This window comes from Streptomyces sp. NPDC097617 (assembly GCF_044761485.1).
Taxonomy (GTDB): domain Bacteria; phylum Actinomycetota; class Actinomycetes; order Streptomycetales; family Streptomycetaceae; genus Streptomyces.
The window spans coordinates 276316-333986 of sequence record NZ_JBIWCL010000003.1 but is presented as its reverse complement, the minus strand read 5'-3'; the positions used below and the strand labels follow the sequence as shown (position 1 = coordinate 333986).

47 protein-coding genes (2 of these 47 only partly in view) are annotated in these 57671 nt (G+C 72.2%); 18 read left to right on the top strand and 29 right to left on the bottom strand.

Features of this window, described 5'->3' with window-relative positions; all coding sequences use genetic code 11:
• A protein-coding gene (locus ACIQZO_RS07925) for an RNA polymerase sigma factor (protein WP_403621711.1) crosses the window boundary here: on the top strand, positions 1-307 show its end. 950 nt of this gene lie to the left of the window's left edge; 307 of the gene's 1257 nt are visible here — the last part of the coding sequence; its start codon lies beyond the left edge, outside the window; the stop codon is at positions 305-307.
• A gap of 188 nt (positions 308-495) precedes the next feature.
• Here ACIQZO_RS07925 and sucD read toward each other — a convergent pair whose 3' ends face one another.
• The 5 genes from sucD to ACIQZO_RS07900 form a co-directional block, all read right to left on the bottom strand.
• The gene (gene sucD, locus ACIQZO_RS07920; RefSeq protein WP_403621708.1) at positions 496-1383 is read right to left on the bottom strand and encodes a succinate--CoA ligase subunit alpha; all 888 of its coding nucleotides are present in this window, start codon (positions 1381-1383) and stop codon (positions 496-498) included.
• Between the two features lie 21 nt (positions 1384-1404).
• A complete protein-coding gene (sucC, locus tag ACIQZO_RS07915; protein WP_403621705.1) occupies positions 1405-2583 on the bottom strand; it encodes an ADP-forming succinate--CoA ligase subunit beta in 1179 nt (392 codons plus the stop codon).
• Between the two features lie 278 nt (positions 2584-2861).
• Positions 2862-4028, bottom strand: coding sequence for a VWA domain-containing protein (locus ACIQZO_RS07910; RefSeq protein ID WP_403621702.1), 1167 nt, complete (start codon positions 4026-4028; stop codon positions 2862-2864).
• Between the two features lie 97 nt (positions 4029-4125).
• Positions 4126-6390: a DUF5682 family protein gene (locus tag ACIQZO_RS07905; RefSeq protein WP_403621699.1), complete on the bottom strand. Its 2265-nt coding sequence runs from the start codon at positions 6388-6390 to the stop codon at positions 4126-4128.
• The gene (locus ACIQZO_RS07900; protein WP_403621695.1) at positions 6387-7493 is read right to left on the bottom strand and encodes an AAA family ATPase; all 1107 of its coding nucleotides are present in this window, start codon (positions 7491-7493) and stop codon (positions 6387-6389) included. The genes ACIQZO_RS07905 and ACIQZO_RS07900 overlap by 4 nt, the downstream gene beginning before the upstream one ends.
• A 134-nt stretch (positions 7494-7627) precedes the next feature.
• On the opposite strand from ACIQZO_RS07900, the gene ACIQZO_RS07895 reads away from it, so the two are divergent.
• Positions 7628-8971, top strand: coding sequence for an SWIM zinc finger family protein (locus tag ACIQZO_RS07895; protein WP_403621692.1), 1344 nt, complete (start codon positions 7628-7630; stop codon positions 8969-8971).
• A 251-nt stretch (positions 8972-9222) separates the two neighbouring features.
• Complete coding sequence (locus tag ACIQZO_RS07890; protein ID WP_403621689.1) at positions 9223-10806, top strand: DUF5691 domain-containing protein; 1584 nt, start codon at positions 9223-9225, stop codon at positions 10804-10806.
• 27 nt (positions 10807-10833) lie between these two features.
• On the opposite strand, the gene ACIQZO_RS07885 is transcribed toward ACIQZO_RS07890, so the two are convergent.
• Positions 10834-11235, bottom strand: coding sequence for a cobalamin B12-binding domain-containing protein (locus ACIQZO_RS07885; RefSeq protein WP_150258834.1), 402 nt, complete (start codon positions 11233-11235; stop codon positions 10834-10836).
• A 192-nt stretch (positions 11236-11427) separates the two neighbouring features.
• Here ACIQZO_RS07885 and ACIQZO_RS07880 point away from each other — a divergent pair, with 192 nt between their 5' ends.
• Together ACIQZO_RS07880 and ACIQZO_RS07875 are read left to right on the top strand one after the other, a co-directional pair.
• Positions 11428-12189, top strand: coding sequence for an esterase/lipase family protein (locus tag ACIQZO_RS07880; RefSeq protein WP_403621686.1), 762 nt, complete (start codon positions 11428-11430; stop codon positions 12187-12189).
• A 220-nt stretch (positions 12190-12409) separates the two neighbouring features.
• Positions 12410-13960, top strand: coding sequence for a peptidoglycan DD-metalloendopeptidase family protein (locus ACIQZO_RS07875; protein ID WP_403621683.1), 1551 nt, complete (start codon positions 12410-12412; stop codon positions 13958-13960).
• 49 nt (positions 13961-14009) lie between these two features.
• Here ACIQZO_RS07875 and pcrA read toward each other — a convergent pair whose 3' ends face one another.
• Entirely contained in the window at positions 14010-16550 is a 2541-nt protein-coding gene (pcrA, locus tag ACIQZO_RS07870) for a DNA helicase PcrA (RefSeq protein ID WP_403621680.1), read from the bottom strand.
• A gap of 12 nt (positions 16551-16562) precedes the next feature.
• Positions 16563-16922 carry an ArsR/SmtB family transcription factor gene (locus ACIQZO_RS07865; RefSeq protein WP_403621677.1) on the bottom strand — a complete coding sequence of 120 codons (360 nt, stop codon included), beginning with the start codon at positions 16920-16922 and terminating at the stop codon, positions 16563-16565.
• A 337-nt stretch (positions 16923-17259) separates the two neighbouring features.
• Here ACIQZO_RS07865 and ACIQZO_RS07860 point away from each other — a divergent pair, with 337 nt between their 5' ends.
• On the top strand, positions 17260-18318 hold the full coding sequence (locus tag ACIQZO_RS07860; protein ID WP_403621674.1) for an NlpC/P60 family protein: 1059 nt from the start codon (positions 17260-17262) through the stop codon (positions 18316-18318).
• Between the two features lie 36 nt (positions 18319-18354).
• On the opposite strand, the gene ACIQZO_RS07855 is transcribed toward ACIQZO_RS07860, so the two are convergent.
• The 3 genes from ACIQZO_RS07855 to ACIQZO_RS07845 form a co-directional block, all read right to left on the bottom strand.
• Complete coding sequence (locus ACIQZO_RS07855; protein WP_403621672.1) at positions 18355-19458, bottom strand: alpha/beta hydrolase; 1104 nt, start codon at positions 19456-19458, stop codon at positions 18355-18357.
• 106 nt (positions 19459-19564) lie between these two features.
• The gene (locus ACIQZO_RS07850) at positions 19565-20263 is read right to left on the bottom strand and encodes a LuxR C-terminal-related transcriptional regulator (RefSeq protein WP_403621669.1); all 699 of its coding nucleotides are present in this window, start codon (positions 20261-20263) and stop codon (positions 19565-19567) included.
• Entirely contained in the window at positions 20260-21555 is a 1296-nt protein-coding gene (locus ACIQZO_RS07845) for a PspC domain-containing protein (protein ID WP_403621666.1), read from the bottom strand. The genes ACIQZO_RS07850 and ACIQZO_RS07845 overlap by 4 nt, the downstream gene beginning before the upstream one ends.
• A gap of 131 nt (positions 21556-21686) precedes the next feature.
• Between ACIQZO_RS07845 and ACIQZO_RS07840 the strand changes: the two genes are divergently transcribed.
• The gene (locus tag ACIQZO_RS07840) at positions 21687-23009 is read left to right on the top strand and encodes a PspC domain-containing protein (protein ID WP_403621663.1); all 1323 of its coding nucleotides are present in this window, start codon (positions 21687-21689) and stop codon (positions 23007-23009) included.
• A complete protein-coding gene (locus ACIQZO_RS07835) occupies positions 22996-23220 on the top strand; it encodes a hypothetical protein (protein WP_403621660.1) in 225 nt (74 codons plus the stop codon). The genes ACIQZO_RS07840 and ACIQZO_RS07835 overlap by 14 nt, the downstream gene beginning before the upstream one ends.
• Here the strand turns inward: ACIQZO_RS07835 and ACIQZO_RS07830 are convergent.
• The 4 genes from ACIQZO_RS07830 to guaA form a co-directional block, all read right to left on the bottom strand.
• Complete coding sequence (locus tag ACIQZO_RS07830; RefSeq protein WP_403621657.1) at positions 23166-23681, bottom strand: TQO small subunit DoxD; 516 nt, start codon at positions 23679-23681, stop codon at positions 23166-23168. The genes ACIQZO_RS07835 and ACIQZO_RS07830 overlap by 55 nt on opposite strands.
• Before the next feature lie 18 nt (positions 23682-23699).
• On the bottom strand, positions 23700-24956 hold the full coding sequence (locus tag ACIQZO_RS07825; protein ID WP_403621654.1) for a hypothetical protein: 1257 nt from the start codon (positions 24954-24956) through the stop codon (positions 23700-23702).
• A 101-nt stretch (positions 24957-25057) separates the two neighbouring features.
• On the bottom strand, positions 25058-25819 hold the full coding sequence (locus tag ACIQZO_RS07820) for a class II aldolase/adducin family protein (RefSeq protein ID WP_403621651.1): 762 nt from the start codon (positions 25817-25819) through the stop codon (positions 25058-25060).
• Positions 25820-25943: 124 nt separating this feature from the next.
• Positions 25944-27488: a glutamine-hydrolyzing GMP synthase gene (gene guaA, locus ACIQZO_RS07815; RefSeq protein WP_403622125.1), complete on the bottom strand. Its 1545-nt coding sequence runs from the start codon at positions 27486-27488 to the stop codon at positions 25944-25946.
• Between the two features lie 338 nt (positions 27489-27826).
• Here guaA and ACIQZO_RS07810 point away from each other — a divergent pair, with 338 nt between their 5' ends.
• The gene (locus tag ACIQZO_RS07810; protein WP_393850110.1) at positions 27827-28087 is read left to right on the top strand and encodes a chorismate mutase; all 261 of its coding nucleotides are present in this window, start codon (positions 27827-27829) and stop codon (positions 28085-28087) included.
• Positions 28088-28363: 276 nt separating this feature from the next.
• Here ACIQZO_RS07810 and ACIQZO_RS07805 read toward each other — a convergent pair whose 3' ends face one another.
• The 7 genes from ACIQZO_RS07805 to ACIQZO_RS07775 form a co-directional block, all read right to left on the bottom strand.
• Positions 28364-30031 (bottom strand): LPXTG cell wall anchor domain-containing protein, encoded by a 1668-nt coding sequence (locus ACIQZO_RS07805; protein WP_403621647.1) that lies wholly within the window; start codon positions 30029-30031, stop codon positions 28364-28366.
• Between the two features lie 189 nt (positions 30032-30220).
• Positions 30221-32008, bottom strand: coding sequence for a GMC oxidoreductase (locus ACIQZO_RS07800; RefSeq protein ID WP_403621644.1), 1788 nt, complete (start codon positions 32006-32008; stop codon positions 30221-30223).
• A 27-nt stretch (positions 32009-32035) separates the two neighbouring features.
• Positions 32036-33667, bottom strand: a complete 1632-nt coding sequence (locus tag ACIQZO_RS07795) for a succinic semialdehyde dehydrogenase (RefSeq protein WP_403621641.1) — start codon at positions 33665-33667, stop codon at positions 32036-32038.
• A gap of 103 nt (positions 33668-33770) precedes the next feature.
• Positions 33771-35468 carry a serine/threonine-protein kinase gene (locus tag ACIQZO_RS07790; protein ID WP_403621638.1) on the bottom strand — a complete coding sequence of 566 codons (1698 nt, stop codon included), beginning with the start codon at positions 35466-35468 and terminating at the stop codon, positions 33771-33773.
• Positions 35469-35593: 125 nt separating this feature from the next.
• Positions 35594-38209: a protein kinase gene (locus tag ACIQZO_RS07785; RefSeq protein ID WP_403621635.1), complete on the bottom strand. Its 2616-nt coding sequence runs from the start codon at positions 38207-38209 to the stop codon at positions 35594-35596.
• 77 nt (positions 38210-38286) lie between these two features.
• The gene (locus ACIQZO_RS07780; protein ID WP_403621632.1) at positions 38287-40770 is read right to left on the bottom strand and encodes a serine/threonine-protein kinase; all 2484 of its coding nucleotides are present in this window, start codon (positions 40768-40770) and stop codon (positions 38287-38289) included.
• Between the two features lie 161 nt (positions 40771-40931).
• The gene (locus ACIQZO_RS07775; RefSeq protein WP_403621629.1) at positions 40932-42650 is read right to left on the bottom strand and encodes a glycerol-3-phosphate dehydrogenase/oxidase; all 1719 of its coding nucleotides are present in this window, start codon (positions 42648-42650) and stop codon (positions 40932-40934) included.
• 252 nt (positions 42651-42902) lie between these two features.
• Here ACIQZO_RS07775 and ACIQZO_RS07770 point away from each other — a divergent pair, with 252 nt between their 5' ends.
• Together ACIQZO_RS07770 and ACIQZO_RS07765 are read left to right on the top strand one after the other, a co-directional pair.
• Positions 42903-44132: a nucleotide sugar dehydrogenase gene (locus tag ACIQZO_RS07770; RefSeq protein ID WP_403621626.1), complete on the top strand. Its 1230-nt coding sequence runs from the start codon at positions 42903-42905 to the stop codon at positions 44130-44132.
• Between the two features lie 118 nt (positions 44133-44250).
• The gene (locus ACIQZO_RS07765; protein WP_403621623.1) at positions 44251-44724 is read left to right on the top strand and encodes a hypothetical protein; all 474 of its coding nucleotides are present in this window, start codon (positions 44251-44253) and stop codon (positions 44722-44724) included.
• Between the two features lie 79 nt (positions 44725-44803).
• On the opposite strand, the gene ACIQZO_RS07760 is transcribed toward ACIQZO_RS07765, so the two are convergent.
• The 4 genes from ACIQZO_RS07760 to ACIQZO_RS07745 all read right to left on the bottom strand — a co-directional run bounded on the left by ACIQZO_RS07760 (position 44804) and on the right by ACIQZO_RS07745 (position 49451).
• On the bottom strand, positions 44804-45928 hold the full coding sequence (locus ACIQZO_RS07760) for a GuaB3 family IMP dehydrogenase-related protein (protein WP_327264027.1): 1125 nt from the start codon (positions 45926-45928) through the stop codon (positions 44804-44806).
• Positions 45929-46129: 201 nt separating this feature from the next.
• Positions 46130-47638 carry an IMP dehydrogenase gene (guaB, locus tag ACIQZO_RS07755; RefSeq protein ID WP_403621620.1) on the bottom strand — a complete coding sequence of 503 codons (1509 nt, stop codon included), beginning with the start codon at positions 47636-47638 and terminating at the stop codon, positions 46130-46132.
• A gap of 213 nt (positions 47639-47851) precedes the next feature.
• Positions 47852-48481: a sigma-70 family RNA polymerase sigma factor gene (locus ACIQZO_RS07750; RefSeq protein WP_403621617.1), complete on the bottom strand. Its 630-nt coding sequence runs from the start codon at positions 48479-48481 to the stop codon at positions 47852-47854.
• 358 nt (positions 48482-48839) lie between these two features.
• The gene (locus ACIQZO_RS07745; RefSeq protein ID WP_003948568.1) at positions 48840-49451 is read right to left on the bottom strand and encodes a response regulator transcription factor; all 612 of its coding nucleotides are present in this window, start codon (positions 49449-49451) and stop codon (positions 48840-48842) included.
• A gap of 380 nt (positions 49452-49831) precedes the next feature.
• Here ACIQZO_RS07745 and ACIQZO_RS07740 point away from each other — a divergent pair, with 380 nt between their 5' ends.
• Positions 49832-50158: a WhiB family transcriptional regulator gene (locus tag ACIQZO_RS07740; RefSeq protein WP_030011164.1), complete on the top strand. Its 327-nt coding sequence runs from the start codon at positions 49832-49834 to the stop codon at positions 50156-50158.
• A 165-nt stretch (positions 50159-50323) separates the two neighbouring features.
• Here the strand turns inward: ACIQZO_RS07740 and ACIQZO_RS07735 are convergent, their stop codons facing one another.
• A complete protein-coding gene (locus ACIQZO_RS07735; RefSeq protein WP_403621614.1) occupies positions 50324-51223 on the bottom strand; it encodes a LysR family transcriptional regulator in 900 nt (299 codons plus the stop codon).
• Between the two features lie 88 nt (positions 51224-51311).
• On the opposite strand from ACIQZO_RS07735, the gene ACIQZO_RS07730 reads away from it, so the two are divergent.
• From ACIQZO_RS07730 to ACIQZO_RS07720, 3 genes are all read left to right on the top strand, one after another.
• Positions 51312-51998, top strand: a complete 687-nt coding sequence (locus ACIQZO_RS07730) for an MOSC domain-containing protein (protein ID WP_403622122.1) — start codon at positions 51312-51314, stop codon at positions 51996-51998.
• Positions 51999-52029: 31 nt separating this feature from the next.
• The gene (locus tag ACIQZO_RS07725) at positions 52030-52803 is read left to right on the top strand and encodes an SDR family NAD(P)-dependent oxidoreductase (protein ID WP_403621611.1); all 774 of its coding nucleotides are present in this window, start codon (positions 52030-52032) and stop codon (positions 52801-52803) included.
• A gap of 96 nt (positions 52804-52899) precedes the next feature.
• Positions 52900-53610: an ester cyclase gene (locus ACIQZO_RS07720; RefSeq protein ID WP_403621608.1), complete on the top strand. Its 711-nt coding sequence runs from the start codon at positions 52900-52902 to the stop codon at positions 53608-53610.
• A gap of 77 nt (positions 53611-53687) precedes the next feature.
• Here the strand turns inward: ACIQZO_RS07720 and groL are convergent, their stop codons facing one another.
• Both groL and groES read right to left on the bottom strand, forming a co-directional pair.
• Entirely contained in the window at positions 53688-55310 is a 1623-nt protein-coding gene (groL, locus tag ACIQZO_RS07715) for a chaperonin GroEL (protein WP_403621605.1), read from the bottom strand.
• 112 nt (positions 55311-55422) lie between these two features.
• A complete protein-coding gene (groES, locus tag ACIQZO_RS07710; protein WP_053682586.1) occupies positions 55423-55731 on the bottom strand; it encodes a co-chaperone GroES in 309 nt (102 codons plus the stop codon).
• Positions 55732-55989: 258 nt separating this feature from the next.
• On the opposite strand from groES, the gene ACIQZO_RS07705 reads away from it, so the two are divergent.
• The 3 genes from ACIQZO_RS07705 to ACIQZO_RS07695 all read left to right on the top strand — a co-directional run.
• Complete coding sequence (locus tag ACIQZO_RS07705) at positions 55990-56154, top strand: hypothetical protein (protein WP_403621602.1); 165 nt, start codon at positions 55990-55992, stop codon at positions 56152-56154.
• 75 nt (positions 56155-56229) lie between these two features.
• Complete coding sequence (locus ACIQZO_RS07700; RefSeq protein ID WP_403621599.1) at positions 56230-56916, top strand: response regulator transcription factor; 687 nt, start codon at positions 56230-56232, stop codon at positions 56914-56916.
• Positions 56909-57671 carry the 5' portion of a sensor histidine kinase gene (locus ACIQZO_RS07695; protein ID WP_403621596.1) on the top strand. Its footprint extends 281 nt past the window's final position, so 763 of the gene's 1044 nt are visible here — the first part of the coding sequence; the start codon lies at positions 56909-56911; its stop codon lies beyond the right edge, outside the window. The genes ACIQZO_RS07700 and ACIQZO_RS07695 overlap by 8 nt, the downstream gene beginning before the upstream one ends.

Below are 57671 nucleotides of genomic sequence, written 5' to 3'. Positions count from 1 at the left end.
CCTGCGGCCGGCCGTCGCCCTCGACCCGCGCCCGGCCGCGGCCGTCCGCGGCGGCGGCGAACGGCGCACCCGGATGTGGACCCGCGCGACCCTCAGCCTGACGGCGATGATCGCCGTCTCGACCTCCTACACGCTGATGACCGCGCCCACCCACTACGAGCCCCCGCCGGCACCCGGCGAGAGCGTCTCCGGCGTGCCCCCGCTCGCCGGCCCCCAGCAGCTCACCGAGCGCGGCAAACAGCTCCACGACAAGCTGCTCGCCGACCCGGAGGCCGGACCGGCGAGGATCGCCCCGAAGATCGAATGAGTACGGGCGTGGGGCCCCCCCCCCCCGGGGGGGGGGCCGCCCCCCCCCCCCCCCCCCGCTACGTGGGGGCCCCCGCGGGCCCCCCCCCGGGGGGGCCCGCGGGGGGGCCCGGCCCCCGGGCTGTGGGGGGGGGGGGGGGGGGCCCCCCCCCCCGGGGGGGGGGGCCCCACGCCCGTACAGAGTCTCGCTTACTTGGCGGCCAGGATCTCGCGCGCCAGCTTCGCGGTCTCGGTCGGGGTCTTGCCGACCTTCACACCGGCGGCCTCGAGGGCCTCCTTCTTGGCCTGCGCGGTGCCGGAGGAGCCGGAGACGATGGCGCCTGCGTGGCCCATGGTCTTGCCCTCGGGGGCGGTGAAGCCCGCGACGTAGCCGACGACCGGCTTGGTGACGTGCTTCGCGATGAAGTCCGCCGCACGCTCCTCGGCGTCGCCGCCGATCTCGCCGATCATGACGATCAGCTCGGTGTCCGGGTCGGCCTCGAAGGCCTCCAGGGCGTCGATGTGCGTGGTGCCGATGACCGGGTCGCCACCGATGCCGACGGCGGAGGAGAAGCCGATGTCGCGCAGCTCGTACATCATCTGGTAGGTCAGCGTGCCGGACTTGGACACGAGACCGATCTTGCCGGGCTTGGTGATGTCGCCCGGGATGATGCCGGCGTTGGACTGGCCGGGGGTGATCAGACCCGGGCAGTTCGGGCCGATGATCCGGGTCTTGTTGCCCTTGGCCTTCGCGTACGCCCAGAAGGCGGCGGAGTCGTGCACCGCGATGCCCTCGGTGATGATGACGGCCAGCGGGATCTCGGCGTCGATGGCCTCGACGACGGCGGCCTTGGCGAAGGCCGGCGGGACGAAGAGGACGGAGACGTTGGCGCCCGTCGCCTTCATCGCCTCTTCGACGGAGCCGAAGACCGGGACCTCGCGGCCGTCGAAGTCGACGGTGGTGCCGGCCTTGCGCGGGTTCACGCCGCCGACGATGTCGGTGCCGTCAGCCAGCATCAGCTTGGTGTGCTTCATGCCCGTGGCACCGGTCATGCCCTGGACGATGACCTTGCTGTCCTTGTTGAGGAAGATAGCCATGTGAGTCTGTGACCTCTGCCCTTACTTCGCAGCCGCGAGCTCGGCGGCCTTGTCGGCCGCGCCGTCCATGGTGTCCACGCGCTGGACCAGCGGGTGGTTGGCGTCCGAGAGGATCTTGCGACCCAGCTCGGCGTTGTTGCCGTCGAGACGGACGACGAGCGGCTTGGTGACCGCCTCGCCCTTGTCCGCGAGCAGCTGCAGCGCCTGGACGATGCCGTTGGCGACCTCGTCGCAGGCGGTGATGCCGCCGAAGACGTTGACGAAGACGGACTTGACGTCCGGGTCGCCGAGGATGATCTCGAGACCGTTGGCCATGACGGCGGCGGAGGCGCCACCGCCGATGTCCAGGAAGTTGGCGGGCTTGACGCCACCGTGGTTCTCGCCGGCGTAGGCGACGACGTCGAGGGTGCTCATGACGAGACCCGCGCCGTTGCCGATGATGCCGACCTCACCGTCGAGCTTGACGTAGTTGAGGTTCTTCGCCTTCGCGGCGGCCTCGAGCGGGTTCGCGGCCGCGTGGTCCACGAACTCCTCGTGACCCGGCTGGCGGAACTCGGCGTTCTCGTCGAGCGAGACCTTGCCGTCGAGCGCGATGACGTCGCCATTGGCGACCTTCGCGAGCGGGTTGACCTCGACGAGGAGCGCGTCCTCGGCGATGAAGGTCGCCCACAGGGTCACGAGGACCTCGGCGACCTGCTCGGCGACCTCGGCCGGGAACTGCGCCAGGGCGACGATCTCGCGGGCCTTCTCGATGGTCACGCCCTCGTTGGCGTTCACCGGGACCTTGGCGAGCTTCTCCGGGGTCTCCTCGGCGACCTGCTCGATGTCCATGCCGCCCGCGACGGACGCCATGGCGAGGAAGGTGCGGTTGGTCCGGTCGAGGAGGTACGAGACGTAGTACTCCTCGAGGATCTCGGGGGCCGTCTCGGCGATCATCACCTTGTGGACCGTGTGGCCCTTGATGTCCATGCCGAGGATGTCCGTCGCCCGGGCGACGGCCTCGTCCGGGGTGGCGGCGAGCTTCACGCCACCGGCCTTGCCGCGGCCGCCGACCTTCACCTGCGCCTTGACGACCGACTTGCCGCCCAGCCGCTCGGTGGCCTCGCGAGCCGCCTCAGGCGTGTCGATGACTTCACCGGCCAGCACCGGTACACCGTGCTTGGCGAAGAGGTCCCTCGCCTGGTACTCGAACAGGTCCACGCGCGTCCGTCCCTTGTCTTCAAAGATTCGCAGTGATTCGCGGTTTTCTGCTATCTGCGTGGGCGTGCCGCGGAGGGCAACGTGACGGCGCTGTCACAAGGAAGGCGTACACGGTGACCGTGGACGCGGCATGTCCGTCCCGCAGGTTATCCCCGAGGGACGTGGGACCCTAAATCGCAGATCACACCTGAGCGGTGATACCTGTCACAGATCGCCTCACGGTTGAACTGGAAGTTCGTGTGATTCACCGATTCACAGGAACGAACAGGACGCGGCCGTCAGGGAGTCGGCAGGGGGCGCTTCTCCAGCGCCGCGGCCATCACCTCCGGGAACAGGTCGGGCGTGCAGGCGAAGGCCGGCGCGCCGAGCGCCGCAAGGGCTGCGGCGTGCTCGTGGTCATAGGCCGGGGCGCCCTCGTCGGACAGGGCCAGCAGGGTCACGAACTCGACCCCCGACCCCTTCATCGCGGCGACCCGCTTCAGCATCTCGTTGCGGATACCGCCCTCGTAGAGATCACTGATCAGGACGACGACGGTGTCCGCGGGCCGGGTGATCTTCGACTGGCAGTAGGCGAGGGCGCGGTTGATGTCGGTGCCACCGCCCAGTTGGGTGCCGAAGAGGACGTCGACCGGGTCGTCGAGCTGGTCGGTCAGGTCGACGACCGCGGTGTCGAAGACGACCAGACGGGTGGCGATCGAGCGCATGGAGGCGAGGACCGCGCCGAAGACGGAGGCGTAGACGACCGAGGCCGCCATGGAACCCGACTGGTCGATGCAGAGGATCACCTCCTTCTTCACCGATTGGGCCGCACGGCCGTACCCGATCAGCCGCTCGGGCACGACGGTGCGGTATTCGGGCAGGTAGTTCTTGAGGTTGGCCCGGATGGTGCGGTTCCAGTCGATGTCGTGGTGGCGGGGACGGCTGATCCGGGCGGAGCGGTCGAGCGCGCCGGTGAGGGTGGCCCGGGTGCGGGTCGCGAGCCGTTTCTCCAGCTGCTCCACCACCTTGCGGACCACGGCCCGCGCCGTCTCCTTCGTCGTGTCCGGCATCGCCTTGTTCAGCGAGAGCAGGGTGCCGACCAGGTGCACGTCGGGTTCGACGGCCTCCAGCATCTCCGGCTCCAGCAGCAGCGCGGCCAGACCGAGCCGCTCGATCGCGTCGCGCTGCATGACCTGGACCACGGAGCTGGGGAAGTACGTACGGATGTCCCCGAGCCAGCGGGCCACATTCGGCGCGGAGCCGCCGAGCCCGGCCGACCGCGCCCCCGCCGTCCGGCGCGAGCCCGCCTCGCCGCCCCCGCCGTACAGCGCGCCGAGCGCGGCGTCCATCGCCGCGTCCCGCCCGGTCAGCGCGCAGCCGGTACCGTCGGCCTCACCCCCGCCGAGCACCATCCGCCACCGCCGCAACCGCTCGCCTCCGGCGGCGCTCGTGTCCGTACTGCTCATCCGTCCGTCCCCCTGCACTCGTCGTGTCCACTTTCAGCCCCGCCGGCGTTCGAGGCGCGGCGGTCCGGGGGCGGCGCCCCCTCAACGGCGCCGCACCTCACCCGGCGAGCAGCATCCGCACCAGCCCCACCACCGCGTCCGCCCGGATCGGGTCCAGCTCCGGGGCGAAGCCCTCGGGGGCCGCGGACCCCGAGGTCGCGGCAGCGGTGCCGCCCGGACCACGGCGGACCAGCTCACCCAGGGTCCGCTTCACCCCCGGCTCGTACGCCCCGAACGTCCGCCGCAGCAGCGGCAGTACATCGGTGAACGCGCGCTCCGGCACCCCCACCAGCCAGGTGTCGATCAGGCCCAGCAGCCGGTCGTCGTGGACCAGCAGCGTGCCGCCGCCCGAACTCCCGCCCGCGAAGCCCTCGATCCAGCCCGCCGCGTCGGCCGGGGAGGAAGCCGGGGACAGGGCGAGCCCCATCAGCCGGGCCGTCTCCTCGGCCGGCTGCCGTCCGTCGTCGAGGAGCAGCCGGGTCGCCCGGCCGCGGATCAGGCCGGGCACGGTGTCCCGGTCGGCCAGCACCGCGAGCACCGCGGACCAGCGCTCCCGCAGCCCCTCGTCCGTGTCCGCCAGCAGGCCGACGGCTCCGTGCACCCCGTCCACGTGGCCGCGCATCTCCGCCGCCGCGTCGGCGTCCAGTCCCGCGGTGCAGGCCGACGGCAGGGCCACGCAGATCCGCTCGGCGAGCCCGGCCGCCACGGCGCCGAGCGCCGTCGCGTCGGTGCCGCGCACGTCCCCGTACCGCAGCGAACGGGCCAGTGCCGGCAGCGCCTTGGCGAGCTTCGCCACGTCGGTGTCCAGCGCGGCCCGGTCCGCGAGGGCCCGCAGTACGCAGGGCAGCGCCTGCGCGAGGCCGGCCAGCAGGCACTGCTCGGCCAGCGCCGTGACCTCGCCGAGCTCCCCGGCCCCGGCGGCGTCGGCCTCGGCCTTGGCGGTGGCCGCCCCGAGGACGGTGGTCCCCCATATGCCGGCCTCGGCGATCCGCACCGACAGCTCCGGCTCCCAGCAGAGCCGCCAGGTCTCCCGGAAGGTTCCGGTGCCGGACCGGGAGGCGACCGGGGTCCCCCAGCCGATGCCGAGCAGCCGCAGGCGGTGCAGCAACAGGGACTTCGCCGTATCGGTGTCCTTGCGCAGGTCCAGTTCCAGCTCGCGGTCCTGGGCCTCGGCCTTGAGCCGCAGCGTGCGCTGCTGCCGTGTCAGGTCCCGCTGGAGGGGTACGACGGGCGCCCCGTCCGGGACCTCGCCGAGCACGTCGCCGACGACGAGGCGGTCCTCGATCAGTGCGAGCGGTATGTCGGAGCCGTCGCACATCACCGCCCGGACCGCTTCCAGGGTCTCCGTCAGGCCGGGCAGCGGCCTTCCGCGCATCGCGGCGAGGGTCTCGGCCAGCCGGACCGCCTCGATGACGTGCGCCGGGGAGACCTGCCGGTCCTCCTCGCGCAGCAGTACGGCGACCTTGGTCAGCCACCGCTCGACGGGCCGGTCGCGGGCGGTGAAGAGGTGGTCGTACCAGCCGGGCGAGGTGATGCCCGCGCCGTACCCGCCGGCCCGGGCGAGCCTGCGGTGCGTCCAGGGCACCCAGGTGGTCTCCACCTTGACCTTGGGCAGGCCGCTCAGCAGGGCCTTGTCGGCGGCCACGGTGGTCCTGGCCCGCAGCGCCGGGACGTGCCAGGCCCCGCACACCACGGCGTAGGCGTCGCCGAACTCCCGGCGGGCGGCCCGCATCCGCTGGCGCATGTAGGCCTCGCGCACCAGGTCGCGGTGGTGGCCGCCGTCGCCGTACGCCTCACGCAGGGCTCCCATGGCCTCCCCGAGCGCCTCGAAGGCACCGAGCACGTCCCCGCCCGCGCCCCGGGCGCCGCGGTGCTCGACCACGTCCTCCCACCACCGCTCGGGGTCGTCGTACCCGGCGGTCCCGGCCAGTACGGCGAGGGGGTCCAGCCGGACGGCGCCGGGCCCGTCCCCCTCCGGCCCGTTCCCTTCGGCAGCGAGCGAGTGCGCCGCGGGGAGGTCGATGAACCGGACCGGGACGTCGTGGTCCTGGGCCCAGCGGATGGCGGTCCATTCGGGCGAGAACCCGGCCAGCGGCCAGAACGCGGCGCGGCCCGGATCGTCCGCCGCGTGCGCGAGGAGTGCGACGGGCGGCCGCATCCCCGGGTCGGCGGCGAGCGGCAGCAGCGCGTCCCCCTCGGGCGGCCCCTCGATCAGCACCGCCGCGGGCCGGGCCGCGTCCAGGGCAGCCCGGACGGCGCGGGCCGAGCCGGGCCCGTGGTGCCGTACGCCCAGGAGCAGCGGGCCGTTCGGGCTCGGGCTCATACGGTCACCTCCCGGCAGGCCCGGTAGAAGTCCTTCCAGCCGTCGCGCTCACGGACCACGGCCTCCAGGTACTCCTGCCAGACCACCTTGTCGGCCGCCGGGTCGCGGACCACGGCGCCGAGGATGCCGGCGGCCACGTCGGAGGGGCGCAGCACGCCGTCCCCGAAGTGGGCGGCCAGCGCCAGGCCGCCGGTGACGACGGAGATGGCCTCGGCGGTGGACAGGGTGCCGCTGGGCGACTTCACCTTGGTCCGGCCGTCGTCGGTGACCCCGGCGCGCAGCTCCCGGAAGACGGTGACGACCCGGCGGAGCTCCTCCAGGCCCTCGGGCGCGGCCGGCAGGTCGAGGGCGCGGCCCATCTGGTCGACGCGGCGGGCGACGATGTCGACCTCCGCGTCGGCGGTGGCGGGCAGCGGCAGCACCACGGTGTTGAAGCGCCGGCGCAGCGCACTGGAGAGCTCATTGACCCCGCGGTCGCGGTCGTTGGCGGTGGCGATGAGGTTGAAGCCGCGCACGGCCTGCACCTCTTCGCCGAGTTCCGGTATGGGCAGGGTCTTCTCGGACAGGACGGTGATGAGGGTGTCCTGGACGTCGGCGGGGATGCGGGTGAGCTCTTCGACGCGGGCGGTCATGCCGTCGGCCATGGCCCGCATGACGGGGCTGGGGACGAGCGCCTCGCGGCTGGGGCCGTGGGCGAGGAGCCGGGCGTAGTTCCAGCCGTAGCGGATGGCCTCCTCGGGGGTGCCTGCGGTGCCCTGGACGAGGAGTGTGGAGTCTCCGCTGACGGCGGCGGCGAGGTGTTCGGACACCCAGGTCTTGGCGGTGCCGGGGACGCCCAACAGGAGCAGGGCGCGGTCGGTGGCCAGGGTGGTGACGGCGACTTCGACGATGCGGCGCGGTCCCACGTACTTGGGTGTGATCACCGTCCCGTCGTCGAGCGTGCCGCCGAGCAGGTAGGTGGCGACGGCCCACGGGGAGAGCTTCCAGCGGGTCGGGCGAGGCCGGTCGTCGGCGGCTGCCAGGGCTTTCAGTTCGTGCGCGAAGGCGTCTTCGGCGTGCGGCCGCAGTGCTTCTGCTCGCTGCTCGTTCTCGGGCATGGTCATGGTCCCCCTCCAATGCTCGGCAGCCGCTTCCGACTGCTGCATCCAAGGTGCACCACGCCACTGACAACGGGCCCTGCTGATGGCGTTGTTGCAGGTCAGAGCGATTGTCAGTGGGGGTCTCTACGGTGGTTCCCATGACTGATCCGGGGGACCGCTGGACAGCGGAACAGGTACTGAATCTGGCTCCTGACGATGCTTCACGCAAGGCGGGGAGCAGACTCGGCGGTGCAGGGCCGTGGTTGCAGATCGGAGGTTCCGCTTCCGGTTCTGCCTGGGGATTGTGCAAGGGCAGCGGGAGCCATCCGTACCGCACGGTCGTGGACCTGACGGGCCCGGCTTACAAGTGCTCCTGCCCGAGCCGGAAGTTCCCCTGCAAGCACGCGCTCGGACTACTGCTGCTCTGGTCGGCGGAGGGGGTCGGCGAGCCTGGCGAGGCGCCGGAGTGGGCCGCGCAGTGGCTCGCGGACCGGGCGGCCAAGGCCGCGCAGCCGGCCGGCCCGAGGACCGCGCCGGCCGACGAGGAGGGGGCCCGGCGCCGCGCCGAGCGGCGGGCGGCGCGCGTCGGCGCGGGCGTCACCGAGCTGGAGCAGCGGCTGGCCGACCTGCTGCGCGGCGGGCTCGCGGGCCAGGAGCAGGCGGGATACGCGGGATGGGAGGAGACGGCGGCCCGCATGGTCGACGCGCAGGCGCCCGGACTGGCGGGGCGGGTAAGGGAGTTGGGGACGATACCCAGTTGCGGCCCCGGCTGGCCCGCCCGGATGCTGGAGGAGGCGGCGCTGCTGCACCTGCTCGACCGGGCGTGGTGGGGAGTGGCCGGGCTGCCGGAAGAGCTCGCGGCGACCGTGCGCAGCCGCGTGGGACTGCCGGCCTCCGGGGAGGGGGAGGCCGTACGGGACCGCTGGCTGGTGCTCGCCCAGTACGACACGGTGTCGCCGGACGGCCGGCTCACCACCCGCCGGATATGGCTGCGCGGGCTGGCGGGCGGGCGGCCCGCGCTGGTGCTGGACTTCGGACCGCCCGGGCGGCCGCCGGGTCTGGCGCTGCCGGTGGGGCTGGTGCTGGAGGCGGAGATGCACTTCCGGCCCGGGTCTGCGGGGCTGCGGGCGGACCTCGGTGAGAGGTTCGCGGCGGCCGCGCCGTGCACGGAGGTTCCGGTGGCGGTGAGCACGGAGGCCGCGCTGGAGGCGTACGGGACGGCGCTGCGGGAGGACCCGTGGCTGGAGTCCTGGCCGGTGGTGCTCGGTCCGGTGATCCCGATACCGGGAGAGCTCGGCTGGCAGCTGGCGGACGCGGAGGGAGCCTCCGCCCTGCCGGTGCCCCTCCCGGGGGGCGGCAGCCGCTCACGCGGGGGTCTGTGGCAGCTGGCGGCGTTGTCGGGCGGGGGCCCGGTGACGGTGTTCGGCGAATGCGGCCACCGCGGCTTCACCCCGCTGACGGCCTGGCCGCCGGACTCGACCGAGCCCGTCGCCCTGGCCTGATCAGGCACAGGAACACACACCACACCGCAGGGGGCCTGGGGGGTCCTGTGCCGTCACTCGGGGACGGCGAGGAGATGGGCGGCGCCGGGGGGCGCCGCACACGGAACAACGAAGAGCCGGGGGGCTTGTATGAACGACAACCACGCCAGCTGAGCGCAGACGGACGGGGACATCGACCGCTCCGGTCCCGTGGAGGGGACGGGACCGGAGCACGGCACGCCAGGCACGACGAGCGATGAGGGAGGGGCCCGATGGACAAGGGTGACGAGGGGTACGGGGAGTGGGAGGAGCTGGTCGCCGCCGCGCTGCTGGGCACCGACCGGCGCCGGGGCGGGGGCCCGGCGGGCTCGCCGGAAGCGCTGCTGGACGCGGCGGCCGTACACGCCGTACGGCGCCGGGCCGGGCTGCGGCCCGCCGAGGCGAGCCCGCGCCCGGAGCCCGCACCCCGGGACCCCCGGCCGGCACCACCGCAGGCGGCGGGCCGCAGGCTCGCCCAACTGCTGGCCGGCCGCGGCGGCGCGGTCAACGGCGGCGGGCGGCGCGGGACCGCCCCGGATCTGACCGAGCTGCTCCCGCAGTGGCTGGCCGCGGCCGCACGGCACGGCTACCGCTCGCCGAACGCGCTCGTACCGGCACTGCTGGACGCGGCCCGGGCGCGTACGGACCTGCGCCCGCAGGCCCTGGCCCTGGCCGGGACGCGGGGGCTGTGGCTGGCGCGGATGAATCCGGACTGGCGCTTCGCCCTGCGCGGCGGAGCGGGCGGCGGCGCACAACTGCCGGACGTGACGGACCGGGCGGGGGTGGAACGACTGTGGCAGGAGGGACTGTTCGCGGAGCGGGTCGCCCTGCTCGGAGCGGTACGGGCCCACGAGGCGGCGGCCGCCCCGCGGCTGCTGTCGAGCACCTGGGCCGCCGAACGGGCCGAGGACCGGCTGATGTTCCTCGACTCCCTGAGGGTGGGGCTGTCGCAGGAGGACGAGCCCTTCCTGGAGGCCGCGCTGGGCGACCGCAGCCGCAATGTCCGTGCCACGGCCGCCGAGTTGCTGTCGGCACTGCCGGCTTCGGCGCTGGCGGGGCGGATGGCGGGGCGCGCGCTGGCCTGCGTCGGCCCGGAGGGAGTGACCCCGCCGGCCGAATGCGATGCGGGAATGCTCCGCGACGGGGTGGTCAAGCGGCCGCCCGCCGGGCGCGGGGAGCGGGCCTGGTGGCTCGGGCAATTGGTGGAGGCGGCGCCGCTGTCGTGCTGGCGGCAGCGGTTCGGGGGGCTCGGTCCGGCGGAGATCGTGGCGCTGCCGGTGGCCGCGGGCGACGGCTGGACGGAGGAGCTGCACGCGGCATGGTGCCGGGCGGCGGTGCGCCAGCGCGACGCCCCGTGGTCGCGGGCCCTGCTCGGCCCGGCTTCCGCACCGCCCGCGGCGGGTCCGGGCACGGCCTCGCTCGCGGAGCGGGCCAAGCTGCTGGAGACCCTGCCGGACGCGGAACGGGCGCAGTGGGTCGCGGAGTTCATACGGGCCCACGGGCTGTCGGAGGCCTTCCAACTGCTCGGGGTGTGCGTGGTGCCATGGGCGGGGGCGCTGGGCCGGGCGGTCGTGGACGCGCTGGACACGGCCCGGGACGCGGGCAGCTACCCGTGGAGCTTCAGCGGGGTGATGGGCCTGGCGGAGCGCTGTCTCGACCCCGCGGAGGCGGACCGGATGGAGGCTCTGACCGCGGCCGCGCAGGACCTGCCGGACGCGACTCCCGGGGCAGCCGCCTACTGGGCCGAGGCGTTCCAGCGGCTCGTCTCGACCCTTCGCCTGCGCGCGGCGATGCTCGCGGAACTGGCCCCGGCCTGAGCGGGCCGGGGTCCGGACAGGGTCCCGCTACTGACGGACGTGGGCGCGGACCCAGTCCACGATGGCGGTCGTCGTGGCGCCCGGGGTGAAGATCTCGGCCACGCCCTTCTCCTTCAGCGGCGCGATGTCGTCCTCCGGGATGATGCCGCCGCCGAAGACCTTGATGTCCTCCGCGTCACGCTCCTTGAGGAGTTCCAGCACGCGCGCGAAGAGCGTGTTGTGGGCGCCGGAGAGGATCGAGAGGCCGATCGCGTCGGCGTCCTCCTGGATCGCGGTGTCCACGATCTGCTCGGGGGTCTGGTGGAGGCCGGTGTAGATGACCTCCATGCCCGCGTCCCGCAGCGCCCGCGCGATCACCTTGGCCCCGCGGTCGTGGCCGTCGAGACCCGGCTTGGCCACCACCACACGGATCGGACCGGTCACACCCATCGCACTGCCTCCCGAGTGAACGAACGTTAAGTACAGCATCGCGCACGCCGCCGTTTCGCGGTCAACCACGAGGGGGAAATCACACGTGGGACGGCATTGCGCCACCGTGCCGACAGCCGCACGGCACGGTGGCGCGACGGCCGTGGTCCCGTAAAGGCTCAGGGGAGGCCGTCGATGGGGCTGTCCATACCCATGTCCATACCCTTGTCCGGCGCCGCGCTGCGGGCCGGCGCGCTCGAGGTGATGGTGCTCGGCGGGCACCTCCTGCTGTATCCCACCGGAGTGTGCCAGGAGAAGGTCACCGCCCGCCCGCCCGCGACACGGCCGCCCGTCCTCCTTCTCCACGGTTTCACCGACAACCGGTCCGTCTTCGTCCTGCTGCGCCGCGCCCTGGGGGCGGGAGGCCGGCATGTGGAGGCGTACAACTATTCGCCCTTCACCCTTGACCTGCGCGTGACCGCCCGCGGGCTCGCCCGGCGTGTCGAGGAGCTGTGCGAGCGCACCGGGCAGGATCGGGTGGACCTGGTCGGGCACAGCCTGGGCGGGCTGGTCGGCCGGTACTACGTGCAGCGGCTGGGCGGCGATGCCCGCGTCCGCACCCTCGTCACTCTCGGTACACCGCATTCCGGCACGCGGGTCGCCCCCTTCATGGACGCGCACCCGCTCGTGCGGCAGATGCGCCCGGATTCCGAGGTGCTGGCCGAGCTGGCCGCGCCCGCCCCCGGCTGCGCCACGCGATGCGTGGCGTTCTGGAGCGAGTTCGACACGCTGATGACTCCGGTCGGCACGGCGCGGATCGAACATCCGGATCTGTGTGTGGAGAACGTGCAGGTCACCGGTATCGGACATCTCGCACTGCCGGCCCATCCCGCCGTCATCGCGGCGGTCCGACGGGCTCTCGACGGGCCCGGCCCGGTCGCCGTCACGGGCCCGGAAGCCGCGTCCGTCGCCTAGCCACCACACGACCGGCAGTCGAACGGATTTCGAACTCAAGGCCAAGGGTGCGTCTTTCGGCGACCGAAAGACGGCCGAATGCCCGGTTCCGGAGATCTGGGGACCCGGCGAAGATTGTCGTTGCGAGTAACCGACGGGTACAGTCACGCCACTGCTCTCCTCCGGTGAACTTCGAGTTCCCGGCCACCCAGGCCCCACTGCCGAGGCGAAAGAGAAGTTGGTGAACGACCACCCTTCGTCGGGCCAGTACCCGGATAACGGGTATGACGGCCTTTCCACCACCGCTTTCGCTGGTGACTCGGCCTACGTTTCCTACGAAACGCAGGGCCAGGGGGTCAACTACGCTGCCTACGGCTCCTATGAGACCGGCGCGTACGACACCACGGCGTGGACCTCGCAGGACCCTTACCTGTCCACGATCCCGCCCCAGGCCGCCCCCGAGGACACCACCGGGACCTGGGACGCGAGCGCGTGGACCACGCCGAGCACGGACTACTCCGGCTATGCCGAGTACCAGCAGCCCTCCTTCGGCTACGACACCTCCGGCGAGCAGACCGGCCACTGGGCGATGCCGGGCTACGGCACCACCGCCGCCGAGACCGGCGCCTACGACGCCACCGCCTGGAACACCGTCGCCGACACCCAGGCCCAGCCCCAGACTCAGACCCACCACGAAAACGCCTACGCCTACGAGTACCAGCCCGCGCCCGCACCGGCGCAGCAGGAGTACGCGCAGGAGTACACGTACGAGGCGACCTCCGTCGGCTACGACTACGGGACCGCGGCCGGGACCGCCGCCTACAGCGAGACCGCCGTCTTCGAGGTGCTCTCCGACGAGTCGGCCCACGCCCACGAGCAGGCCGCACACCAGCCGGCCGCCCACGAGTCGCACGGGTTCGAGGAGTCGACCGAACTGCCCGAGGCGCACGCGCCGCACGAGGTCCACGACCTCCCCACCCAGGCCATGCCCGTGACCTCGGCTCCCCGCACCGCGCGCCGGACCGCCGCCAAGACGGGCGGCGGCGCGAGCAGCCGTCGCCGCAGCCCGGCGAAGCGTTCCGCCTTGCTGACCGTGGCCGTGCCCTCCGCCTGCGTGATGGGCGTCGCGGGCGTCGCGGCAGCCTCCGTCGGCGGCCTCACCGGTACGGACCGGCCCGCCGAGGACACCACCACGATGGCCGCGCCCGACCCGGCCTCGGTGAAGCCGGTCGCGGCGAACACCAAGCTCGACACCCAACTGGTCGCGCTCAGCGCCGACGCGGGCGACTTCGCGGACCGCGCGAGCCGCACGCAGGAGCGCATCGACCTGCGCGAGCGCCAGGAAGAGGAAAAGAAGAAGAAGGCGGAGGAGGTCGCGGCCAAGGAGGCCGCCCGCCCCAAGTTCGCCATCCCCGTCGGGCAGCACGGCCTCAGCGCCAACTTCGGCCAGGCCGGCGGCATGTGGATGTCGGTGCACACCGGCATCGACTTCCCGGTCTCCTACGGAACCCCGGTCATGGCGGCCACCGACGGCACCGTGCGCACCCAGTACAACAGCGCCTACGGGAACATGGCCATAGTGACCGCGCCCGACGGCACCGAGACCTGGTACTGCCACCTCAGCTCCACCAAGATCCGCGGCGGCAAGGTCAAGGCGGGCGAGGTGATCGCCTACTCGGGCAACTCGGGCAACTCCACCGGCCCGCACCTGCACTTCGAGGTCCGGCCCGGCGGCGGCTCCGCGATCGACCCCCTGGCGTGGCTCCGCAGCAAGGGCCTGGACCCGACGTAACCGCCGCGCGGCCCGCAGGCCGCGCGGCCGCCCGCCGTACTCCCCCGCCCTACAGCTTCTGCACCGGCGCGTAACGCAGCAGCAGGCGCTTGGGCTTGTCGTCCCCGAAGTCGATGGTGGCCTGCGCGTCCGCGCCCGCTCCCCTGACCTCCATGACGGTGCCCAGCCCGAACTGGTCGTGCGTGACACGGTCCCCGACCACCAGCGCGATGACCGGCTTGTCGGCGGCCCGCCGCGTCGCGAATCCGGACGGGCCCGACCTCGTACGCGACGAGGACAGGAACGCCTCCGGCGAGGTGCCGAACGTGGTCCTGGCCGAACCGGACGACGAGGACCCGCCGGACGACGAAGGCCCGTACCCCGAACTCCGCATCGGACCGGCCGGCTTCTGCGTGGCGCCCGTCCGCTTCCACTGGAGGTACTCCGCCGGAATCTCCTCCAGGAAGCGCGAGGGCGGGTTGTACGAGGGCGTGCCCCACGCGCTGCGCATGCTGGAGCGGGTCAGGTACAGTCGCTCGCGCGCCCGGGTGATGCCGACGTACGCGAGGCGGCGCTCCTCCTCCAGCTCCTTGGTCTGGCCCAACGCCCGCATGTGCGGGAACACCCCGTCCTCCATGCCGGTGACGAACACCACCGGGAATTCGAGGCCCTTGGCGGTGTGCAGGGTCATCAGCGTGATGACGCCCGTGCCCTCGGTGTCCTCGTCCGGGATCTGGTCGGAGTCGGCGACGAGCGCGACCTGCTCCAGGAACTCGGCCAGGGTGCCGGACCCGGGAGCCGGGGCTCCCGTCTCGGCGGCCTCTGCCGCCGCGGCCTCCCGCGCCTGCTCGAACTCCAGCGCCACCGCCGCGAGCTCCTGCAGGTTCTCGATCCGCGTCTCGTCCTGCGGGTCGGTCGACGCCTGGAGCTCGGCGAGGTAGCCCGTACGCTCCAGCACCGCCTCCAGAACCACCGCCGGGCCCGCGCCCGAGTCGGCGATCGTACGGAGCTCCTCCATCAGCACGTTGAAGCGCTTCACCGCGTTGGTGGAGCGCGCGGCCATGCCGAAGGCCTCGTCCACGCGCCGCAGCGCCTGCGGGAAGGTGATCTTCTCGCGCATCCCGAGGGCGTCGATCATCGCCTCGGCGCGCTCGCCGATGCCGCGCTTGGGCACGTTCAGGATGCGCCGCAGCGGGACGTTGTCCTCGGGGTTCGCCAGGACGCGCAGGTACGCGAGGACGTCGCGGACCTCCTTGCGCTCGTAGAAGCGCACGCCGCCGACGACCTTGTAGGGCAGTCCGACCCGGATGAAGATCTCCTCGAACACACGCGACTGCGCGTTGGTCCGGTAGAAGATCGCGACGTCGCCCGCCTTGGCGTCGCCCGCGTCCGTCAGCCGGTCGATCTCGTCGGCGACGAACTGCGCCTCGTCGTGCTCGGTGTCCGCGACATAGCCGGTGATGACGGCGCCGGTACCGGCCTGGGTCCACAGGTTCTTCGCGCGGCGGTTCTCGTTGCGCTCGATGACCGCGTTGGCCGCGGAGAGGATCGTCTGCGTGGAGCGGTAGTTCTGCTCCAGCAGGATCGTCGTCGCGTCCTTGTAGTCCTCCTCGAACTGGAGGATGTTGCGGATGGTCGCGCCGCGGAAGGCGTAGATCGACTGGTCGGCGTCACCCACCACGCACAGCTCGGCCGGGGGCAGGTCCGGGTAGCCGGTGCCCACCAGCTCGCGCACCAGCGTGTACTGGGCGTGGTTGGTGTCCTGGTACTCGTCGACGAGGACGTGCCGGAAGCGGCGCCGGTAGTGCTCGGCGACGTCCGGGAAGGCCTGGAGCAGGTGGACCGTGGTCATGATGATGTCGTCGAAGTCCAGCGCGTTGGCCTCGCGCAGCCGGCCCTGGTACATCGCGTACGCCTGGGCCAGGGTCTTCTCGAACCCGTCGGCGGCCTGATCGGCGAAGGCTTCCTCGTCTATCAGCTCGTTCTTCAGGTTCGAGATCTTGGCGTTGAAGGCCTTCGGCGGGAACTTCTTCGGGTCCAGGTCCAGGTCGCGGCAGACGAGCGCCATCAGGCGCTTCGAGTCGGACGCGTCGTAGATCGAGAACGAGGAGGTGAAGCCGAGCCGCTTGGACTCGCGGCGCAGGATGCGCACGCACGCGCTGTGGAAGGTGGAGACCCACATGGCGTTGGCGCGCGGACCGACCAGGCCCTCGACGCGCTCCTTCATCTCGCCGGCGGCCTTGTTGGTGAAGGTGATCGCCAGGATCTGGCCGGGGTGGACGCCCCGCGCGGCCAGCAGATGGCCGATGCGGTGGGTCAGCACCCGGGTCTTGCCGGAGCCGGCGCCGGCCACGATGAGCAGCGGGGATCCCGCGTGCACCACGGCCGCGGCCTGCTCGGTGTTCAGGCCGTCGAGGAGCGCCGCCGGGTCGATGACGGGCCTGGGGGCGCCGTCCCGGTAGTACGCGTCCCCGCTCATGGGTACGTCGAACCGCCCCCCGAAGAGGTCTTCCGCGCCCGCTTCCGGGGCGGTGTGGTCCTCGGGCGGCGGCGGGACCTCCTCGGAGGGGGTGAGGTCCGCCAGGAAACTGTCGTCAAAGAGGCTGCTCATCGCCATCCGAGTCTAGGGTGCGGGACCGACAGCCGGTTCCGCCGCGGGAAATTCCCCTGCCGGGGAGGGATCGCCCAGCACGATCGCCAGCAGGCCGGGGAAGCTGCGTTCCAGCTCCTCGCGGCGCAGTGCGAGGTAGAGCTTGCGGCCCTGCGGGCGCCGGCTGATCACGCCGCTCTCGCGCAGCGTCCTGAGGTGGTGCGTGACGCTCGACCTGGGCAGGTCCGGTACGACCTCGCCGCAGAAGGCCTGCCTGCCGGAGGCGAGTCTGCGGACGATCTCCAGGCGGACGGGATGTCCGAGCGCGGCAAGGACGTCGACCAGTTCGATGCGGTCGGCGGCGGGGTGGATCGGCTCGGCTGCGGCAGGCATGCCCTCACTGTACGCAGATCTCGTACGGAGCTCTCCGGGCGGTTCGCAGGCCTCCCCGATGCTCCCGCGACCGGTGGAATTCCGCGTGCCTCGTCCACGTCAAGCGCGACGACGAGCACGTGGACAAGGCACTGTTCGGCACGGTCGGCGGGCTGACCGTGATCAACATCTTCATCGCCGTTCTCTGACACCGACCCTCACCGGAGCGATCTGTTCCGGTCCCGGGTAGCCAGCTCCGGTCATATCGGGACACTTGCGATCATCCCGTCATCCGCCCGTTACCTCCGGGTCTAGCGTCCTCCTCCAAGCACCGACGGAGGAAGGACGTGAGGCCCTCGTGGCCAGTCATCGAAAGCCCAGGCAGCGCCCGCTCACCGGCGGCCCGGCACGGGCCGCCGCCACCCTCGCCCTCGCGGGCGCTGCCACCGCCACTGCCTTCGAAGGCACCTCCCAGGCCGACCCCCGGCCCACCCCCGCCCAGGTCAAGTCGGAGGTGGACCGGCTCTACGAGGAGGCCGAGGCGGCGACCGAGCAGTACAACGGGGCGAAGGAACAGGCCGACGAGGCCGAACGCGCGCTGACCGGACTGCGCGAGGAGACCGCCCGCAAGACCGACCAGCTCAACACCGCCCGCAGCGCGCTCGGAACGCTCGCCGCCTCCCAGTACCGCAGCGGGTCCCTGGGCACCACCGTGCGACTGGCGCTGGCGTCCGACCCGCAGGAGTACCTCTCCCAGGCCTCCTTCATCGCCCGCGCCGGCGACCGCAACGCCGCCGGGATCACCACCGTGCGGCGCCGGCTCGACGAGGTCGGCAAGCTGCGGGAGAAGGCCGCCGGACGGCTCGCCGACCTCCGCTCCCGGCAGGACGAGATCTCCGGGCACAAGGCCGTCATCGAGGAGAAGCTGACCGCCGCCAAGAACCTGCTGGCCCGGCTCACCGCCGAGGAGCGGGCCGCCTACGAGGCCCAGTCGTCCGGCGGACCGGCCTCCGCACCCGCCGCGCCCGCCGCACCCGGGGGCAGCACGCCCCCGCCCCCGTCCGACGGCTCGCGCGCGGCCCGCGCCGTCGCCTTCGCGTACACGGCGATCGGGAAGCCGTACGTCTGGGGCGCGACCGGCCCCGGGTCCTTCGACTGCTCCGGCCTGACCCAGGCGGCCTGGCGCTCGGCCGGGGTCTCGCTGCCCCGCACCACCTACACCCAGATCAACGCCGGCCGCCGCGTCTCCCGCGACCAGCTGGCCCCCGGCGACCTGGTCTTCTTCTACTCCGGGGTCACCCACGTCGGCCTGTACATCGGCAACGGCCAGATGGTCCACGCCCCGCGCCCCGGCTCTACGGTCCGGCTGGCACCGATCGACTCGATGCCCTGGGCCGGCGCCTCCCGCCCCGCGTGACCCGTACGGCCGCGTGCCCCACCGGCCGCGTGACCCCTACGGCTTCTTGACCACGTTGGTCAGCCAGCCGAAGGTCTGCGGCAGCTGCTTGGACCACGATTCGAGGTTGTGCCCGCCGACGACCTTCTCCGCGTGCACCACGGTCGGGGCCTTCGCGATCGCCTTGAGGTCGGTGCCGGACAGATAGCCGTCGTGCTCGGCCCCCGAGAACCACAGCGCCACCGGAGGCGGGGTCGGCGCGGTCTGCAGCATGTACTTCAGGTTGTGCGTGCGGCGCAGTTCGGGATCCTTGGCGACCAGCGAGGAGGGCTCCTGGCCGGGGTCGTTGTAGCCGGAGAGCGAGACGGCCGCGCTGTAGCGGTCGGGGTGGGCCATGGCCAGCTTGGCCGCACAGTAGGCGCCGGCCGAGTACCCGGCCACGCCCCAGGTGCGGGCCTCGTCCGAGGCGCGGAAGTTGTCGACGACCATCTTGCGGACGTCGACGCTGAACCAGCTGTCCGCGTTGACCTTGCCGGGGATGTTGGCGCAGCCGGTGTCGCCGTTGCCGACCAGCATGGCGCGCGGCGAGACCAGGATGAACGGGTGCACCTTGCCGCTCTTCATCAGCGGCTCGAGCACCTCGTGCGCCTTGAGCCCCTGGAACCAGGACTTCCCCGTCCCCGGTATGCCCGGGATCAGCTCCACCACCGGGAACTTCTTGTCCTTGTAGGCCGGGTCGTCGTACTGCGGCGGCAGCCACACCATGACATCGCCCCTGACCCCGGAGATCTTGCCGTCGAGCTCGGTCTTCTGGACCCGGCCCCCGAGCCCCTCCACCGGCTGGAACTGCTGGCGCACCTTCGGCGCCTCCGCGACCTTCTGGCCGCCGAGCCCGTCCGGGCCGAGGTCGGGCGCGGCCGTGACGTACTTGCCGGTGCCGAGCAGATCGCCCCAGGAGGCGTAGAAGTGCTCGGCCCGGTTGACCGCGGTGAACACCACGGCGACGGCTGTGACCTGGGCGAACACCACCATCAGCGCGCGCAGGGCGGTGCGTACGACGGCAGGGCCGCGCACCTTGCTCCACACGGCCAGCGGAAGGATGACGGCGATCGCGGTCAGGGCGATCACCGCCACGAAGAAGGGTGTCCCCGTCAAGCTCATCACGCCACCGTAGAGGGCGGCGTGAGCGCTCCCGGTTGCCCCCTCCACCTGCGGCGTCGGTCACACCACAGGTCGGAGGCGGTAGGTCACACCGGGCAGCGGAACCTCACACCAGTCGGCGGGCCGTCGCCCAGCGGGTCAGCTCGTGCCGGTTGGACAGCTGGAGCTTGCGCAGGACCGCCGAGACGTGCGACTCGACCGTCTTCACCGAGATGAACAGCTGTTTGGCGATCTCCTTGTACGCGTACCCGCGCGCGATCAGCCGCAGCACCTCGCGCTCGCGCTGGGTGAGCCGGTCCAGGTCCTCGTCCACCGGCGGCGCGTCCGTCGAGGCGAACGCGTCGAGCACGAAGCCCGCGAGGCGCGGCGAGAACACCGCGTCCCCGTCCTGCACGCGGAAGACCGAGTCCACCAGGTCGGTCCCGGTGATGGTCTTGGTGACGTACCCGCGCGCACCGCCCCGGATGACTCCGATGACGTCCTCGGCCGCGTCCGACACCGACAGCGCCAGGAACCGCACCGGGTTCACGGCCGCCGCCATCAGCGGGGCGCAGCGCCGCAGCACCTCGACGCCGCCGCCGCCCGGCAGGTGCACGTCGAGCAGGACCACCTCGGGCCGGGTCGCGGTGATGACGGTGACGGCCTGGTCGACGTCCGCGGCCTCGCCGACGACCTCGACGCCCGTGCGTTCGGTCTCGCCGATCTCGGCCTGTACTCCCGTACGGAACATCCTGTGGTCGTCGACGAGCACCACCCGGACGCTCCTGGTCTCCCCCACGCCTGCGTTCTCTGCGGACTCGGTCATCCTGCGTTCGCCGCCCTCTCCATCTCCAGCTCGACTTCCGTGCCGCCGTCGGGCGCGGACCGCAGCCGTGCGGTCCCGCCGTTGCGCTGCATCCGGCCGATGATCGATTCTCGTACGCCCATGCGGTCGCTCGGTACCGCGTCGATGTCGAATCCCGGCCCCCGGTCCCGGACGGACACGAACACCATCTGCCCCTCCACCTCCGCGTACACCTGCACCGGCCCGCCCTCGCCACCGTACTTGGCGGCGTTGACCATCGCCTCGCGCGCTGCCTGGATCTGCGCCGCCAGCCGCTCGTCGAGCGGGCAGTCGCCGACGACCACGACCTCGATCGGGACTCCGTGGTGGTCCTCGACGTCGGCCGCGGTCTTCTTCACGGCCTCCGCGAGGGTGGCCGGCTCCTCCGCCTCGTCCTTGCCGGTGCCCTCGGGCCGGTAGAGCCAGTTGCGCAGTTCGCGTTCCTGCGCCCGCGCGAGGCGGCGTACCTCGGAGACGTCCTCGGCGTTGCGCTGAATCAGGGTGAGGGTGTGCAGCACCGAGTCGTGCACGTGGGCCGCGACCTCGGCGCGCTCCTGGGCGCGGATGCGCATCAGGCGTTCCTCGGAGAGGTCCTGGGTCATCCGGATCAGCCAGGGTCCGGCGAGCAGGGCCACGCCGACGAGGACGGCGAGCGTCGCGGTGAGGACGTTGCCGAGCTGCGCCGCGGAGCCCCGTACGACGATGAAGACGGTCAGGCCCACCCCGACCAGGGCGACCCCCGCGAGTGCCCGGGCGGCCTGCAGGAGGCGCCCGTGCCGCCCGACGGCCGTGGACCAGTGCGCGCGGCGGGCGTTGTCGGCCTGCCGCCATACGAGCACCACCCCGGCCCCGACCAGCAGCGTGGGCCACACGTACCGGCCGGAGGCGCCGCCCAGCTGGACCTTGGAGATGAAGATGCCCGCGCCGATGAACAGGGCGATCAGCGCGGTGATCTGCCCGCGGTCGGGTTTGCGCAGCCGGCGGCTGCCGTCGGGGAGGGTCTCGAAGAAGGAGCGGTGCCCGGTCCGGCCGCCGACGCCGAGCGGTACGAAGACCCAGAACGCGGCGTACAGCAGCACGCCCAGCCCGTCCCCCCACATGAACAGCAGGAGGAACGCGAGGCGGACCCAGCCCACGGGCAGCCCGAGGTGCCCGGCCAGACCGCGTGCGACACCGCCGAGCATCCGGCCGTCGGCGCTGCGGTAGAGCTTGCGCTGCGGGACCTCGTCGGCGTCCGGTGCGTGCGGGGTACGGGGAGCGGCGGCTACGGGCATGTCACCAAGGGTCACACGCCCGGTGGGGGCCGGTCATCAGGGCATGCCCCCACTTGTACCGGGGGGATATCAGGGTTGCACCAGGGTAGGGCCCGATGCCCACCGCTTCCGCGGCCCGTCACCATGGACCCATGACCGAAGTACACGACGCCCCGCCGGCCGAGCCCGGGGCCCCTCGGGCGGATTCCAGGCCGCCGCTGCGCCGCAGCAAGCGCGACAAGCTCCTCGCGGGCGTGTGCGGCGGCCTCGGCCGGTACTTCGACCTGGACCCGGTGGTCTTCCGCATCGTCCTCGGTGTCCTCGCGGTCACCGGCGGCGTCGGTCTGATCTTCTACGGCTTCGCGTGGCTGCTGCTCCCCCAGGAGGGCGAGGAGGACAGCGAGGCGAAGAAGCTACTGACCGGCCGGGTCGAGGGCGCGACGCTGGCGGCCGTGTTCGCCGCGCTGGTGGGCTGCGCGCTGTTCCTGTCGATGCTGGACAACGGCGGGCTGGCGGCCTTCTCCGTCCTGGTCATCCTGGCACTGGGCGGAGCCTCGTACTGGTCTCAGCGGCAGCGGCACACCTACCAGCCCGAGGCGCAGACGCCCGATCCGGGCGGCAGCGCCCACCGCGCCGCGCACTCGCCCGCTCCGCCGGAGACGAAGGCGCCGCCCACCCCCGGCGGCCCGTCCTGGTGGCGGGATCCGCTGGTCAAGGACGGTACGACCGGCCCGGTCGGCGGGACGGGATACCTGTGGGGGCCCGACGACACCGCCGACCCGGTGGTGACCGGCCGCACCCCGGAGTCGGCAGCGAAGGCGCCCGTCGCCCCGGTCCGCCCGCGCGGCGGCATCGGGGGCCGGGTCTTCGTACTGGCTCTGCTGGCCGGGATCGCGGGGACCGCCGCCACCTGGGAGGGCAATCCGCTCGGCCAGGCACTGCAGATGGGGCTCGCCGCCGCGCTGGTCGTCTTCGGTCTGGGGCTCGCGGTCAGCTCCCTGCTGGGGCGCACCGGCTTCGGCACGATCGTGCTGGCCGTGTTCACCTCGGGCCTGCTGGCGGGCGCGGCCGTGCTGCCCCGCGAGGTCGGCACCGACTGGCGGCAGGTCGAGTGGCGGCCGGCCGCGGTGGCCGACGTACGGCCCGTGTACGAGGCGGGCACCGGGCTCGCCACGCTGGACCTGAGCGGGCTGGACGTGCCCAAGGGGACCACCGTGGCCGTCGAGGCCTCCATCGAAGCGGGCCGGCTCAAGGTGGTCCTGCCGCGGGAGGTCACCGCGCAGGCCGATGTCACCATCCGGCGTGCGGGTGACGTGCAGATGCCCGGGGACCGCGCGGACCGGATCGAGCAAGTCGGACGGCAGAACCGTACGGAGACCCTGGTGCCGGCCGTCGGCACGGAGGCCGGCGGAACGATCGACCTGCACCTCACTGCGGGTATCGGACAGGTGGAGGTGGCCCGTGCGGCGTCATGAGTTCCAGCCGGGACGGCTGATCGCGGGGCTGGTCCTGATGGTCGCGGGCGTGTTCTACCTGCTCGACAGCACCGGCCGGGCGGATCTGCCCTGGTTCGCGGTCATCCCGATGACCCTGGGCGGGCTCTCGCTGGCCGCGCTCGTGGGGCTGGTGACCTACGCCGTACGCCGCGACCGGCGCGACCGGATCACCGAGTCCAGCGACAGGTAGGGCGCCCCGGCCAGGATCAGCGGGGTCCACGCCAGCAGGTAGATCAGGTCGTTGCCGTAGTAGTAGGGGGTCACCGCCCACGACACCGTGAGCCACAGGCTGAGCGCGATGAGCGCTCCGCCGACGGCCGCGATACGGGTCAGCAGGCCGACGAGGGCCCCGAGGCCGACCAGGATCTCCCCGATCGCGAGGGCCACGGCGAAGCCGACCGGCGAGTTCAGCGACAGGTCCACGAGGCCCGGGATCGCGGAGGTGTCGCGGACCCCGCGCATCAGGTCGCCGATGGAGCCGTCGCCGGAGGCGGAGAGGAACGCGGAGTCGGTCAGTTTGTCGATCCCCGCGTACACGAAGGTCACGCCGAGGAAGAGCCGCAGGGGCAGCAGCGCGTGCCGGGAGGCCAGCTCGCGCAGGCCCACCGCGTCGCCAGGGGCGTAGGTTTCAAGAACATCGGTTCGGTTCACGGGACATGTGTACCCCGATCACTCGGCAACATCGATCGTGCAGCGGTTGGATTCCACCCCCGCGGCCGTGACCACCTGGATCTCTACGCGCCCCGGCTCCACCTCCGCCGGGACCGGCACCGTCAGCACGGCGTCGGAAGGATTGGTGAATCCGCCCGCCACCGGGACCAGCGGCACGTGCACATGGACCGCCCCGACCCGTACGACCAGACGGGCCAGCATCTCCGGCGTCTGCGCCCCCGGCGGTACGAAGCCCACGCCCCGGATCTCGATGTCGTCCCCGGGGCGGACGGCCGCGTCCAGATCCCCGGGCTCCCGTCTGCGCACCACCGACAGCACCAGCGGCCGACTGCCCTCCGCGTACTTCGCGGCCAGGTACACCACCGCCGACAGGGCCACCAGCAGGGCCAGCGCCCAGGGCAGCTGCGGCAGCCGGTCCGGGAAGCGCGCCAGCGAGGCCGCGGCGTAGCCGAGCACGACCGTCGAGACGAGCACGTACTGGGCGTCAGGGAAGCTCCCGCGGCCCGCGTCGTCCGTCAGCAGATCGACCCCGCGGGGCCGGTCGGCCGGCAGTTTCTGCAACCGCTGGCCCATGATCCGTACCGACACCACCCGGCGGACCAGCACCGCCACGCCGGAGGTCAGCGAGACCACCGCCAGCAGCGGCAGCGCCCGGTCCAGCGCCAGGCCCGCGTACAGCGCCTGCCGCTCGGGGCCGGGCGCCGACGTGGCCAGGCGCAGCGCCGGCAGCAGCGTGGCGAAGGCCGCCAGCACCACCCAGGCGCTGGGCACCGTCTTGGAGGTGGACAGCCGGTTGTCCTCGCCGACCAGCGGGGCCAGCAGCCCGCCGCGCACCGACTGGGCGCGGGCCGCGACGGTGAGCAGCCCGGCCAGGACCAGGGCCGCCAGCAGCCCGGCGGTGCGCGCCGTGGTCCAGCCGGTGCCGAGCGCGGCGGCGACCTGGACCAGCAGCAGGACCCCGGCGGCGATCCAGACGGCGAGGACGGCCCGCCGCGAGAACAGGTACAGCCAGGAGCTCCCGGCCTCCCGGCCGCGGTCGGCGACGGTCCGGGCGGACAGGGTCAGCTCGTCGGAGACCCACTGCCGGGAGGCGCCGAGCGAGTGGGCCACGGCGGCGGGCACGCCCTGGCCGGTGGCGAACTCGTCGCGCTTCTCCAGGAACGCGGCGACCGCACGCCGGTGGCCGGCGCGAGCGCACTCGTCGCAGGCGCAGGCGGTGGTGTGGGTACTTCGGGACATCTCTTGGACAGCCACGATGTGCCGCCTCTCTGAACTACGGTGCAATGCCAGCGAATTGTGCACCACTGCGGCAGTGCTCCGGATTGCGCACGATGTCAGAGCAGGTGATTAACGGTTCATGATGTTGACGCCACCTGTTCCCTGAGGGGCTGGTAGCTCACCCAGGCGGCCAGATCGGACCCGAACCGCTCGCGCGTCAGGGCCGCGGCGCGGTGGTCGACGGGCACCGGCTTCCCGGCGGCCCGGGCGATCAGCTGCACCTGCGCGGCCCGCTCCGCCTCGATGAACCACCAGACGGCGGCGTCCACCGAGTCCCCCACCGTCAGCAGTCCGCGGTTGCGCAGGATCAGTGCCTTGTACGGGCCCAGCGCGAGTGCGGTCCGCTCCGGCTCGTCGGCCCCGGAGTACTCGTCGAGCAGCGCGTGGTCCTCGTAGAAGGCACAGGCCTCCTCGGTGATCGGGGCCAGCAGCTCGCCCAGGGCCGCGAGGGCACGGCCGTACGGGCCCTGCGCGCGGACCACGGCGACCGTCTCGGGGCGCCGGCGGTGGACGGCCGCGTGCACGGCGAAGGCGAGCTGGTTGACCCGGCGCCCGCCCCGGACCACCCGCCCGTCCCCGTCGACCAGCAGCAGGTCGTCCGCGGTCAGCGCGGTGAAGGCCCGGCCGAAGGGGTTCACCCAGTAGCAGTCCTCGAACTCCGGGTCCCGTGCCGTGACCTGCCCCGCCACCCCGTCCCCGTAGCCGAGCCGCCCCAGCAGCCGCAGCGCCTCGGCGAGCCGCTCCTTGCGGTGGGTGCGGGCCGCTTCGACGGTGTCGTGCACGGGCGGCATCTCGAAGCCCAGCCGCTCCACGGGCACGGGTACGGGCTGATCCGGCATGGGCGCTCCCTCGGACGGCTCGGTTCGCCGCGCAAGGTACCCGGGCCCCTGCCAACTGGCCAGAGAAACGGCGAAGCCGCCGCCCGGAGGTAAGGGCGGCGGCTTCACGGAGATCCGGGTGGGACTACTCCCACTCGATGGTGCCCGGGGGCTTGCTCGTGCAGTCGAGGACCACGCGGTTCACGTCCGGCACCTCGTTGGTGATGCGGGTCGAGATCCGCGCGAGCACCTCGTACGGCATGCGCGTCCAGTCCGCGGTCATCGCGTCCTCCGAGGAGACGGGGCGCAGCACGATCGGGTGGCCGTAGGTGCGGCCGTCGCCCTGGACGCCGACGCTGCGGACGTCCGCGAGCAGGACGACCGGGCACTGCCAGATCTCGCGGTCCAGGCCGGCCGCGGTGAGCTCGTGGCGGGCGATGGCGTCGGCCTCGCGGAGCAGGTCCAGACGCTCCTTGGTGACCTCGCCGACGATGCGGATGCCCAGGCCGGGGCCCGGGAAGGGCTGGCGCTGGACGATCTCGTCGGGCAGGCCGAGCTCCTGGCCCACCATCCGGACCTCGTCCTTGAACAGCTGGCGCAGCGGCTCGACGAGCTCGAACTCGATGTCGTCGGGGAGCCCGCCCACGTTGTGGTGGGACTTGATGTTGGCGGTGCCGGTGCCGCCGCCGGACTCGACGACGTCCGGGTACAGGGTGCCCTGCACGAGGAAGGCGACCGCGGGTCCGTCCTCCTGGAGGATCTCCAGCTGGGCCTGCTCGAAGACGCGGATGAACTCGCGGCCGATGATCTTGCGCTTGGTCTCCGGGTCGGAGACGCCGGCCAGCGCGGTCAGGAAGCGCTCCTGCGCGTCGACGACCTTCAGCTGCACGCCGGTCGCGGCGACGAAGTCCTTCTCGACCTGCTCCGTCTCGCCCTTGCGCATCAGACCGTGGTCGACGTAGACGCAGGTCAGCTGCGAGCCGATGGCCTTCTGCACGAGGGCCGCGGCGACGGCGGAGTCCACGCCGCCGGAGAGGCCGCAGATGGCGCGCTTGTCGCCGACCTGCTCGCGGATGGCCGCGATCTGCTCCTCGACGATGTTGCCGGTGGTCCAGCTGGGGGCGAGGCCGGCGCCGCGGTAGAGGAAGTGCTCCAGGATCTGCTGGCCGTGCGTGGAGTGCATCACCTCGGGGTGGTACTGCACGCCGTACAGCTTCTTCTCGTCGTTCTCGAAGGCCGCGACCGGGACGACGTTGGTCGACGCGGTGACGCTGAAGCCCTCGGGGGCGGCGGAGCAGGCGTCGCCGTGGGACATCCACACCGACTGGTTCGCGGGGGTGCCCTCGAAGAGGGTGGAGCCGGTCTTGGAGACGGCGAGCGGGGTGCGGCCGTACTCGCGGGCGCCGGTGTTGTCGACCTGGCCACCGAGGGTGACCGCCATCAGCTGGAAGCCGTAGCACATGCCGAAGACGGGGATGCCGGCCTCGAAGAGGGCCCGGTCGATCCGCGGGGCGCCCTCTTCGTACACGGAGGACGGACCGCCGGAGAGGATGATCGCCTTGGGGTTCTTGGCCAGCATCTCGTCGACGGGCATCGAGCTCGGCACGATCTCGCTGTAGACCCGTGCCTCGCGGACGCGGCGGGCGATGAGCTGGGCGTACTGGGCGCCGAAGTCGACGACGAGAACCATGTCCGGGGCGCTGTCGTGGGCGGCGGAGGGTGCTTCTGGCACGGGGCGGCCTTCCGGCGGAAGAGGTGGCTGTTTTGTCGATTCTAACGGGGGCCGTAGGGCCCTCTTCGTCTCACCATCCGAATCCGGTTGGCTCCCAAGGCCCGCAGAGGGTAATAATCCGTCCCATGCGCAAGCAGCTGAGCTTCCTCTTTACCTATGGCACCGGTCGGTCCGGTCGCCATGGGTCCTCGTGATGCTCGCTTGAGCCACTGACTTCCCGAAGCGCCCCGGTCCGACAGGACCGGGGCGCTTTCGCGTTCCCGCTCCTGCCGGCACGAACCACAGGAGAGAACACCATGAGCGTCACCACCACCCCCGAGCAGCTGATCGCCGACTCCCGTACGCGGATCGACGCCCTCGACGACCGGATCATCGGCCTGATCCAGGAGCGGATGGCCGTCTCGACGGTCATCCAGGACGCCCGGATCACGTCCGGCGGGCGCCGGGTGCACCTGTCGCGCGAGATGGAGGTGCTCTCCCACTGGAGCGACGCCCTCGGAAAGCCCGGCACCGCCCTCGCGATGACCCTGCTGGAGCTGTGCCGGGGCCGCGTGTGACGGCTGTTCGTCACTCGTCCGGACCGTGACCGGCCCAGGGCCCCTTCGTTGGTGAGGATGTCCGCGTCAGCCAGCCGCGGAACCGCAACACCACGCGTGGCTCCGCCGGAGCGATGAGACGCACGCCCCGTGGAGCGTGCGTCGTGGGACCTCGCTCCTTCGCGTGACCGGACGGCAGGGGACAGCAGCCCGGTCACCCCGTAAAGGACGGCCGGCCCTGGGGACGCCCCGGGCCGGCCGTTCTGCGCTGTCGCGCCGTTGTGCGGGGTCGCGCCGTTAGGCGTGCCCGCCCGCCTTGCGGCGGAACGCCAGGAACAGCCCGCCGCCCGCGGCCACCGCGACCGCGCCGCCGAGCGCGATCGCCGCGGCGGAACTGCCGGTGGAGGCGAGGCCGCCGTTCGCCGTGGTGCCGGTACCGGTACCGGTGGCCGAGGCGCTCGCCGACGCGGTCGCCGTGGCCGTCGCGGAGGCGGTCGGGGTCGGGGTCGGGCCGGCCGAGGTGGTCGGGGTCGGCGCCGGGCCGCCGTCCTTCGCGTTGATCACGAAGGCCGCCTTGTTGTTGGCCGGCGTCGGGTCCCAGCGGTGGCCCGTGGTGCCTTCCGGCGTCCACTGGCCGACCGTGACGGAGCCCTTGGCGTCGGCCACGACCGTCTCGATCTTCAGCTCGAACGGGTAGGAGAACGTCTGCGTCTCCCCCACCACGTGACCGGTGGAGCAGAAGTAGCGCGGCGCCCCGAGGGCCTGCTCGCGGTGACTGCCGTCCGCGTTGACGCCCTGGCAGCCGGCCGGGACCCGGGTGACCTTCGCGCCCGCCGGGATCACGATGTCCGTCCGGGCGACGTCCTCACCGGAGCGCAGGTACGCGACCCACGCGGGGCCGTTGTTGCGGAAGCCGAAGTCGGCCCGGACCGTCTCGCCGGCCTTGCCCTTGAGGGACGCGCCCGTGGCGACCAGGTCGGCGGTGTTCTTCGTCGCGAGGTCGAACTCCCGGATGTTGTCCCAGGGGTCGAGGTCGCCGGTCCGCGGGGCGGACTGCGCCGAGGCCTTGCCGGCCTGCTTCCCTGCGGCGAGCTTCTTGCCGCCGGCGGGCGTGCGCTTGTTGGCCGACTTCGGCTGGTCGCCAGCGGCGTACACCGCGTAGGTCAGTCCGTCGATGAAGGCGTGCGGGGCGGCCTTGAGGGTGAGCGGGCCGTCGACGCCGTAGACGGCGCCCGGCTCGTACTCGCCCTCCAGCAGGCACTGCACCGTGCTCCAGCCCGTGTTCCAGGGCTGGCCCGCGCCGGTGTCCTCGGAGTACGAGCAGTTGTCGTACTGCTCGAGCAGGTTGATGCCGTGCGTGGTGCGCACTTCGAGGACGACGCCGTCGACGGGGTCGGTGCCCTCGTTGGCGAAGACGATCGGCAGGTTCTGCTTGTCGCCCGGCTTCAGCTCCGCCTTCAGAGCGGCCCGGTCCAGCACCAGGTCGGGGCCGCCGACGCGGACCTTGGTGGTGGCGGTCTGGAAGGTGGCGCCCTCCGCCCGGCCGGTCACAGTCAGATCCGCGCTCTGGCCGACCTTGCCGTCCTTGGCGGCGCTGACGTCCAGGTCCACGACGGTGGTCTCGCCGCTCCACAGGGCCCAGCGCCGGCACGTCACGGTCGCGGCCGCGAGCGTGCAGTTCGCGCCCTGCTGCTCCTTGGCGAGCGTCACGTCGGCGATGCCCTTGAGCGGAGCCAGGTCGATCGTGAAGGTGCTCTGGCGGTCGAACGTCTCGGCGGAGTCGTTGACGATCCGGAACGCCAGCGAGGTCTTCTGCGGCTCGCCGCTCTGCCCGGGGTGCGGGCGCAGGCCGATCCCGGCCGGTCCGGCCAGGGTGAAGACGGGGTCCGCGGCGTGTGCGGGGGTGGTGGCCAGACCGAGGGCCACCAGGCCACCGGCAGCCAGCAAAGAGATGCGCTTTCTCATGCAGCCGTTGACTGTCGAACATCAATCGCAGTTGCACACTTCACTGTGTGATCGACACCACAGCCGGCCTCGAGGGATTCCGGTACAACCATCAAGGCTGAACATCTGTCACATATGTACCGCGGTGGGTACCGCGCTCGGAGGGGGAGCGCGGTACCCACCGCTGTCACAGCGTCGGTTCCGGATCGTTCAGGACTGACGCGGCGGAATCTCCGGGACGGCGAGGAACGGCAGCCGCAGCGCGCCGAAGGCCTCCTTGGGGACCGCCGGACGGACCGGTTCCACCGCGTCCAGGCGGACGTACGCCGTCCCCTGCTCGGGCCGCGGGTCCCGCTCGCCCATGTTCGGCCAGTACGACATCGCCCGTTCCGCCTGAGCCGTGATCGTCAGCGACGGGTTCACTCCGAGGTTCGCGGACACGGCCGAACCGTCCACCACCGAGATGCCCGGGTGCCCGTAGAGCCGGTGGTACGGGTCCACGACGCCCTCCTCGGGCGAGGCTCCGATCGGGCAGCCGCCCAGGAAGTGCGCGGTCAGCGGGGTCCCCATCAGCTCGCCGATGTTGCTGCCCGGGAAGCCGTTGATCTCCTCGGCCAGCAGGGTCGCGGCCTGCGTGGCCTCCGCGATCTGCACCGGGTTCGGGGCGCCGTGCCCCTGCCGGGCCGTGAGCAGGCCCTTCCCGATCCCGCCGGGCTTGCGGTAGGTGGTCAGCGAGTTGTCGAGCGACTGCATGACCAGGCCGATGATCGTCCGCTCCGACCAGCGCCGGTTGGAGAGCGAGCGCGCCAGCTGCAGCGGGTGCCGTGCGGTCCGGCCCAGCCAGGCGCGGACCCGGTGCTTGCTGTGCGGGACCTGGAGGACGGTCATGAACCCCATGGCGTTGGAGCCCCGGCCGTAGCGGACGGGCTCGATGTGGGTGTCGGCGTTGGGGTGCACGGAGGAGGTGATCGCCACGCCGCGGGTGAAGTCGGCCCGCTGCGCCGTGCCGGAACCGTCGCCGTGGCGCCTGCGGTAGCGGCGGTCGTCGGTCTGCGCGCCGACCAGGCCCTCGGAGTTGGTCCGGGTCAGCTCCCCGAGCCGCTGCGAGAGGCGCGGGAGCTCACCGCGGTCCTTCATCGTGTGCAGCAGGGTCTGGGTGCCGTAGGTGCCCGCCGCGACGATGACGTACCGGGTGCGCAGCACCTTGGCGCGACCCCGCCGACGGCCGTCGGTGGGGACGGTACGGACGCGGTAGCCGCCCTCGGGGTGGTCGGAGAGCGCCGTGACGGTGGTCATCGGGTGGATGACCGCGCCGGCGCGTTCGGCGAGGTGCAGGTAGTTCTCGTTCAGGGTGTTCTTCGCGCCGTGCCGGCAGCCGGTCATGCACTCGCCGCATTCGGTGCAGGCCCTGCGGGCGGGGCCGGCGCCGCCGAAGTACGGGTCGGGGACCTCCTCGCCGGGCCGGACCTTGCGCTGCCCGGCGGCGTCGTCGCCGTCCCCGAAGAAGACTCCGACGGGGGCCATGTGGAAGGAGTCCGCGACGCCCATCTTCTCGGCGGCCGCCTTGAGGTGGACGTCGGAGGGGGTCATGGTCGGGTTGAGGCGTACCCCGAGCATCCGCTTGGCCTGCTCGTAGTACGGGGCGAGCTCCTCGCGCCAGTCGGTGATCGAGGCCCACTGGCGGTCCTCGAAGAAGGCGGCGGGCGGCACGTACAGGGTGTTGGCGTAGTTGAGCGAGCCGCCGCCCACGCCGGCGCCCGCGAGCACCATCACGTTGCCGAGCAGGTGGATCCGCTGGATCCCGTACAGCCCGAGGGCCGGGGCCCACAGGTAGTTGCGCAGGTCCCAGCTGTTCTTCGGCAGGCTCTCGCGGGTGAAGCGGCGTCCTGCCTCCAGGACGCCGACCCGGTAGCCCTTCTCGGTCAGACGCAGCGCCGAGACCGACCCGCCGAAGCCCGATCCGATGACGATGACGTCGTAGTCGTACGACTCAGACACGGTGCTGCCCCTTAACGGAATCGGAGATCAACGGAAGCGGAGGGCCTTCATGACCTTGAGGCTGCGGGTCATGAACGCCGCGTACTTCTCGTCGTCCATGCCGAGCGAGGGCGCCATCGGCAGCAGCCGCTGGTGGGCGACGGTCTGGGCCTCGGTGTACTTCAGGATGCCCTCGGAGCCGTGGCGGCGGCCGAGGCCGGAGTCCTTCATGCCGCCCATGGGTGCCTGGGCGCTGCCGTAGGCGGGGGCGTAGCCCTCGTTGATGTTGACGGTGCCGGTGCGCAGGCGGGCGGCGACGGCGTGGCCGCGGCGGGAGTCCTTGGTCCAGACGCTGGAGTTCAGGCCGTAGGCGGTGGCGTTGGCCTCGGTGATCGCCGCGTCCTCGTCGGTGAAGCGGTAGATCGAGACGACCGGGCCGAAGGTCTCCTCGCCGCACACCGCCATGGGTGCCTCGACGCCGTCGAGGATGGTGGGCTCGTAGAAGAGCGGGCCGATGTCGGGGCGGGCCACGCCGCCGGCCACGAGGGTGGCGCCCTTGGCCACGGCCTCGTCCACGTGCCGCTGGACGGTCTCCAGCTGGCGGTCGCCGACCAGCGAGCCCATGTCCGCGCCGTACGCGAGGGAGGCGCCGAGCCGCATGGCCCTGGTACGGGCGGCGAACCGCTCGACGAAGGCGTCGGCGATCGAGGCGTGGACGTAGAGCCGCTCGATGGAGATGCACAGCTGCCCGGCGGAGGAGAAGCAGGCGCGGACGGCGCCGGCGGCGGCCTTCTCGATGTCGGCGTCGTGCAGCACGAGCATGGCGTTCTTGCCGCCGAGTTCGAGGGAGACCCCGACGAGGCGGTCGGCCGCGCCGCGGGCGACCTCGCGGCCGGTCCGGGTGGAGCCGGTGAAGGAGACGTAGTCCGCGTGCCGGACCACCTCGGGGCCGACGACGGGGCCTTCCCCGAGGACGATCTGGAAGACGTCGGCGGGCAGTCCGGCCTCGATCAGCAGGTCGCGGGCCCACAGGGCGGTCAGGGCGGTCTCGGTGTCGGGCTTCATGACGAGCGCGTTGCCGGAGACGAAGGCGGGCAGCGCGTCGCCGACCGACAGTTCGAGGGGGTAGTTCCAGGGGGCGATCTGACCGACGACCCCGCGCGGCTGGCGCAGCTCGGTGACCTTGGTGAGGGTGGGGATGGCGCCCGTGTGGCCCTTGGGGCGCAGGTACGCGGGGGCCTTGCGGCCGTAGTGGCGGGCCGAGACGGCGACCGCCTGGACCTCCTCGTGGGCGTGCAGGCGGGCCTTGCCGGTCTCCAGCTGGATCAGGTCGAGGACCTCGGCCTGCCGGGCGAGGACCAGGTCGTGGAAACGCAGCAGGACCGCCGCCCGCCGGCGTACGGGCACCGCCGCCCAGGCGGACTGGGCCGCGCGGGCCCGGTCGAAGGCCTCGGCCACGTCCTCGGGGGTGGCCTCGGGGAGCTCCGCCAGCCGGTCCCCGGTGAAGGGGGTGTGATTGGCGGTGCGGCCGGATCCGATCACTCCGCGGGTCAGCCGGGCGACCAGGTCGGGGGTCACCACGTCGGCGGCGGTGCGGGCACCGGCCGGGGCCGGGGCGACCGGGTTGGTGGGCTCCGGTGCGGTCCGGAGGGGGGCGGCGGGGGCCTGCGAGTCGGTCATGCCGGTGAGCGTATTGCGCCGGACAGCCTTTGGGTACCCGCCGGTAACCGGATTTTGCCATTTCCGCCAGTGATCGCTGGCAGGATGACGGGACCGGGGCCGCTCAGGGCTTGGCGGCGGGCGGCTCCCAGCCGCTGAGCACGATGTCGAACTGCTGGCGGGTCGTGCTCCAGTCGCTGACGGGGCCCGACATGTAGATCGCGTACTCGGTGCCGTCCGGGGCGACGTACATCTGCTCGATGGCCCGGCGCGGTCCGGCCTGCGTGCCCTTCTCCATCCAGGTGAAGTCCCACAGCGCGGCCCGGGTGCTGTCCCGGAAGGTGTTCTGGTTCAGCCGCTGCCGCTTGTAGTCCGTCCGCTTCGCCACCTGCTTCTCCAGGTCGAGCAGGTGCACGTACGGGTTCTCGTAGTCCGGCGTGGAGTCGGCGGCGATCCGGATGAAGTGCTTCCCGTTGTCGGGGGTGTAGTCGATCTGGTTGCCGTCCATCTGCCGCGTCCAGCCGTCCGGGACGAAGAGGGAGAAGCCGGTGGGGTCGGTGACCTTTTTCCAGCCCACCGGCGGAGCGGCCTCGGCCTGGGACTTCGCATCGTCACCCGACGGACCGCCCGACGCACCGCCCGCCGGACCGCCCGACTGACCGCCCGACTGACCGCCCGCCGAGCTCGCCGCCTTGTCCGCGCCGCCGTCGTTGCCCGAGTCCCCGGTGTACTTGAGCACCCCGAACACACCGCCGCCGCCGAGCAGCGCCGCCACCAGGGCCACGACCACGGCCCTCACCCGCCAGCCCCGGGCCGGATCGGCCACGGTGACCGCGGTGGCCCCGGTCGCCGGGGGCGCGGGGGGCTCCGGCAGCAAGGCCGTCTGCGCGTTGTCCGCCGACTGCACCGGCTCCTCGGCCGACTCCTGCGCCGGGGCGAGCTCCTGCGAGGTCACCGCGCGCGTGGGCACGTACGCCTGGGCCGCCTTCGGCTCCCGGCCCTCCATCGCCTCCATCAGCATCCGCTCGGCCTCCGCCGCCGAGGGGCGCTGCGCCGGGTCCTTGCGCAGCAGTGCCGTGATGATCGGTCCGAGCGCCCCGGCCTGGCGCAGCGCCGGCGGCTCGTCATTGACCACGGCCTGCAGGCTGGAGATGGGCGAGGTGCGGCGGAACGGGGAGCGCGCCTCCACCGCCGTGTAGAGGGTGGCGCCCAGCGACCACAGGTCCGAGGACGGGTCGGGGGACCCGCCGGTGACCCGTTCGGGGGCCAGGTAGTCGATGGAGCCGACGATCTCGCCGGTGCGCGTGATGGACGAGTCGCCCTCGATCGCGGCGATCCCGAAGTCCGTGAGGAGGACCCGGCCGTCCTTGGCGAGCAGCACGTTGCCCGGCTTCACGTCCCGGTGCAGCACGCCGACCGCGTGCGCGGCGCGCAGCGCGCCCAGCACGTGCAGCCCGATGCGGGCCGCCTCGCGGGGCTCGATCCGGCCCGCCGCCTTGGCCGCCTCCGCCAGGGAGGGTCCGTCGATGTACTCCATGACGATCCACGGCCGGTCGTCGTGCTCCAGCACGTCGTGGACGGTGACGACCGCCGGATGCTGGATCCGGGCCGCGGCCCGGGCCTCCTTCTGGGTCCGGGCGTGCATGACGTCCCGGTCGGCCTGGGCGACGTACAGACCCGCCGTCAGTTCCTTGACGGCGACGGTCCTGTGGAGCAGCTCGTCATGCGCGCGCCACACCTTGCCCATGCCGCCTCGGCCGATCGGCTCGACGAGCCGGTACCGGCCCGCCAGCACATCGCCCCCACCTGTCTGCTGTTCCACGAAATCCCGCCGCTCTCTGCACTTCAGGCCAGATTACGGATCCCGGAGGGGCTGCCGGAACCGCCCGGGCGCCGAAAGACGGCACTGTGACGCAATCGCCGTACTGATTTGTCGTCAGTATCCGCTCAACCGCCCGCCTTGTAACTCGCCGTGGCCTTTTCGAAGACTTCGGTGACCTTGGTCTGTTCGTCCTCCGGACCGGTGACGAGGACGACGTGATAACTCCCGCCCAGCGCGACCACGAAGTTGCGGGCGAACACGTTGCGACCGGTCCCGTCGATCCACGTGTACCGGCCCGTGGCGCGCAGTTGTTGACCCACCTTCGTGGTCTTCACGTCCCCGACGGTCGACCAGGTGGACGTCCGGTACGGGGTCAGCTCCGGCTCCTTGTCCTTCTGGTACGCCGCCGGATCCGGATTGCCCTGCACCTTGTCGCGGCCGGGCACGACGGTCAGCACGAACGGCCCGTCGGTGTACCGCACCTGACCGGACTCATTGATTCCGCGGCGCTCCCAGCCCTCGGGCACGGCGATCTCGAAGTGCTCCGGGTCCTGCTGGGTGGTGTAACCGGCCGGAGCCGGGGCGGGGGCGGCCGGTGATTCGGCGGGGCCGGTCGTCTGCGGCGCGGGCTTGGACTCGGGCGTGCCGGAAGGCACCTGGGAGGGACTGGGCTTCGCCGGTGCCTGCCCGGTGCTGCCCCGGGCGTCACCCGCCGCCTCCGGATCCGCGGCCCGCGGCATGAACAGCAGCGCGTACGCCACCCCGCCGGCGAGGAGGACCAGGATCCCGACCAGCAGGGTCCGGCCGAGGGCGCGCGGCTTGCGGGGGGCCGCCGGGTTGCGGTGCCGCCCGTGGACCTCGCCACGACGGCGTACGACGGGCAGCCGCGCCGGGTCCGGTTCCGGCATCGGAAGCACCCCGAAAACGGCGTCCGGCTCGGGCGCGGACCGCACGAGCGACCGCAGCCAGCCGCGCAGCTCCTCGAAGTCCGGCCGCTCGGTGGGGTCCTGGCGCAGCAGCGACTCCACGATCGGGCGCAGCGCCCCGCACTCCTCCGCGAAGGCGGGCGGCTCCGCGCAGACCATGTCGACCAGCTCGGCGACGCTGTCCTCCGGGTACGGGGCGTGGCCCTGCACCGCGCGGTAGAGCAGCGCGCCGAGCGCCCAGAGGTCGGTGGCGGGCCCGACGGGGGGCGCGAGCTGCCAGTGCCCGTGCACGGGACCGGCCTGCTCGGGGGCCCACCGCTCGGTGACGGCCCCGACGACGGCCATGCGGGTCTGCCGGGCGCGCTCGGCGTCCAGGCCGGTGCGCGGCCCGGACCAGCCGCTCGGCTGCGACGGGTCGGGCGTGGCCGGGACCGGGACCGGGGTCTCGGCCTGCCGGTAGCCCTGCGGCAGGGCGAGTTGGGCGGGCAGGGCAGGGCGCTCGGGCTGGGCTTCGGGCGCCGGCTCCGGCCGACGTTCCGGCCAGGGCTCCTGCCGGGGTTCCGGCCAGGTCTCCGGGAGTCGTTCCGGATATCGTTCCGGTTCTGGCGCTGGTTGAGGCTCCCATGCTGGTTGCGGTAAGAGTTCGGGCTCCGGTTCTGATTCCGGTTCTGGTTCTGGTTCTGGTTCCGGTTCCGGTGCGGCTGGGGGGAGTTCCGCCCGTCGCGGGGTGGCGCCGTGCCAGGGCGCGGCGGCGCCTGCCGCCGGACCGCCGTACGGATACGAGTACCCCTGCGGGAGGGTCGACCCCTCGGGCCTGCGCTCCGGCGGCGAACCGGCCTCGATCTCGGCGCCGGTCCCGGCCCTGCGCTCCTCGATGACCCGGGCGGCGGCGGCCCGTGACCCGGCCCGGTAGGCGGCGATGGCCCCGGCGCGTGCGGCGGCCTGGAGGTCGGGGCGCTCCTGCGGGCGTCCGGGGGTGATGTGGTCGCTGTAGCGCGGCCCGGTGTCGTACCCGGGGGCCACGAGCGGCGCGTACGCGGCGGGGGGCTCCGTACGCAGGTCCACCGGGTCGGCGGGAGTCGTCGGGTCCGCGATCACGACCGGCACCTGGGCCGGCGTCGGGATCGGCGCGAGGGGCGGAACCGGGGCCGGTCCCGGACCGGAAACCGGACCGGAAACCGGGGCGGTGCCCCAGCCCACCACACCCGTACCCGTACCCGCGCCGCCGGTGTCCTCGGTGCTCGGCACGGGGTCGTACCCGCACAGGGCCTCCTCCGCGGCGCCGGCCGCCAGGCCGGTCAGCACGACCCGCCCGTCCTCGCACACCAACACCGTCCGGACGGTGATGTTCCGGTGCGTCCAGCCGTGCGCGTGCAGCACCCGCAGCGCGGTCAGCACGTCCGATGCCACCTCGGCCGCCCGGTAGGGGCTCAGCGGTTCATCGGCTATCAGCGCGGCCAGCGGCCTGGCCGGGACCAGTTCGCTCACTATCCACAGCGACTCGCCCTCGGCGAACACGTCGAAGACCTGGTCCAGCCGGGGATGGTCAGGGATCGAAGCCGCCGCCTGCGCCGCCTCGATGGCGCGACGCACGGCCGGCAGATCCGCGGGAGAGCGGCGCGCCGCAGACGGGACGGCCCGGTGCCCGTCCAGCAGCTCCGCGTCCACGACCTCCGGCAACGGCACCTGCCGTACCAGGACTTCCTGCCCGCTGCGCGTGTCGAAGGCGCGCGTCTCGATCAGTTCGTACTCGTCGGACGGCGGCAGGGGCAAGCGGTAGCGGCCGGCCAGGATCCGGCCCGCGTACTCCTCCACATCGCCTCCCCCGAGTGCGGTGGGTCCCCATGGCCCCTCCGACACGATACGTCGCCGGGGCCGCCCGCGTCCCGAGGTCAGCCGAGCGGCTGGAACGTCTCGAAGGCGACGTTGCGCAACTGGGTGCACTCGGCGCCGTCCCACTGGTCGGCGGCGCAGCTGATCATGATGGCGTAGCCGTGCGTCGCGTCCATCTTGAAACCGCGGTTGAGCACCCGGACCTTGATCCCCTTCTGCTCCCGCTCGAACTCCCAGTCGGCGACGGTGGGGTAGCCGCGGTAGTCCACCGCGTCGATGCGGATCTGCCGGTAGCTCGTGCTGCTGCCCGCCACCGCGGGGGCCGCCTTGGCCCAGGCGAGGCGCGCGTCGTCGCCCGGCTTGTCGGTGTAGTCGACCTGGATCCGCGGGAATCCACCGTCACGGCTGTATATGCCGCCGGAGTTCTCACCCGCTGTGGCCGTCTGCTTGAAGCCCTCGGGCATCGCCATGGTGAAGTGGAACGCGAAATTCCGCTCCAGGAAGAATCCGGCCGGGAGGGCGCCGCCCGCGCCGCCGGACGTGGCGCCCTGGCCCTGGCTCGCGCCCGGGGTCTGCTGGCCCTGGCCCGGCTGGCCGCCGGTGCCGGTACCCGCTCCCGCGCTGCCGTTGGCGCTGCCGCCCGTCTCGCCGGTGTTCCCCGAGGGCTTCGGGGAGGTGTCCCCGGTCCCGCCGGCGCCCGGGTCCTTCGGGGCCGAGGCCCCCGGAGTGGGCTTGCCCCCGCCCTTGCTCTCGTCCTTGCCCTTCTTGCCGTCGCCGCTGAAGGCGTAGGCGATGAGCGAGCCGACCACCGCCAGCACCACGACCACGGCCGCCGCCGCGAGCACGATGGTGCGGCGCTGCATGACGTCCGTGAGCGGAGCCTTGACGGGCGACGGCTTGGACTTCGGCGGCTCCGCGGCGGAGACCGCCGTGGCGGCGGCCGCTGCCGTGGCCGCCTTGCGGGCCGCCTTCAGCGCGGCGCGGGCGCGCTCGCGCTGCTCGCGGTCGCGCCGCTCGCGCTCCTTCTTCGCCGCCTTCTCGGCGGCCTTCGCCGCCTTCTCGGCGGCCGCCTTGTCCGCCGCCTCCTTGGCGTCGGCCAGCGAGATCTGCCGGGTCTCCTCCGCCGCCGCGACCACTACGGGCGCGGGCACGGGCTCCGGCGCCGCGAGGACGGCGTTGAGCATCGCCCGGGCACGGGTGTCGTCGAGCCGGTGGGCCGGGTCCTTGGCGAGCAGGCCGTAGATGACCTCGGTCAGCGGGCCCGCGTTCTTCGGCGGGTCCACCGGCTCGGTCATCACCGCGGTGAGGGTGGCGAGCGCGGACCCCTTGTCGTACGGGGGTACTCCCTCGACGGAGGCGTACAGCAGACCGCCGAGCGACCACATGTCGGCGGGCGGGCCGGGCTTGTGGCCGCGGGCGCGCTCGGGGGAGATGTAGGAGGGGGCGCCGACGAGCATGCCGGTGGAGGTGACGGAGGGGTCGCCCTCGACCTGGGCGATGCCGAAGTCGGTGAGGACGACACGGCCGCTGCCGGCGATGAGCACGTTGGACGGCTTCACGTCGCGGTGCAGGATGCCCTGACCGTGCGCGGCGCGCAGTACGTCGAGCACCGCGAGGCCGACTTCGGCGGCGCGGTGCGGGGTGAGGGGGCCGTTGTCGCGTATGAACTCGGCGAGCGAGGGGCCCTCGATGAGCTCCATGACGATCCACGGCCGGCCGTCCTCGTCGACGACGTCGTAGACGGTGACGGCGCCGCCACTGCGGATCCGGGCAATGGCCTTGGCCTCGCGGAGGGTACGGGTGATGAGGCGTCGCTTCTCGTCGTCGTCGACCCCGCTGCTGAAGCGGAGCTCCTTGACGGCGACGGTCCGGCCGAGGGTCTCGTCCTGAGCCCGCCAGACGGTACCCATCCCGCCCTTGCCGAGCACGGCTCCCAGCCGGTACCGGCCGGCCAGCAAGCGCCCCTCGTGCTGCCCGTCCGCGGCGGCCTTCGCGGCGGCGGCCTTGACGGCGGCGGCCATGGCATCCGCCTTCTCGACGACAGGGTTCCCCCCGCCCGCCTTGCCCAACCCGGCATTCCCGACCGCAGGCTCCTCACTGCCGGACTTCGCCGCAGCCGTCCCGGCAGCCTTGCTCAGCATTGGCTTCGCAACCACCGGCTCAGCGTCAGCGGGCGCCGCCGCAGGCGCATCCGAAGCCGCGGCGTCAGCCGTCGGCGACCCGGCAGACTTCGCACCCTCAGGCTTCGCCGCAGGCGCATCGGCAGGCGCAGCGTCAGCCACCGGCTCGGCCTCGGCAGGCTCCACCACAGGCGCATCGGCAGCCCTGCTCAACCCGGACTTCGCAGCCGCAGGCGCATCGGCAGGCTCGGCACCCTCAGGCTTCGCCACAGGCGCATCGGCAGGCTCAGCACCCTCAGGCTTCACCGCAGGCGCATCCGCAGCGTCAGCCACCGGCCCCGTCCCGGAAGGCACGCGGCCAGCCGAAGACTTTGCACTGTCAGGCTTCGCCGCAGGCGACTCGGTGTGCTCCGGCTTCGACATGCGTCCCCTCTGCGATCGTGCCGCTGCTCCGCCTGCCCCAGCGGCTGAGCGACCCGGCGGCCGGGGCTCGCGATAACCCGCCCCGGCAGAACCCTCATTGTTCCTCACTCCGCAACGGACGGGCGCCCCGGGTCTGCGGTTCCCCCCTCCGCATCCCGGAGTTACAACGGAACGATGTCGGGCGCCCCCAGCCGCGCCGCGTCCGCCGTCTGGTCATCGGGCTGGCGCTGCGACTCCCGTTCCGCCTGGACCCGCTTCTCGTAGTGCTCCACTTCCTTCTCGATCTGCTGCTTGTCCCACCCCAGCACCGGCGCCATCAACTCCGCGCATTCCCGCGCCGACCGCGTCCCCCGGTCGAAGGTCTCGATCGAGATCCGCGTCCGCCGCGTCAGCACGTCGTCCAGGTGCCGCGCCCCCTCGTGCGAGGCCGCGTACACGATCTCCGCCCGCAGGTAGTCGTCCGCCCCGGACAGCGGCTCCCGCAGCCCCGGGTCGGCGGCCATCAGGTCCAGCAGTTCCTCCGTCAGCGAGCCGAAGCGGTTCAACAGGTGCTCCACCCGCACCACATGAAGACCCGTCCGGGCCGCGATCCTGGCCCGTCCGTTCCACAGCGCCCGGTACCCCTCCGCCCCCACCAGCGGCACGTCCTCCGTCACGCATTCCGCCACCCGCTGGTCCAGCCCGTGCACGGCCTCGTCGACCGCGTCCTTCGCCATGACCCGGTACGTCGTGTACTTGCCCCCGGCAACCACCACCAGCCCCGGCACCGGGTGCGCCACCGTGTGCTCGCGGGACAGCTTGCTCGTCGCGTCGGACTCCCCGGCCAGCAGGGGCCGCAGGCCCGCGTACACACCTTGGACGTCGTCCCGGGTGAGCGGCACCGCCAGCACCGAGTTCACGTGCTCCAGCAGGTAGTCGATGTCCGCGCTCGACGCCGCCGGGTGCGCCTTGTCCAGGTCCCAGTCGGTGTCCGTGGTCCCCACGATCCAGTGCCGGCCCCACGGAATGACGAACAGCACCGACTTCTCGGTCCGCAGGATCAGCCCGGTGCTCGAATGGATCCGGTCCTTCGGTACGACCAGATGGATGCCCTTCGAGGCCCGTACGTGGAACTGGCCGCGCTCGCCGATCAGCGCCTGGGTGTCGTCCGTCCACACCCCCGTCGCATTCACCACCTGCTTGGCGCGGATCTCGTATTCCCCGGTCGCCCCCCGCCCCCCTTCCACATCACGCACCCGCGCGCCGACCACCCGTTCGCCCTCACGCAGGAAGCCGACGACCCTCGCCCGATTGGCGCAGTGCGCCCCGTACGCCGCGGCCGTCCGCACCAGCGTGGTGACGTACCGGGCGTCGTCCATCTGGGCGTCGTAGTACTGCAGGGCACCCACCAGCGCGTCCTTGCGCAGCGCCGGCGCCACCCGCAGCGCGCGCTTGCGCGACAGGTGCCGGTGCACGGGCAGGCCGCGCCCGTGCCCGCTGGAGACCGACATCGCGTCGTACAGCGCGACGCCCGAGCCCGCGTACAGCCGCTCCCAGCCCTTGTGCTGCAGCGGGTAGAGGAAGGGCACGGGCTTCACCAGGTGCGGGGCGAGACGCTCCAGCAGCAGGCCGCGCTCCTTCAGGGCCTCGCGCACGAGGGCGAAGTCGAGCATTTCCAGGTACCGCAGGCCGCCGTGGATCAGCTTGCTGGAGCGGCTGGAGGTACCCGAGGCCCAGTCCCGGGCCTCCACCAGGCCGGTCGACAGGCCGCGCGTCACGGCGTCGAGCGCGGTGCCGGCGCCCACCACGCCCGCGCCCACGACCAGCACGTCCAGTTCCCGCTCGGCCATGCCGCCGAGAGCCTCGGCCCGCTGCGTCGGCCCCAGTGTCGCTGTCCTCACGGCTGCCTCCCGTTGGTGCGGATGAGATCCCACTGGTGCTCATGAGATCCCGCTCACATGCCCCCGTTCCATGATTCTGACCGCCCGCACCCACATCAGCCACCGCCTGTGGACAACACAACGGCGGCGTCCACCTCAGAATGCGACATATCTTTCATATATACGCCTAGTCTGACATTGCGCCAGCTTCCCCTGTGCCCCCGGAGGACTTGCGCCGCAGCCCCCTCATGTCAGGGAAGGGACGGCACCCCCATGCCCGCAGATCTCGCCGTCATCGGACTCGGCCATCTCGGCCTCCCACTCGCCCAGGCGGCCGTCGCCGCCGGAATCGAGACGGTCGGCTACGACAGCGGTCCGATCACGGACTCCACCCTCACCGCCGCCGAGATCCGCCGCATGTCGGCGGCCGGCTTCCGGGTCACCACCAACCCGGCCGAGCTCGGCCGGGTCCGCACGGCCGTCATCTGCGCCCCCACCCAGCTCGGCGCCGACCGCGCGCTGGACCTCTCCGCCGTCGGCGAGGCCGGCCGCGCGCTCGCCGCCCGGCTGCGCCCCCACACCACCGTGATCCTCGAATCCGCCGCCCACCCGGGCGTCACCGAGGACTACCTCCGCCCGATCCTCGAGGCCGGGTCCGGACTGCGGGCCGGCCGGGACTTCCATCTGGCCTACTCCCCCAGCCGCCTCGACCCGGGCAACCGCACCCACGGCATCTCCAACACCCCCAAGGTGATCGGCGGCCTGACCCCCGCCTGCACGGAGTCCGCGCACGCCTTCTACGCCCGCCTCACCGAGAAGGTGGTCCGCGCCCGCGGCCTGCGCGAGGCCGAGACCGTGCAGCTCCTCGAGACGAACTACCGCCACGTCAACATCGCCCTCATGAACGAGATGGCGGTGCTCTGCCACGACCTCGGCGTCGACCTGTGGGACGTCATCCGCTGCGCCGAGACCAAGCCGTACGGATTCCAGGCCTTCCGCCCCGGTCCCGGGGTCGGCGGCCACGGCGTCCCCCTCGACCCCAACTACCTCCCCCACACCACCCGCACCCCGGGCCACCCCCTGCGCATGATCGGTCTGGCGCAGGAGATCAACAACCGGATGCCGCAGTACGTCATCCAGCGCTCGGCCACCCTGCTGAACGAGCACGGCAAATCCGCCCGCGGGGCCCGCGTCCTGCTCCTCGGCGTCACGTACAAGCCCGACCTGGCCGATCAGGAGGGTTCCCCGGCCCGCGAGATCGCCAGCCGCCTCATCGACCTCGGGGCGCTGATCAGCTACCACGACCCGTACATCACGGGGTGGCGGGTCAGGGACCGGCCGGTCCCCCGTGCCGAATCGTTGTACGAGGCCGCCGCGAACGCGGACCTGACCATCCTGCTCCAGCACCACCGCACCTATGACCTGCAAGGACTCGCCGTGAAGGCCCAGTTGCTGCTGGATACCCGCGGCGCCAGCCCGGTGGGCGCGGCCCACCGGCTCTGACCCCGGGGAAAACCCACCCACGGATGTCCGACGCTGCTGCTAGCCTGCGGCGTCACTTATCTCGCACATACGTCCCCCTGGACAGTTGTGCGTGCGCATCCCTGGGGGGATTTCCCGAATGAGCCAGAACGTCACGCCGCCCGCGCCCGATTCCTTCACCGCGGCTCCCGCCCCGGCCCCGGCCCGCACCGGCAACCTCGGCCTAGGTGTCGTCGCCGCCGTCGTCGCGGCCCTGGTCGCGGCGGGTGCGTACGGCGGGATCATGAACGCCATCGACCGCGAGATCGGCTACGCCGCGATCGGTGTCGGCCTCCTCGTCGGCCTCGCCGCGGGCAAGATCGGCGGCCGTAACCCGATCCTCCCCGCCGTCGCCGCCCTGCTCTCGCTCGGCGCCGTCTACCTCGGCCAGCTCTTCTTCATCGCGCTCGTCCTGGCGGACTACGGCAAGGTCGGCGTGGGCGAGGTCTTCAGCGAGGTCGGCTTCGGCGGCCTGGCCGACCTCTGGAAGGAGGGCATGGACTTCATGTCCTACGTCTTCCTCGCCATCGGTGGCGCCGCTGCCTTCAGCGCGGCCAAGAAGATGGGCGACTGACGTCCCATCGCGGTTCGCACACGCCGGAGGGCCGGCACCCCACTCGGGGTGCCGGCCCTCCGGCGTACTGGCTGATCGGTCAGCGGCTGTGCTGCGAGTCCGCGATCGTGACCTCGACCCGCTGGAACTCCTTGAGCTCGCTGTAGCCGGTGGTGGCCATCGAGCGGCGCAGGGCGCCGAAGATGTTCATCGAGCCGTCCGGGGTGTGCGAGGGACCGGTGAGGATCTCCTCGGTGGTGCCCACGGTGCCGAGGTCGACCTTCTTGCCGCGCGGCACGTCCTCGTGGACGGCCTCCATGCCCCAGTGGTTGCCCTTGCCGGGCGCGTCGGTGGCACGGGCCAGCGGGGAGCCCATCATCACGGCGTCCGCGCCGCAGGCGACGGCCTTGGGGATGTCGCCCGACCAGCCCACGCCGCCGTCGGCGATGACGTGCACGTAGCGGCCGCCGGACTCGTCCATGTAGTCGCGGCGGGCAGCGGCCACGTCCGCGACGGCGGTGGCCATCGGGACCTGGATGCCCAGCACGTTGCGCGTGGTGTGCGCGGCGCCGCCGCCGAAGCCGACGAGGACGCCGGCCGCGCCGGTGCGCATCAGGTGCAGGGCCGCCGTGTAGGTGGCGCAGCCGCCGACGATGACCGGAACGTCGAGCTCGTAGATGAACTGCTTGAGGTTCAGCGGTTCGGCGGCGCCCGACACGTGCTCGGCCGACACGGTGGTGCCGCGGATCACGAAGATGTCCACGCCCGCGTCGACGACGGCCTTGGAGAACTCGGCCGTGCGCTGCGGGGAGAGCGCCGCGGCGGTGACGACGCCGGAGTCGCGCACCTCCTTGATGCGCTGACGGATCAGGTCCGCCTGGATCGGCGCGGAGTAGATCTCCTGGAGACGACGGGTCGCGGACTCCTCGTCCAGCTCCGTGATCTCGTCGAGCAGCGGCTGCGGGTCCTCGTACCGGGTCCACAGGCCTTCGAGGTTCAGCACGCCGAGGCCGCCGAGCTCGCCGATGCGGATCGCGGTCTGCGGGGAGACGACCGAGTCCATGGGGGCGGCCAGGAAGGGGAGCTCGAAGCGGTACGCGTCGATCTGCCAGGCGATCGAGACCTCCTTCGGGTCCCGGGTACGCCGGCTCGGGACGATGGCGATGTCGTCGAACGCGTACGCCCTGCGGCCGCGCTTGCCGCGCCCGATCTCGATCTCAGTCACGTGTGGTGGCCTTTCCTCTGGGTCTGCCCGTCCAGTATCCCCGAACGCCGGGGGCATGCGTTCCGGTGACCGCCGTACGGACACCGTCGCGGCCCCGCCGGCGTTCGAGGCGCGCAGCCTCGGGGGCGCGGCCCCCGCAACGGCGAGGAGCGGGCCCGGTTGCTCCGGACCCGCCCCGTGCGCCGGCTCTGACTCCGGCCGCTACCCCTTGCGGGAGTAGTTCGGCGCTTCGACGGTCATCTGGATGTCGTGCGGGTGGCTCTCCTTGAGGCCCGCCGAGGTGATCCGGACGAACCGGCCGCGGTCCTGCAGCTCGGGAACCGTGCGTCCGCCGACGTAGAACATCGACTGACGCAGGCCGCCGACGAGCTGGTGCACGACCGCGGAAAGCGGACCGCGGTAGGGGACCTGGCCCTCGATGCCCTCGGGGATGAGCTTGTCGTCGCCGCCCACGCCCTCCTGGAAGTAGCGGTCCTTGGAGAAGGAGCGCTGGTCGCCGCGGGACTGCATCGCGCCGAGCGAGCCCATGCCCCGGTAGGACTTGAACTGCTTGCCGTTGATGAAGAGCAGCTCGCCCGGGGACTCCTCGCAGCCCGCGAGCAGCGAGCCGAGCATCACCGTGTCGGCGCCCGCGACCAGGGCCTTCGCGATGTCGCCGGAGTACTGGAGGCCGCCGTCGCCGATGACCGGGACGCCGGCCGCCTTGGCGGCGAGCGAGGCCTCGTAGATCGCGGTGACCTGCGGGACGCCGATGCCGGCGACGACGCGGGTGGTGCAGATGGAGCCGGGGCCGACGCCGACCTTGATGCCGTCGCAGCCGGCGTCGATCAGCGCCTGGGCGCCGTCGCGCGTGGCGACGTTGCCGCCGATGACATCGACGCCGGCGTTCGACTTGATCTTGGCGACCATGTCGCCGACCAGGCGGGAGTGACCGTGGGCGGTGTCGACGACGATGAAGTCCGCGCCCGCCTCGATCAGGGCCTGGGCGCGCTCGTACGCGTCGCCGGCGACACCGACGGCCGCGCCGACGAGCAGCCGGCCGCCCTTGTCCTTGGCGGCGTTCGGGTACTTCTCGGCCTTGACGAAGTCCTTGACCGTGATGAGGCCCTTGAGGATGCCCGCCTCGTCGACCAGCGGAAGCTTCTCGATCTTGTGGCGGCGCAGCAGCTCCATGGCGTCCACGCCGGAGATGCCGACCTTGCCGGTGACCAGCGGCATCGGGGTCATGACCTCGCGCACCTGGCGGGTGCGGTCCGACTCGAAGGCCATGTCTCGGTTGGTGACGATGCCGAGCAGCTTGCCGGCGGGGTCGGTGACCGGGACGCCGGAGATGCGGAACTTCGCGCAGAGCTCGTCGGCCTCGCGCAGCGTCGCGTCCGGGTGCACCGTGATCGGGTCGGTGACCATGCCGGACTCGGAGCGCTTGACCAGGTCGACCTGGTTGGCCTGGTCGGCGATGGAGAGGTTGCGGTGCAGCACGCCGACGCCGCCCTGGCGGGCCATCGCGATGGCCATGCGGGCCTCGGTGACCTTGTCCATGGCGGCGGACAGCAGCGGGACGTTCACACGGACGTTCCGCGAGATGAGGGAGGAGGTGTCGATCGCGTCAGGCGACATGTCCGACGCGCCCGGCAGCAGCAGCACGTCGTCGTAGGTCAGTCCGAGCGTGGCGAATTTGTCGGGTACTCCGGTCGAACCGCTGTCGGTCATGACACCTTCCCAATGGTCTTGCTCGGCGCGGATGTCCATGCTAACGGGATCCCGACGCGTCTCATTCCACGACCAAGGTCAAGCAGAAGTTTCGTCGTTTCCTACGACTGCGAGCGCCCGCGGCGGCTGCGATCCACCGACCGCGACCGGCGCGGGATGCCCGCACAGGGGCGCACACGGGCGTACGTGGACCTCGCGGTCCGCCCGGCCGCCCTACTGCTCGGCGAGCGCCCGCAGTCGGCTCAGCGCCCGGTGCTGGGCCACGCGCACCGCCCCGGGGGACATCCCGAGCATCTGCCCGGTCTCCTCCGCGGTCAGCCCGACGGCGACCCGCAGCACGAGGAGCTCGCGCTGGTTCTCCGGAAGGTTGGCCAGCAGCTTCTTGGCCCAGGCCGCGTCGCTGCTGAGCAGCGCACGCTCCTCCGGGCCCAGCGAGTCGTCGGGCCGCTCCGGCATCTCGTCGGAGGGCACCGCCGTGCTGCCCGGATGCCGCATGGCGGCCCGCTGCAGGTCGGCCACCTTGTGTGCCGCGATCGCGAAGACGAAGGCCTCGAAAGGCCTTCCGGTGTCCCGGTAGCGCGGCAGCGCCATCAGGACGGCGACGCAGACCTCCTGTGCAAGGTCCTCCACGAAGTGACGAGCGTCACCGGGCAACCGCGACAGCCGCGTACGGCAGTAGCGGATCGCGAGGGGGTGCACGAAGGCGAGCAGGTCGTGCGTGGCCTGCTCGTCGCCCTCCACCGCCCGGCGTACGAGCGCGCTGACGCCCCCGGAACTGCCGCCTTTGGCGGCGCCGGTCGGGCCTGTGGCCGCGGGTGACCCCTGGGCCTCGTCGTCACGCATCAATCCATGGTGCCTTGGCGCCGAAGCATCCGCGGCACCGTGGCCCTTGTTGTGCATCGAAGCGTTATGAGCAGGTGCGCCGGAACCCATCGTCTGCGCCCTCCCCTCCCGCTCGGCCGAATAGTCCCCGAGAGACTCCACACCCTCAAGGATGCGGCATCGCGCACGAAGCGAGACGTCCCCCGGATTGTGCCCCGCCAACCCCCGGGTGCGCACCGGGTACGGCGGGGACAGGGATGCCCCCGACAACAGGAGATCACGAGGGGGGCGCGGCGCCCCGTCCGCGCATGGCGGACGGGACCGCTCCCGCGGATCCACGGCCTGCGGCGGCCCGGCCCGGACGGCCCGGGCCGTGGGGTCAGCGGACCAGACCCCAGCGGAATCCGAGGGCCACGGCGTGCGCCCGGTCCGAGGCACCGAGCTTCTTGAACAGCCGGCGGGCGTGCGTCTTGACCGTGTCCTCGGAGAGGAAGAGCTCGCGCCCGATCTCCGCGTTGGACCGGCCGTGGCTCATGCCCTCCAGGACCTGGATCTCGCGCGCGGTGAGCGTGGGCGCGGCGCCCATCTCGGCCGAGCGGAGCCGGCGCGGGGCCAGTCGCCAGGTCGGGTCGGCGAGGGCCTGGGTGACCGTGGCCCGCAGTTCGGCGCGCGAGGCGTCCTTGTGCAGGTACCCACGGGCGCCGGCGGCGACCGCGAGGGCCACGCCGTCCAGGTCCTCGGCGACCGTCAGCATGATGATGCGGGCGCCGGGGTCGGCCGAGAGCAGCCGACGGACCGTCTCCACACCGCCCAGCCCGGGCATCCGTACATCCATCAGAATCAGGTCGGAGCGGTCGGCGCCCCAGCGGCGGAGGACTTCCTCGCCGTTGGCAGCCGTCGTCACACGCTCGACGCCGGGCACGGTGGCAACCGCGCGACGGAGCGCCTCTCGGGCAAGCGGGGAGTCGTCGCAGACGAGGACGGATGTCATGACCGCCCTCCGCAGCTGCTGATGCGCGTCACCTTGAGCCTCCAGGCTGGTACGTATCGTCACCTGTGCGGTCGATGCTCCCGGACACCTGTCCGAGAACTTATTGGTTCAACCGCCTTCGCACTCTCAACGATGGTCACTCGAAAGAGTTACGGGTCGGACGGACACCTTCAGCACTCTACGTGAGGAAGCGATCACGACCCGGGAGGCGCGAGTCGCTTGTCCTCCATCTGGAGCTATGACCTATTTGGCGGCTTTCCTTCCGTTTGGCACGTGTCTGAGGCTAGATTCCCAATGAGTCATATTTACATCTACTCCGACAGTAGGTGTGGAGACATGGACCGTATCCGCCTCAGTACCGGCACCAAGAGGGACTACCAATGGCAGATTTCTCCCGCCTCCCCGGACCGAACGCCGACCTCTGGGACTGGCAGCTCCTCGCTGCCTGCCGCGGGGTCGACAGCTCCCTCTTCTTCCACCCGGAAGGCGAGCGGGGCGCGGCCAGGAGCGCGCGCGAGGCCTCGGCTAAAGAGGTCTGCATGAGATGCCCGGTGCGTTCGGAATGCGCCGCGCACGCACTCGCCGTCCGAGAGCCCTACGGGGTGTGGGGCGGCCTCACCGAGGACGAACGCGAGGAACTCATGGGCCGCGCCCGGCATCGCCTGATCCCCGCGTCGAGTGCGATCGGACCTATCGCTCCGAACTGAGCGCACGACGAAACGTCAGAAGGAACGTTTCCTCGCATCATCGGCACCACCGGGCGTGTCGCCGCCCGGCCCGCGTTTCACGCGTTCGGCCGTACCCGGCCGTCCGAGTTCGGCCCGCGCGGCCGTCCGATGCGTGCGCCCCCGGCCGCCGCCGGGGGCGGCGGGTCAGCGCGCGGCCGCACGCTCCAGCTCGGCCAGGGTCGCGGCCACGGCCGGCACCCGGGCCAGGTCGGGCAGGGTCAGCGCCACGACCTCCCGCTCGACGGCCGGCTCCACCGCCACCATGCTCACACCCTTGGCCCGTACGGACTCCACCGCGAGCTCCGGCAGCACCGCCACGCCCAGCCCGGCGCCGACCAGGCCGACCACCGCCGGGTAGTCGTCGGTGGCGAAGTCGATGCGCGGGGTGAAGCCCGCGACCTCGCACACCTCCACCAGATGGCGGCGGCAGCGCGGACAGCCCGCGATCCAGGGCTCGTCCGCCAGCTCCGCCATGTCCACGCGCTCCGCACCGGCCAGCCGGTGCCCCTGCGGAACCAGCCCGACGAGCCGGTCCGTCAGCAGCGGCCGCACCACGAGGTCGTCCCACTCCGCCGCGGAATGGGCGGACCCGCCGTAGCGGAAGGCCAGCGCCAGGTCGCAGTCCCCCTCGCGCAGCATCTCCACCGAACGCGGCGGTTCGGCCTCGACCAGCGAGATACGGGTCCCTGGATGCTCGGCGCGCATCGCCGCGAGCGCGGTCGGCACCAGCGTGGAGCTGCCGCTGGGGAAGGACACGAGCCGGACCCGGCCCGCGCGCAGCCCCGCGATGGCCGCGACCTCCTCCTCGGCCGCGGTCAGCCCGGCCAGGATTCCCGCGGCATGGCGCACCAGGGCCTCACCGGCCTGGGTCAGCCGCATCTCGCGGCCGGTGCGGATGAGCAGCGGAGTGCCGGCCGACTGCTCCAGCGCCTTCATCTGCTGGGAGACGGCGGGCTGGGTGCAGCCGAGCTCGCGGGCTGCGGCGGAGAAGGACCCGGTCCCGGCGACAGCGCGCAGAACCCGGAGATGACGTGCCTCGATCACCCTTCGAGCATAAGCCCTGCTTTGACTGATGAGCGAATATCCCGGTGACGCTTTGGGGCGGCCCGATTAACGTGGTCCCATGGGCTCCATGCATCTGATCTCCGTGAACCTGGGCCGCGCCACGGCCGTCGACTACTCCGACGCGGAGGGCGGGGTGACGGGCATCGGCAAGCGCCCCGTCCCCGGACCGGTCCGCATCGTCGCCCCGGGCCCGAAGGCCACCGGCCTCGGCAGCGGCCTGGCGGGCGACGCCGTCTGCGACCGGCGCCACCACGGGGGCGACCACCAGGCCGTCTACGCGTACGCCCGCGAGGACCTCGACCTGTGGGAGCGCACGCTGGGCCGCGAGCTGCCCGGCGGGGTCTTCGGCGAGAACTTCACGACCTCCGGCATCGACCTGAACACCGCGCGCCTCGGCGACCGCTGGCGGGTCGGCGCGGACCTCGTCCTCGAAGTGGCCTCGGCCCGTATCCCGTGCCGGACCTTCCAGGGGGCCCTGGGCGAGGCCGGCTGGGTCAAGCGGTTCACGCAGGAGGCCCGGCCGGGTGCGTACCTCCGGGTGATCGAGGAGGGTTCGGTCTCCCCCGGTGACCCGATCGAGGTCATCCACCGGCCGGACCACGAGGTGACGGTGCAGCTCTGGTTCCGCGCCTTCACCACCGAGCGGGCCCTGCTGCCGCTCACCCTGGCGGCGGGGGCGGCGATGGAGCCGGAGGCCCACGAGCGGGTTCACCTGTACGTGGAGAAGTACGGGGCGGGGGCCGGGGCGAAGTAGCGCCGTCATCGGGGGAAGCTAGGTTGCGCCTATGACGACTGCGTTGATTACGGGATCCACGGCGGGCATCGGCGCCGCTTTCGCCCGGCGGCTGGCCGCCCAGGGGCACAATCTGGTGCTCGTGGCACGGGACACCAAGCGGCTCGGCGAACAGGCCACCGAACTGCACGACCGGCACGGCATCGAGGCGGAGGTACTGGCAGCCGACCTCTCCACGGAGGAGGGCATCGCGGCGGTCGAGCGGCGCCTGGACGACCGCACCCACCCGGTGGACCTGCTGGTCAACAACGCGGGCTTCGGCAACAAGGGCCGGTACCTGGAAGTCTCCATGGCCGATGAGCTGACCATGCTGAAGGTGCACATCGAGGCGGTCCTGCGGCTGACCTCGGCGGCGACCGCGTCGATGCGCTCGCGCGGCCGCGGCGGCGTGATCAACGTCGCCTCGGTGGCCGCCTTCCTGCCCCGCGGTACGTACGGGGCGAGCAAGGCCTGGGTCGTGCAGTTCACCCAGGGCGCGGCGCGGGACCTGGGCGGGTCCGGGGTGCGGCTGATGGCGCTGTGCCCGGGCTTCGTACGGACGGAGTTCCACGAGCGGGCCGGGATGGGTACGGACAACATCCCCGGCTGGATGTGGCTGGACGCCGACAAGCTGGTGGCCTCGGCCCTGGCGGACCTGGCGCGCGGGAAGACGGTGTCGATCCCCGACCCGCGGTACAAGGCGCTGATGGGCGTGGTGAAGCTGACGCCGCGCGGGCTGCTGGGCGGCGTGTCCTCGCGCACGGGCCGCAAGTACGGCCCCCAGTAACCGCGGAGGCTACCCGGGTGGCGCCTTCCACGAGCGGCTGATCGGGCGAAATCTCCCTAAACTGGACCTGTCCCATCCAGCACGGGAGGCGACGCGATGACATTCGTACAAGTGATCGATTATGAGACCAGGCGGTTCGACGAGATGAACGCGCTCATCGACCGATGGGCGGAGCAGAGCAGCGGCAGGCGCACGGCCACGCACACGATGATCGGCCAGGACCGCGAAGCCCGGAACCACTACGTGGACATGGTGGAGTTCGCCTCGTACGAGGAGGCCATGAAGAACTCCGGGCTCCCCGAGACGGACCGGATGTTCCAGGAGATGGTGGCTCTCTGCGAGGGCATGCCGAAGTTCATGAACCTCGACGTGGTCCGCGACGAGCACCTCAACAAGCAGCTCGCCGACCGGGTGTTCACGGAAGCGGCCATGGCCGGGAACATGAGCGTCCTCGACGAGTGCTTCGCCACGAACTACATCGACCACGACTCCAGCAAGGCGGAGTCCACCGTCATCGGACGCGACGCCATGCGGTCGGACATGGAGACGTGGCGCGCGGCCTTCGACATGGCCTTCCAGCCGATGGCCCAGCTGGCCGAGGGCGACATGGTCACCACGGTGTGGAGCTGGCGCGGCACCCACAAGGGCCCGTTCATGGGAGTCGCACCGACCGGGAAGACCTACGAGATGTCCGGGAGCACCACCTTCCGGTGCCTGGACGGAGAGATCGTCGAGGGCTGGTGGCACTACAACACCGCGGCCCTGCAGCAGCAGATGGGCGGATCCGGCCTCCCCTACGGGACCTGAGCCCCCACCACGGGGAAGGCCCCGTCCCGCGACTGCGGGACGGGGCCTTCTCGGCGTGGTGCGCGTGGTGCGTGCGATCAGTGGCTGTGGCCGTGACCGTGACCGGCGTCGCCCTCGTCGTCCGCCGGCTTCTCGACGACCAGGGTCTCGGTCGTGAGCAGCAGGGAGGCGATCGAGGCGGCGTTCTCCAGCGCGGAACGGGTGACCTTCACCGGGTCGATGACGCCGGCCTTGACCAGGTCGCCGTACTCGCCGGTGGCGGCGTTGAAGCCCTGGCCCTTGTCGAGCTCGGCGACCTTCGCCGTGATGACGTAACCCTCGAGACCGGCGTTCTCGGCGATCCAGCGCAGCGGCTCGACGGCGGCGCGGCGCACGACCGCGACACCGGTGGCCTCGTCGCCCGACAGGCCGAGGTTGCCCTCGAGGACCTTCACGGCGTGGACGAGCGCGGAGCCACCGCCGGAGACGATGCCCTCCTCGACCGCGGCGCGGGTCGCCGAGATGGCGTCCTCGAGACGGTGCTTCTTCTCCTTGAGCTCCACCTCGGTGGCGGCGCCGACCTTGATGACGCAGACGCCACCGGCGAGCTTCGCCAGGCGCTCCTGCAGCTTCTCGCGGTCCCAGTCCGAGTCGGTCGACTCGATCTCGGCCTTGATCTGGTTGACGCGGCCGACGACCTCTTCGGAGCTGCCGCCACCGTCGACGATGGTGGTGTCGTCCTTGGAGATGGTCACGCGGCGCGCGGAACCGAGTACGTCCAGACCGGCCTGGTCGAGCTTGAGGCCGACCTCCTCGGCGATGACGGTGGCACCGGTGAGGGTGGCCATGTCCTGGAGCATCGCCTTGCGGCGGTCGCCGAAGCCGGGGGCCTTGACGGCCACCGCGTTGAAGGTGCCGCGGATCTTGTTGACGACGAGGGTGGAGAGCGCCTCGCCCTCGACGTCCTCGGCGATGATCAGCAGCGGCTTGGAGGCGCCGGCCTGGATGACCTTCTCCAGCAGCGGCAGGAGGTCCTGGATCGAGGAGATCTTGCCCTGGTTGATCAGGATGTACGGGTCGTCGAGGACGGCCTCCATACGCTCCTGGTCGGAGACCATGTACGGCGAGAGGTAGCCCTTGTCGAAGGCCATGCCCTCGGTGAACTCCAGCTCCAGGCCGAAGGTGTTGGACTCCTCGACGGTGATGACACCGTCCTTGCCGACCTTGTCCATCGCCTCGGCGATGAGCTCGCCGACCTGCTGGTCCTGCGCGGAGAGCGCGGCCACGGCGGCGATGTCGGACTTGTCCTCGATCGGGCGGGCGGTCGCGAGGAGCTCCTCGGACACGGCCTTGACCGCGGCGTCGATGCCCTTCTTCAGGGCGGCCGGGGAAGCACCCGCGGCGACGTTGCGCAGGCCCTCGCGGACCAGCGCCTGGGCCAGCACGGTGGCGGTGGTGGTGCCGTCACCCGCGATGTCGTTGGTCTTGGTCGCCACCTCCTTCACGAGCTGCGCGCCCAGGTTCTCGTACGGGTCGTCCAGCTCGACCTCGCGAGCGATGGTGACACCGTCGTTGGTGATGGTGGGGGCGCCGAACTTCTTGTCGATGACGACGTTGCGGCCCTTGGGGCCGATCGTCACCTTGACCGTGTCGGCAAGCTTGTTGACGCCGCGCTCGAGGGCGCGACGGGCGTCCTCGTCGAACTTCAGGATCTTCGCCATGGGAGCGGTTCAGCCCTCTCGAAAACTCGGGTTTAACGAGCTGCGCCCCTCGCCGCCCGGCAATCAGCGGGGTGACCAGGGGCGCAGCTCAAAGCAGTACTGAAGAAGAGAATTACTTCTCGACGATCGCGAGCACGTCGCGAGCCGAGAGGACGAGGTATTCCTCGCCGCTGTACTTCACTTCGGTGCCGCCGTACTTGCTGTAGAGCACGATGTCGCCGACGGAGACGTCCAGCGGGAGACGCTGGCCGTCCTCGAAGCGACCCGGGCCAACCGCGAGGACGACGCCCTCCTGGGGCTTCTCCTTCGCGGTGTCCGGGATGACCAGGCCGGAGGCCGTGGTCTGCTCGGCGTCGAGCGGCTGGACCACAATGCGGTCCTCAAGCGGCTTGATGGCAACCTTGGAGCTGGTGGTCGTCACGATCCGACCTCCCCCTTCGGAGATCCGGGGTCAACTGTCTGAGGTGGCGACCAGGTCGATCCGTCGTCGCGGGTGCCGGATCTGCCTGTCGCTGCGTTGGCACTCACCAGGGGCGAGTGCCAGGTGCGAGACTATTCCGGCGATTAGCACTCGGTCAAGCGGAGTGCCAATTCCCGACCCCCGAGTGTTGCGCGGGCCGGTACCGCAACGCCCGCCACCCGGAGCTCACAGACGCGCCGGATCGCTACTCTCCAGCACATGACCAGGAGAAACGCAGAGCTGCGCTGGCGCGACATCATCTCCATCACCGTCGGTCAGGCCATCGGCCTGATCGGCTTCGCGTTCCCCCTCTGGGCCCTGGCAGCCGTCACCCGCGACCTCCTCGCCCGCCGACGCCGCCCTTTGAGCCCCGCCGGCGATTGAGGCACGGAGCCGGGCAGCGCCCTCCTGGGCCCGCCCGCGGGCGGGCCCAGGAGGGCGATATGTGACGCTTGGTCCGTGCGCATCCTCGTGGTCGAAGACGAAGAAGGCCTCGCCGAGTCCCTGCGGCGCGGCCTGTCCGCCGACGGGCACCACGTCGAGGTCGCCCACGACGGCCACCGCGGCCTGGACCTCGCCCTCGCCCTCGCCGGCGGCCCGTACGACGTCGTCCTGCTCGACCTGATGCTCCCGGGCCCCGGCGGCCACGAGATATGCACCCGCATGCGCGCCCACGGCGACACCACCCCGGTCCTGATGCTGACCGCCCGGGACGGCGAGTACGACGAGGCCGAGGGCCTGGACTCCGGCGCCGACGACTACCTCACCAAACCGTTCTCCTTCGTGGTCCTGGCCGCCCGGATCAGGGCCCTGGCCCGCCGCGCCGGCGCCCCCGAGCGCGGCACCCTCCAGGTGGGCGACCTCGTGCTGGACCCGCAGGGCCGCCGCTGCCGCCGCGGCGAGCGGGACATCGAACTCACCGCCCGCGAACTGGGCGTGCTCGCCTGCCTGATGGAGCAGCCCGGCCGGGCCGTCGCCAAGCAGGACATCCTGGACGAGGTCTGGGACACCCCGCACGACATCGACCCGAACATCGTCGAGGTGTACGTCTCCTCGCTGCGCAAGAAGATCGACGCCCCCTTCGGCCGCCGCTCGATCCGCACCGTCCGCGGGACCGGCTACCGGATGGCCCCCGACGGTGGTTAGCGGGATCCGGGCGCGCACCGCCGCGGCCGCCGCCCTCGCGATGGCCGCCGTCCTCGCCGGAGGCGGGCTGTGGCTGCACGCCCTGCTGCGGGCCAACCTCCTCGACAACACCACCGGCCGCGCCGAACTCGCCGCGCGCAAGGTCGCCGCCCAGCTCGACAGCCGGACCCTGCCGCCCGGCGGACGGCTGCCCGCGCCCGAGAGCGGGGTGGACCTGGTCCTCGTACGGGACGCGGCCGGCCGGACGGTCGCGAGCACCGGCGACCCGACGCACACCCCCGACCTCGACGGCGCCCCGCTGCCCGGCCCCGGGGCGGACTCCCGGTCGGCCGTACTCCCGCCCGCGCGCCCCGGCGGGGAGCGGCGCGCGGTGGTCGTCGTCGGGGCGCCGGGGGCGCACACGGTGTACGTGATGACCGTGCTCGGCGATGTCGACGACGCGACCCGGGCCGTCGCGATCGGGCTGCTGGCGGGCGCTCCCCCGCTGACCGGCTTCGCCGCGGCCCTGGCCTGGTGGGTGACCGGCCGCGCACTGCGCCCGGTGAGCGCGATCCGCTCCGAACTGGCCGCGGTCACCGCGAGCGAGCTGGACCGGCGGGTTCCGGACCCGGGCGGGGCGGACGAGATCGCACGGTTGGCGCGGACCGTCAACGACACCCTCGACCGGCTGGAGCGCTCCGACGCCCGACAGCGGCAGTTCACCGCGGACGCCTCCCACGAGCTGCGCAACCCGCTGCGCCAGGCCCGCACGGAGG

What these genes read in the sequence shown, in the direction of transcription:
- ACIQZO_RS07770 (WP_403621626.1), top strand. Translation starts at nt 42,903, where the DNA reads ATGCCCGCAGATCTCGCCGTCATCGGACTCGGCCATCTCGGCCTCCCA.
- ACIQZO_RS07895 (WP_403621692.1), top strand. Translation starts at nt 7,628, where the DNA reads ATGACTGATCCGGGGGACCGCTGGACAGCGGAACAGGTACTGAATCTG.
- ACIQZO_RS07850 (WP_403621669.1), bottom strand. Translation starts at nt 20,263, where the DNA reads ATGACCGAGTCCGCAGAGAACGCAGGCGTGGGGGAGACCAGGAGCGTC.
- ACIQZO_RS07865 (WP_403621677.1), bottom strand. Translation starts at nt 16,922, where the DNA reads ATGCCTGCCGCAGCCGAGCCGATCCACCCCGCCGCCGACCGCATCGAA.
- guaB (WP_403621620.1), bottom strand. Translation starts at nt 47,638, where the DNA reads ATGACCGACAGCGGTTCGACCGGAGTACCCGACAAATTCGCCACGCTC.
- sucD (WP_403621708.1), bottom strand. Translation starts at nt 1,383, where the DNA reads ATGGCTATCTTCCTCAACAAGGACAGCAAGGTCATCGTCCAGGGCATG.
- ACIQZO_RS07855 (WP_403621672.1), bottom strand. Translation starts at nt 19,458, where the DNA reads ATGAGCTTGACGGGGACACCCTTCTTCGTGGCGGTGATCGCCCTGACC.
- guaA (WP_403622125.1), bottom strand. Translation starts at nt 27,488, where the DNA reads ATGGTTCTCGTCGTCGACTTCGGCGCCCAGTACGCCCAGCTCATCGCC.
- ACIQZO_RS07885 (WP_150258834.1), bottom strand. Translation starts at nt 11,235, where the DNA reads ATGGGTGTGACCGGTCCGATCCGTGTGGTGGTGGCCAAGCCGGGTCTC.
- ACIQZO_RS07780 (WP_403621632.1), bottom strand. Translation starts at nt 40,770, where the DNA reads ATGTCGAAGCCGGAGCACACCGAGTCGCCTGCGGCGAAGCCTGACAGT.
- ACIQZO_RS07845 (WP_403621666.1), bottom strand. Translation starts at nt 21,555, where the DNA reads ATGCCCGTAGCCGCCGCTCCCCGTACCCCGCACGCACCGGACGCCGAC.
- ACIQZO_RS07765 (WP_403621623.1), top strand. Translation starts at nt 44,251, where the DNA reads ATGAGCCAGAACGTCACGCCGCCCGCGCCCGATTCCTTCACCGCGGCT.
- ACIQZO_RS07910 (WP_403621702.1), bottom strand. Translation starts at nt 4,028, where the DNA reads ATGAGCAGTACGGACACGAGCGCCGCCGGAGGCGAGCGGTTGCGGCGG.
- ACIQZO_RS07745 (WP_003948568.1), bottom strand. Translation starts at nt 49,451, where the DNA reads ATGACATCCGTCCTCGTCTGCGACGACTCCCCGCTTGCCCGAGAGGCG.
- ACIQZO_RS07810 (WP_393850110.1), top strand. Translation starts at nt 27,827, where the DNA reads ATGAGCGTCACCACCACCCCCGAGCAGCTGATCGCCGACTCCCGTACG.
- ACIQZO_RS07820 (WP_403621651.1), bottom strand. Translation starts at nt 25,819, where the DNA reads ATGCCGGATCAGCCCGTACCCGTGCCCGTGGAGCGGCTGGGCTTCGAG.
- ACIQZO_RS07900 (WP_403621695.1), bottom strand. Translation starts at nt 7,493, where the DNA reads ATGACCATGCCCGAGAACGAGCAGCGAGCAGAAGCACTGCGGCCGCAC.
- ACIQZO_RS07795 (WP_403621641.1), bottom strand. Translation starts at nt 33,667, where the DNA reads ATGACCGACTCGCAGGCCCCCGCCGCCCCCCTCCGGACCGCACCGGAG.
- groL (WP_403621605.1), bottom strand. Translation starts at nt 55,310, where the DNA reads ATGGCGAAGATCCTGAAGTTCGACGAGGACGCCCGTCGCGCCCTCGAG.
- ACIQZO_RS07890 (WP_403621689.1), top strand. Translation starts at nt 9,223, where the DNA reads ATGGACAAGGGTGACGAGGGGTACGGGGAGTGGGAGGAGCTGGTCGCC.
- ACIQZO_RS07905 (WP_403621699.1), bottom strand. Translation starts at nt 6,390, where the DNA reads ATGAGCCCGAGCCCGAACGGCCCGCTGCTCCTGGGCGTACGGCACCAC.
- ACIQZO_RS07805 (WP_403621647.1), bottom strand. Translation starts at nt 30,031, where the DNA reads ATGAGAAAGCGCATCTCTTTGCTGGCTGCCGGTGGCCTGGTGGCCCTC.
- ACIQZO_RS07725 (WP_403621611.1), top strand. Translation starts at nt 52,030, where the DNA reads ATGACGACTGCGTTGATTACGGGATCCACGGCGGGCATCGGCGCCGCT.
- ACIQZO_RS07750 (WP_403621617.1), bottom strand. Translation starts at nt 48,481, where the DNA reads ATGCGTGACGACGAGGCCCAGGGGTCACCCGCGGCCACAGGCCCGACC.
- ACIQZO_RS07840 (WP_403621663.1), top strand. Translation starts at nt 21,687, where the DNA reads ATGACCGAAGTACACGACGCCCCGCCGGCCGAGCCCGGGGCCCCTCGG.
- ACIQZO_RS07720 (WP_403621608.1), top strand. Translation starts at nt 52,900, where the DNA reads ATGACATTCGTACAAGTGATCGATTATGAGACCAGGCGGTTCGACGAG.
- ACIQZO_RS07740 (WP_030011164.1), top strand. Translation starts at nt 49,832, where the DNA reads ATGGCAGATTTCTCCCGCCTCCCCGGACCGAACGCCGACCTCTGGGAC.
- pcrA (WP_403621680.1), bottom strand. Translation starts at nt 16,550, where the DNA reads ATGAGCAGCCTCTTTGACGACAGTTTCCTGGCGGACCTCACCCCCTCC.
- ACIQZO_RS07705 (WP_403621602.1), top strand. Translation starts at nt 55,990, where the DNA reads ATGACCAGGAGAAACGCAGAGCTGCGCTGGCGCGACATCATCTCCATC.
- ACIQZO_RS07880 (WP_403621686.1), top strand. Translation starts at nt 11,428, where the DNA reads ATGTCCATACCCTTGTCCGGCGCCGCGCTGCGGGCCGGCGCGCTCGAG.
- ACIQZO_RS07730 (WP_403622122.1), top strand. Translation starts at nt 51,312, where the DNA reads ATGCATCTGATCTCCGTGAACCTGGGCCGCGCCACGGCCGTCGACTAC.